At 69.1% G+C, this 53798-nt stretch carries 64 protein-coding genes, 2 pseudogenes and 1 riboswitch (2 of these 67 running past the window's edge); of the genes and pseudogenes, 39 read left to right on the top strand and 27 right to left on the bottom strand.

Translation table 11 applies throughout. From position 1 onward, the window contains the following. A protein-coding gene (locus OG558_RS10435) for a BTAD domain-containing putative transcriptional regulator (protein WP_405070036.1) crosses the window boundary here: on the bottom strand, positions 1-712 show its start. 1949 nt of this gene lie to the left of the window's left edge; 712 of the gene's 2661 nt are visible here — the first part of the coding sequence; the start codon lies at positions 710-712; the stop codon falls past the left edge of the window. Between the two features lie 76 nt (positions 713-788). On the opposite strand from OG558_RS10435, the gene OG558_RS10430 reads away from it, so the two are divergent. From OG558_RS10430 to OG558_RS10410, 5 genes are read left to right on the top strand one after another with little or no spacing between them, the layout of a single operon-like run. Next, on the top strand, positions 789-1730 hold the full coding sequence (locus tag OG558_RS10430) for a DUF1905 domain-containing protein (RefSeq protein WP_405070034.1): 942 nt from the start codon (positions 789-791) through the stop codon (positions 1728-1730). Positions 1731-1772: 42 nt separating this feature from the next. Then, positions 1773-2414 carry a DUF998 domain-containing protein gene (locus OG558_RS10425; protein ID WP_405070033.1) on the top strand — a complete coding sequence of 214 codons (642 nt, stop codon included), beginning with the start codon at positions 1773-1775 and terminating at the stop codon, positions 2412-2414. Beyond that, positions 2411-2860 (top strand): YdeI/OmpD-associated family protein, encoded by a 450-nt coding sequence (locus tag OG558_RS10420; protein ID WP_405070032.1) that lies wholly within the window; start codon positions 2411-2413, stop codon positions 2858-2860. The genes OG558_RS10425 and OG558_RS10420 overlap by 4 nt, the downstream gene beginning before the upstream one ends. Then, the gene (locus OG558_RS10415) at positions 2860-3216 is read left to right on the top strand and encodes a YciI family protein (protein ID WP_405070031.1); all 357 of its coding nucleotides are present in this window, start codon (positions 2860-2862) and stop codon (positions 3214-3216) included. The genes OG558_RS10420 and OG558_RS10415 overlap by 1 nt, the downstream gene beginning before the upstream one ends. Then, a complete protein-coding gene (locus OG558_RS10410; protein ID WP_405070029.1) occupies positions 3216-4166 on the top strand; it encodes a GNAT family N-acetyltransferase in 951 nt (316 codons plus the stop codon). Before OG558_RS10415 ends, OG558_RS10410 begins: the two co-directional genes overlap by 1 nt. Positions 4167-4232: 66 nt before the next feature. On the opposite strand, the gene OG558_RS10405 is transcribed toward OG558_RS10410, so the two are convergent. Next, a complete protein-coding gene (locus tag OG558_RS10405) occupies positions 4233-4682 on the bottom strand; it encodes a M23 family metallopeptidase (RefSeq protein ID WP_405070028.1) in 450 nt (149 codons plus the stop codon). Between the two features lie 55 nt (positions 4683-4737). Between OG558_RS10405 and OG558_RS10400 the strand changes: the two genes are divergently transcribed. Continuing rightward, on the top strand, positions 4738-4893 hold the full coding sequence (locus tag OG558_RS10400) for a hypothetical protein (RefSeq protein WP_405070027.1): 156 nt from the start codon (positions 4738-4740) through the stop codon (positions 4891-4893). A 106-nt stretch (positions 4894-4999) separates the two neighbouring features. On the opposite strand, the gene OG558_RS10395 is transcribed toward OG558_RS10400, so the two are convergent. Both OG558_RS10395 and OG558_RS10390 read right to left on the bottom strand, forming a co-directional pair. Next, positions 5000-5668 carry an excalibur calcium-binding domain-containing protein gene (locus tag OG558_RS10395; protein ID WP_405070026.1) on the bottom strand — a complete coding sequence of 223 codons (669 nt, stop codon included), beginning with the start codon at positions 5666-5668 and terminating at the stop codon, positions 5000-5002. A gap of 76 nt (positions 5669-5744) precedes the next feature. Further along, positions 5745-7988, bottom strand: a complete 2244-nt coding sequence (locus OG558_RS10390) for a HelD family protein (RefSeq protein ID WP_405070025.1) — start codon at positions 7986-7988, stop codon at positions 5745-5747. A gap of 148 nt (positions 7989-8136) precedes the next feature. Here OG558_RS10390 and OG558_RS10385 point away from each other — a divergent pair, with 148 nt between their 5' ends. The 3 genes from OG558_RS10385 to OG558_RS10375 all read left to right on the top strand — a co-directional run bounded on the left by OG558_RS10385 (position 8137) and on the right by OG558_RS10375 (position 11128). Then, positions 8137-9360 (top strand): M4 family metallopeptidase, encoded by a 1224-nt coding sequence (locus OG558_RS10385; RefSeq protein WP_405070024.1) that lies wholly within the window; start codon positions 8137-8139, stop codon positions 9358-9360. 86 nt (positions 9361-9446) lie between these two features. Then, positions 9447-9974, top strand: a complete 528-nt coding sequence (locus OG558_RS10380; RefSeq protein ID WP_405070023.1) for an NADPH-dependent FMN reductase — start codon at positions 9447-9449, stop codon at positions 9972-9974. 134 nt (positions 9975-10108) lie between these two features. Beyond that, positions 10109-11128: an LLM class flavin-dependent oxidoreductase gene (locus tag OG558_RS10375; RefSeq protein ID WP_405070022.1), complete on the top strand. Its 1020-nt coding sequence runs from the start codon at positions 10109-10111 to the stop codon at positions 11126-11128. Here OG558_RS10375 and OG558_RS10370 read toward each other — a convergent pair. Next, positions 11125-11634 carry an Lrp/AsnC family transcriptional regulator gene (locus tag OG558_RS10370; protein ID WP_405070021.1) on the bottom strand — a complete coding sequence of 170 codons (510 nt, stop codon included), beginning with the start codon at positions 11632-11634 and terminating at the stop codon, positions 11125-11127. The two genes, OG558_RS10375 and OG558_RS10370, sit on opposite strands and share 4 nt — an antisense overlap. Positions 11635-11773: 139 nt before the next feature. Here OG558_RS10370 and OG558_RS10365 point away from each other — a divergent pair, with 139 nt between their 5' ends. After that, positions 11774-12928 carry a trans-sulfuration enzyme family protein gene (locus tag OG558_RS10365; RefSeq protein ID WP_405070020.1) on the top strand — a complete coding sequence of 385 codons (1155 nt, stop codon included), beginning with the start codon at positions 11774-11776 and terminating at the stop codon, positions 12926-12928. A gap of 77 nt (positions 12929-13005) precedes the next feature. Here OG558_RS10365 and OG558_RS10360 read toward each other — a convergent pair whose 3' ends face one another. Beyond that, entirely contained in the window at positions 13006-13578 is a 573-nt protein-coding gene (locus OG558_RS10360) for an ATP-dependent Clp protease proteolytic subunit (protein ID WP_329482969.1), read from the bottom strand. A 126-nt stretch (positions 13579-13704) separates the two neighbouring features. On the opposite strand from OG558_RS10360, the gene OG558_RS10355 reads away from it, so the two are divergent. Genes OG558_RS10355 through OG558_RS10340 form a run of 4 tightly spaced genes read left to right on the top strand, consistent with a single transcriptional unit; the run spans position 13705 to position 16258 of the window. Then, positions 13705-14058, top strand: coding sequence for a helix-turn-helix domain-containing protein (locus tag OG558_RS10355; protein ID WP_405070019.1), 354 nt, complete (start codon positions 13705-13707; stop codon positions 14056-14058). Then, positions 14059-15048, top strand: coding sequence for a pyridoxal-phosphate dependent enzyme (locus OG558_RS10350; RefSeq protein ID WP_405070018.1), 990 nt, complete (start codon positions 14059-14061; stop codon positions 15046-15048). It abuts the gene before it with no gap. A gap of 41 nt (positions 15049-15089) precedes the next feature. Further along, positions 15090-15863: a phosphotransferase family protein gene (locus OG558_RS10345; protein ID WP_405070017.1), complete on the top strand. Its 774-nt coding sequence runs from the start codon at positions 15090-15092 to the stop codon at positions 15861-15863. Continuing rightward, positions 15860-16258 carry a GNAT family N-acetyltransferase gene (locus OG558_RS10340; RefSeq protein WP_405070016.1) on the top strand — a complete coding sequence of 133 codons (399 nt, stop codon included), beginning with the start codon at positions 15860-15862 and terminating at the stop codon, positions 16256-16258. Before OG558_RS10345 ends, OG558_RS10340 begins: the two co-directional genes overlap by 4 nt. Here the strand turns inward: OG558_RS10340 and OG558_RS10335 are convergent. Continuing rightward, the gene (locus OG558_RS10335) at positions 16245-17120 is read right to left on the bottom strand and encodes a hypothetical protein (protein WP_405070015.1); all 876 of its coding nucleotides are present in this window, start codon (positions 17118-17120) and stop codon (positions 16245-16247) included. The genes OG558_RS10340 and OG558_RS10335 overlap by 14 nt on opposite strands. Before the next feature lie 100 nt (positions 17121-17220). Between OG558_RS10335 and OG558_RS10330 the strand changes: the two genes are divergently transcribed. The 3 genes from OG558_RS10330 (at position 17221) to OG558_RS10320 (ending at position 20029) form a co-directional block, all read left to right on the top strand. Then, positions 17221-17790, top strand: coding sequence for a DUF4865 family protein (locus tag OG558_RS10330; protein ID WP_405072139.1), 570 nt, complete (start codon positions 17221-17223; stop codon positions 17788-17790). Positions 17791-17859: 69 nt separating this feature from the next. Then, a complete protein-coding gene (locus tag OG558_RS10325) occupies positions 17860-19089 on the top strand; it encodes an MFS transporter (protein ID WP_405072138.1) in 1230 nt (409 codons plus the stop codon). Positions 19090-19099: 10 nt separating this feature from the next. Then, entirely contained in the window at positions 19100-20029 is a 930-nt protein-coding gene (locus tag OG558_RS10320; protein WP_405070014.1) for a DMT family transporter, read from the top strand. Here OG558_RS10320 and OG558_RS10315 read toward each other — a convergent pair. Continuing rightward, positions 19951-20643, bottom strand: coding sequence for a TetR/AcrR family transcriptional regulator (locus tag OG558_RS10315; RefSeq protein ID WP_405070013.1), 693 nt, complete (start codon positions 20641-20643; stop codon positions 19951-19953). The genes OG558_RS10320 and OG558_RS10315 overlap by 79 nt on opposite strands. 48 nt (positions 20644-20691) lie before the next feature. On the opposite strand from OG558_RS10315, the gene OG558_RS10310 reads away from it, so the two are divergent. Then, on the top strand, positions 20692-21603 hold the full coding sequence (locus OG558_RS10310) for an SDR family oxidoreductase (protein ID WP_405070012.1): 912 nt from the start codon (positions 20692-20694) through the stop codon (positions 21601-21603). Positions 21604-21606: 3 nt separating this feature from the next. Here the strand turns inward: OG558_RS10310 and OG558_RS10305 are convergent, their stop codons facing one another. The 3 genes from OG558_RS10305 to OG558_RS10295 all read right to left on the bottom strand — a co-directional run bounded on the left by OG558_RS10305 (position 21607) and on the right by OG558_RS10295 (position 24104). After that, on the bottom strand, positions 21607-22248 hold the full coding sequence (locus tag OG558_RS10305; protein ID WP_405072137.1) for an MBL fold metallo-hydrolase: 642 nt from the start codon (positions 22246-22248) through the stop codon (positions 21607-21609). 149 nt (positions 22249-22397) lie between these two features. After that, positions 22398-23384 (bottom strand): Abi family protein, encoded by a 987-nt coding sequence (locus tag OG558_RS10300; protein WP_405070011.1) that lies wholly within the window; start codon positions 23382-23384, stop codon positions 22398-22400. A gap of 123 nt (positions 23385-23507) precedes the next feature. Continuing rightward, on the bottom strand, positions 23508-24104 hold the full coding sequence (locus OG558_RS10295; protein ID WP_329482957.1) for a LysE/ArgO family amino acid transporter: 597 nt from the start codon (positions 24102-24104) through the stop codon (positions 23508-23510). 73 nt (positions 24105-24177) lie between these two features. Between OG558_RS10295 and OG558_RS10290 the strand changes: the two genes are divergently transcribed. Then, positions 24178-25065 (top strand): LysR family transcriptional regulator ArgP, encoded by an 888-nt coding sequence (locus tag OG558_RS10290; RefSeq protein ID WP_405070010.1) that lies wholly within the window; start codon positions 24178-24180, stop codon positions 25063-25065. Positions 25066-25086: 21 nt separating this feature from the next. Here OG558_RS10290 and OG558_RS10285 read toward each other — a convergent pair whose 3' ends face one another. Then, positions 25087-25947, bottom strand: coding sequence for an SCO6745 family protein (locus OG558_RS10285; RefSeq protein WP_405070009.1), 861 nt, complete (start codon positions 25945-25947; stop codon positions 25087-25089). After that, on the bottom strand, positions 25944-26450 hold the full coding sequence (locus tag OG558_RS10280) for a GNAT family N-acetyltransferase (protein ID WP_405070008.1): 507 nt from the start codon (positions 26448-26450) through the stop codon (positions 25944-25946). The genes OG558_RS10285 and OG558_RS10280 overlap by 4 nt, the downstream gene beginning before the upstream one ends. Before the next feature lie 64 nt (positions 26451-26514). Between OG558_RS10280 and OG558_RS10275 the strand changes: the two genes are divergently transcribed. Then, a complete protein-coding gene (locus tag OG558_RS10275) occupies positions 26515-27621 on the top strand; it encodes a calcium:proton antiporter (protein ID WP_405070007.1) in 1107 nt (368 codons plus the stop codon). Here the strand turns inward: OG558_RS10275 and OG558_RS10270 are convergent. The 3 genes from OG558_RS10270 to OG558_RS10260 form a co-directional block, all read right to left on the bottom strand. Then, the gene (locus OG558_RS10270) at positions 27596-29038 is read right to left on the bottom strand and encodes an ankyrin repeat domain-containing protein (RefSeq protein ID WP_405070006.1); all 1443 of its coding nucleotides are present in this window, start codon (positions 29036-29038) and stop codon (positions 27596-27598) included. The two genes, OG558_RS10275 and OG558_RS10270, sit on opposite strands and share 26 nt — an antisense overlap. A gap of 145 nt (positions 29039-29183) precedes the next feature. Beyond that, positions 29184-29540, bottom strand: coding sequence for a YybH family protein (locus tag OG558_RS10265; RefSeq protein WP_405070005.1), 357 nt, complete (start codon positions 29538-29540; stop codon positions 29184-29186). Between the two features lie 3 nt (positions 29541-29543). Continuing rightward, positions 29544-30581, bottom strand: coding sequence for an amidohydrolase family protein (locus OG558_RS10260; RefSeq protein WP_405070003.1), 1038 nt, complete (start codon positions 30579-30581; stop codon positions 29544-29546). A gap of 126 nt (positions 30582-30707) precedes the next feature. Between OG558_RS10260 and OG558_RS10255 the strand changes: the two genes are divergently transcribed. Genes OG558_RS10255 through OG558_RS10245 form a run of 3 tightly spaced genes read left to right on the top strand, consistent with a single transcriptional unit; the run spans position 30708 to position 32193 of the window. Further along, positions 30708-31127, top strand: coding sequence for a hypothetical protein (locus tag OG558_RS10255; protein WP_329482948.1), 420 nt, complete (start codon positions 30708-30710; stop codon positions 31125-31127). Positions 31128-31130: 3 nt separating this feature from the next. Then, on the top strand, positions 31131-31553 hold the full coding sequence (locus tag OG558_RS10250; RefSeq protein WP_405070002.1) for a thiol-disulfide oxidoreductase DCC family protein: 423 nt from the start codon (positions 31131-31133) through the stop codon (positions 31551-31553). Then, complete coding sequence (locus OG558_RS10245; RefSeq protein ID WP_405070001.1) at positions 31525-32193, top strand: TetR family transcriptional regulator; 669 nt, start codon at positions 31525-31527, stop codon at positions 32191-32193. The genes OG558_RS10250 and OG558_RS10245 overlap by 29 nt, the downstream gene beginning before the upstream one ends. A 3-nt stretch (positions 32194-32196) precedes the next feature. Here OG558_RS10245 and OG558_RS10240 read toward each other — a convergent pair whose 3' ends face one another. After that, a complete protein-coding gene (locus OG558_RS10240; RefSeq protein ID WP_405070000.1) occupies positions 32197-32706 on the bottom strand; it encodes a DinB family protein in 510 nt (169 codons plus the stop codon). 206 nt (positions 32707-32912) lie between these two features. On the opposite strand from OG558_RS10240, the gene OG558_RS10235 reads away from it, so the two are divergent. The 4 genes from OG558_RS10235 (at position 32913) to OG558_RS10220 (ending at position 37557) form a co-directional block, all read left to right on the top strand. Then, positions 32913-34613 (top strand): DEAD/DEAH box helicase, encoded by a 1701-nt coding sequence (locus tag OG558_RS10235; RefSeq protein ID WP_405069999.1) that lies wholly within the window; start codon positions 32913-32915, stop codon positions 34611-34613. A 95-nt stretch (positions 34614-34708) separates the two neighbouring features. Next, entirely contained in the window at positions 34709-35635 is a 927-nt protein-coding gene (locus OG558_RS10230) for a phosphotriesterase (protein ID WP_405069998.1), read from the top strand. Between the two features lie 126 nt (positions 35636-35761). Further along, positions 35762-36130: a DUF1304 domain-containing protein gene (locus tag OG558_RS10225; RefSeq protein ID WP_329482943.1), complete on the top strand. Its 369-nt coding sequence runs from the start codon at positions 35762-35764 to the stop codon at positions 36128-36130. A gap of 44 nt (positions 36131-36174) precedes the next feature. After that, a complete protein-coding gene (locus OG558_RS10220; protein WP_405069997.1) occupies positions 36175-37557 on the top strand; it encodes an MFS transporter in 1383 nt (460 codons plus the stop codon). A 6-nt stretch (positions 37558-37563) separates the two neighbouring features. On the opposite strand, the gene OG558_RS10215 is transcribed toward OG558_RS10220, so the two are convergent. Next, positions 37564-38205 (bottom strand): LysE family translocator, encoded by a 642-nt coding sequence (locus OG558_RS10215; RefSeq protein WP_329482941.1) that lies wholly within the window; start codon positions 38203-38205, stop codon positions 37564-37566. A 140-nt stretch (positions 38206-38345) separates the two neighbouring features. Further along, a riboswitch (cobalamin riboswitch) is annotated at positions 38346-38411 on the top strand. 52 nt (positions 38412-38463) lie between these two features. On the opposite strand from OG558_RS10215, the gene OG558_RS10210 reads away from it, so the two are divergent. The 6 genes from OG558_RS10210 (at position 38464) to OG558_RS10185 (ending at position 42132) form a co-directional block, all read left to right on the top strand. Beyond that, a complete protein-coding gene (locus OG558_RS10210; protein WP_328524673.1) occupies positions 38464-38661 on the top strand; it encodes a CbtB-domain containing protein in 198 nt (65 codons plus the stop codon). Between the two features lie 6 nt (positions 38662-38667). Continuing rightward, positions 38668-39420: a CbtA family protein gene (locus tag OG558_RS10205; protein ID WP_405069996.1), complete on the top strand. Its 753-nt coding sequence runs from the start codon at positions 38668-38670 to the stop codon at positions 39418-39420. Then, positions 39417-39968, top strand: coding sequence for a histidine phosphatase family protein (locus tag OG558_RS10200; protein WP_405069995.1), 552 nt, complete (start codon positions 39417-39419; stop codon positions 39966-39968). The genes OG558_RS10205 and OG558_RS10200 overlap by 4 nt, the downstream gene beginning before the upstream one ends. Positions 39969-40031: 63 nt before the next feature. Further along, positions 40032-41318 (top strand): alpha/beta hydrolase, encoded by a 1287-nt coding sequence (locus OG558_RS10195; protein ID WP_405069994.1) that lies wholly within the window; start codon positions 40032-40034, stop codon positions 41316-41318. After that, a complete protein-coding gene (locus OG558_RS10190; RefSeq protein ID WP_405069993.1) occupies positions 41315-41695 on the top strand; it encodes a hypothetical protein in 381 nt (126 codons plus the stop codon). The genes OG558_RS10195 and OG558_RS10190 overlap by 4 nt, the downstream gene beginning before the upstream one ends. Positions 41696-41748: 53 nt before the next feature. Beyond that, entirely contained in the window at positions 41749-42132 is a 384-nt protein-coding gene (locus OG558_RS10185; RefSeq protein WP_329482935.1) for a hypothetical protein, read from the top strand. 40 nt (positions 42133-42172) lie between these two features. On the opposite strand, the gene OG558_RS10180 is transcribed toward OG558_RS10185, so the two are convergent. The 4 genes and pseudogenes from OG558_RS10180 to OG558_RS10165 all read right to left on the bottom strand — a co-directional run bounded on the left by OG558_RS10180 (position 42173) and on the right by OG558_RS10165 (position 44763). Next, complete coding sequence (locus OG558_RS10180) at positions 42173-42550, bottom strand: VOC family protein (protein WP_329482933.1); 378 nt, start codon at positions 42548-42550, stop codon at positions 42173-42175. 9 nt (positions 42551-42559) lie between these two features. Further along, positions 42560-43090, bottom strand: a pseudogene (locus tag OG558_RS10175) (class I SAM-dependent methyltransferase). A 99-nt stretch (positions 43091-43189) separates the two neighbouring features. Beyond that, positions 43190-44038, bottom strand: a complete 849-nt coding sequence (locus tag OG558_RS10170; protein WP_405069992.1) for a fumarylacetoacetate hydrolase family protein — start codon at positions 44036-44038, stop codon at positions 43190-43192. Positions 44039-44067: 29 nt separating this feature from the next. Next, positions 44068-44763 carry a GntR family transcriptional regulator gene (locus OG558_RS10165; RefSeq protein WP_329482930.1) on the bottom strand — a complete coding sequence of 232 codons (696 nt, stop codon included), beginning with the start codon at positions 44761-44763 and terminating at the stop codon, positions 44068-44070. 121 nt (positions 44764-44884) lie between these two features. On the opposite strand from OG558_RS10165, the gene OG558_RS10160 reads away from it, so the two are divergent. Next, positions 44885-46009 carry a mandelate racemase/muconate lactonizing enzyme family protein gene (locus tag OG558_RS10160; RefSeq protein ID WP_405069991.1) on the top strand — a complete coding sequence of 375 codons (1125 nt, stop codon included), beginning with the start codon at positions 44885-44887 and terminating at the stop codon, positions 46007-46009. Between the two features lie 5 nt (positions 46010-46014). Then, entirely contained in the window at positions 46015-46854 is an 840-nt protein-coding gene (locus tag OG558_RS10155) for an amidohydrolase family protein (RefSeq protein WP_405069990.1), read from the top strand. A gap of 244 nt (positions 46855-47098) precedes the next feature. Here OG558_RS10155 and OG558_RS10150 read toward each other — a convergent pair whose 3' ends face one another. After that, entirely contained in the window at positions 47099-48040 is a 942-nt protein-coding gene (locus OG558_RS10150; protein ID WP_405069989.1) for a helix-turn-helix domain-containing protein, read from the bottom strand. Positions 48041-48170: 130 nt separating this feature from the next. On the opposite strand from OG558_RS10150, the gene OG558_RS10145 reads away from it, so the two are divergent. Then, on the top strand, positions 48171-49007 hold the full coding sequence (locus OG558_RS10145) for an SDR family oxidoreductase (RefSeq protein ID WP_405069988.1): 837 nt from the start codon (positions 48171-48173) through the stop codon (positions 49005-49007). Between the two features lie 115 nt (positions 49008-49122). On the opposite strand, the gene OG558_RS10140 is transcribed toward OG558_RS10145, so the two are convergent. Both OG558_RS10140 and OG558_RS10135 read right to left on the bottom strand, forming a co-directional pair. Then, a complete protein-coding gene (locus tag OG558_RS10140; protein WP_405069987.1) occupies positions 49123-50238 on the bottom strand; it encodes a DNA polymerase IV in 1116 nt (371 codons plus the stop codon). 43 nt (positions 50239-50281) lie between these two features. Continuing rightward, positions 50282-50746: a GNAT family N-acetyltransferase gene (locus OG558_RS10135; protein WP_405069985.1), complete on the bottom strand. Its 465-nt coding sequence runs from the start codon at positions 50744-50746 to the stop codon at positions 50282-50284. 133 nt (positions 50747-50879) lie between these two features. Here OG558_RS10135 and OG558_RS10130 point away from each other — a divergent pair, with 133 nt between their 5' ends. From OG558_RS10130 to OG558_RS10120, 3 genes and pseudogenes are all read left to right on the top strand, one after another. Then, positions 50880-51194 carry a WhiB family transcriptional regulator gene (locus OG558_RS10130; protein ID WP_329482923.1) on the top strand — a complete coding sequence of 105 codons (315 nt, stop codon included), beginning with the start codon at positions 50880-50882 and terminating at the stop codon, positions 51192-51194. Between the two features lie 9 nt (positions 51195-51203). Beyond that, on the top strand, positions 51204-51617 hold the full coding sequence (locus OG558_RS10125) for a PaaI family thioesterase (protein WP_405069984.1): 414 nt from the start codon (positions 51204-51206) through the stop codon (positions 51615-51617). A gap of 18 nt (positions 51618-51635) precedes the next feature. After that, positions 51636-52412, top strand: a pseudogene (locus OG558_RS10120) (NAD-dependent epimerase/dehydratase family protein); the annotation flags it as partial. A gap of 15 nt (positions 52413-52427) precedes the next feature. Here the strand turns inward: OG558_RS10120 and OG558_RS10115 are convergent. Beyond that, on the bottom strand, positions 52428-52727 hold the full coding sequence (locus OG558_RS10115; RefSeq protein ID WP_405069983.1) for a zf-TFIIB domain-containing protein: 300 nt from the start codon (positions 52725-52727) through the stop codon (positions 52428-52430). A gap of 80 nt (positions 52728-52807) precedes the next feature. Continuing rightward, a protein-coding gene (locus tag OG558_RS10110) for a penicillin-binding transpeptidase domain-containing protein (protein WP_329482919.1) crosses the window boundary here: on the bottom strand, positions 52808-53798 show its 3' portion. 917 nt of this gene lie beyond the right edge of the window; only the last 991 of its 1908 coding nucleotides appear in the window; its start codon lies off the right edge, out of view; its stop codon occupies positions 52808-52810.

The raw sequence follows: 53798 nt of genomic DNA, 5'->3' as shown, positions 1-53798 counted from the left end.
GTGCGACCAACTCGGCATTCGGATCCAGCCCGAGCTCCTCGCGTAGCCGATCCCGCAGGTCGGCGTAGCTCGCCAACGCCTCCGCCTGCCGCCCGGCCTGATGCAAGGCCTTCAGCTGTACGGCGCGCAGCCGCTGGCGCAACGGATTGCGGGCGACGAGTTCGGCCAGCTCGGCGACCAGTTCCTCGTGTTCGCCGAGGACGAACCGGGCTTCGGCGTACGCCTCCTGCACGGCGAGCCGTTCCTCGTCGAGCCGGTCGATGGCCGCCCGCGCGAACGCGTCCGCCGCGACATCGGCGTACGCCGGACCTCGCCACACCGTGAGCGCGTCGGCAAGGGTCGCGGCGCGCATCTGTGCGCTCCCGGTCTGCCGGGCGCGGGTGGCAAGCGCGCGGAAGCGACCCGAGTCGAGCTCCTCGGGCGCCACCGACATCAGATAGCCGGCCGGCCCGGTCCGGACCAGCTCCCGCGCGCCCGGCTCGGCCTCGTCGAGCGCACGGCGCAGCTGGGACACGCGAGTCTGCAGGGTGGCGGTCGGGTTGACCGGAAGCTCGTCACCCCACAGGTCGTCGATCAGCGTTGTCGCGGCGACCGGGCGCCCGGCGTGCAGCAAGAGATCGGCCAGCAGCGCCCGAACCTTCCGATCCGGGATCCGCACCGCCTGGCCGTCGTCGGTCCACGCGGTGACCGGCCCAAGCACGCCGAAACGCATGCGGGTCAGCCTAAGGCCGGAAAGCCGTCGGTGAATCCGGAAGTTGTGTGTCCGGAATGGGGCCTAGTCTCTGGGCATGGATCAAGAGTTCGTCGGCGAGGTGATCGAGTGGCGCGGGCCGGCGCCGTACTACTTCGTGCCCGTGCCGGAGCAGGAAAGTGCCGTCCTGCGGGGCGCGGCCTCAGCCGCCGGGTACGGCTGGGGGATGCTGCCGATCCGCGTTCGGATCGGCAGCGCCGAGTGGAAGACGTCGCTGTGGCAGAAGGACGGTGGCTACCTGCTTCCGCTGAAGGACGCCGTGCGCAAACCCGCAGGACTGGACGCAGGCGACGCGGTGGACATTCGGCTCATGTTCGACGCGCAGCCCCGGAGGCAGAAGAGGCCGCCGGCCAAGCGGGTGCCGGTTCCCCGCCCGACGGGCTCGCGGGAGCCGGTCACCGCCGAGCAACTCACGATCGTTCCGGCCAACGAGGCGGCTTGGGAGGACCTGCAGGCGGTCTTCGGCACGACCGGTGAGACCGCACGGTGCTGGTGCCAGCGGTTCCGGATGCTGCCCAGGGAGTCCTGGGCGTCCGAAGGTCCCGAAGAGCTCGCCGCCCGGCTCCGCGACCAGACCGCCTGCGGAAACCGAAAGGCACGGGCGACGAGCGGCTTGGTCGCGTATCTCGACGGCGAGCCCGTCGGCTGGTGCGCTGTCGCGCCGCGGGCGGACCACCCGAGGCTGCTCCGCGACTTCCGCGTCCCGTGGCTGGGCCGCACCGAGGACAAGGCGGACACCACCGTCTGGGCCGTGACCTGCTTCGTCACCCGCGTCGGCTACCGGCGCCGAGGAGTCGGCCGCGCGCTCGCCCGTGCGGCCGCCGGGTTCGCCCGTGAGCGCGGCGCCCACGCTGTGGAGGGCTACCCGGACCTCGTGGACGGCGGGTTCGTCGGCACTCTCGCCATGTTCGCCGATGCCGGGTATGCCGAGGTGAATCGGCCGGGCACACGCCGCGCCGTCATGCGTATCGACTTCTGAGCCCAAAGAGTTTCTGAAGCGGCTGCTCGCAGGCTTGCGGGCATGACAACCACCACGAAGCAATCCACAGCATCACTTCTCCTGGCGGGCGCGCTCGCCGGCCCGCTGTACGTCGGCATCGGCACCATCGAGGCGATCGTCCGCGACGGCTACGACATCCGTCGCCACTCGCTGAGCCTGCTGGCGAACGGCACCGGCGGCTGGATCCACTCCACGATGATGGTCGTCACCGGCCTGCTCACCGTCGTCGGCGCACTCGCCCTCCGCCGGGCCGGACTCCGGTCGCGCTGGGCCTGGGGCGGCATCCTCGCGTACGGCGCCGGTGTCGCCGCCGCGGGCCTGATGCGCGCCGACCCGGCCGACGGTTTCCCGATCGGTACGCCGCCTGGGCTGCCGGAGACCGTCTCGTGGCACAGCTTCGGTCACATCATCGCCGGGTTCATCGGATTCATCGGCCTGATCGTCGCCTGCTTCGTCGTCGCCCGCCGCTTCGGCCGCGACAACGAGCGCGGGTGGTCGCGCTTCTCGCTGATCACCGGCATCGTCTACATCCTCGGCCTGGTCGGCCTGGCCACCGGCAGCGGCACCGCGGTCGTCAACCTGGGCTTCACGGTCGCGGTGATCGTGGGCTGGGCCTGGTTGACTCTGTTGATGGTCCGCACTCGCACGGAGGAGATCCGATGAAGTTCACCGCCGAACTCCTGTCCACCGGCAAGAACACGGCCGGCTTCGTCGTCCCGGACAGCGTCGTCGAGTCCCTCGGCGGCGGCGCGCATCCGAAGGTCAGCGTCATCGTCAACGGCTACACGTTCCGCACCTCGATCGCCCGGATGGGTGGCCGCTATCTGCTCGGTTTCAGCGCCGAACGCCGTACCGAGGCCGCGGTCACGCCCGGCGAGGTGCTCGACGTCGAGGTGGACCTCGACACGGCTCCGCGCGAGCTCGACGTACCCGTGGAACTGGCCGCGGCGCTGGCCGCGGATGCGAAGGCCAAGGAGTTCTGGGAGACGTTGAGCTACAGCAAGCAGCAGTGGCACGTCCTGCAGGTGACGGGGGCGAAGACCGAGGAGACCCGGGACCGGCGGATCGAGAAGTCGATCGGGATGCTGCGCGAGGGCAGGGCGCGCTGATGCGCTTCATCGCCGTGTTGCGGACTGCCGAAGCGCACGGGTTCCCGCCGCCGGAGCTGGCCGAAGGAATCGCCGCGCTGGGGGCGGAGGCGTCTCGCCGCGGGGTGCTGATCGACACGGCCGGGTTGTTGCCTCTCGCAACGGCCACCCGGGTCGGGGTCTCCGGTGGTGAGCTCACCGTCACCGACGGCCCGTGCGGAGATCCCACCCCGCTCGGCGCGTACGCCGTGTACGAGGTGGCCACCCGCGACGAGGTCATCTACTGGACCAAGCGCTTCATGGACCTCCACCGTCGTACCTGGCCGGGCTGGGAGGGTGAGTCGGAGATCCGCCAAGTGGTCGGGCCGGAGTCCTGATGGGCTGGCCCGCTGGAGTGACGACGGGACAGCTCGGGCCTGAGCACCCACCGGCTGCGGTCGTGGTGGCGAACGCGATCGCCACCGCCGACGACAGCGGCAGGTACGTCACCCTCGACGACTTCGCCGACGAGCTCGACGGTGCGGACTCGCTGGGCGTATGGCTCGGCGGCCGGCTCGCGGGGTACGGCCTCGTCCCGCCGCCGGACGTGGTCGACGGGCAGCCGATCGTCACGCTCAGGGGCGGCATCGACCCTGCGTTCCGGCGACGCGGTCTCGGCGGGCCACTCCTCGACTGGCAACTGCGGCGCGCGGCGGAGCAGGGCGAGGTCGTCGACGTCACGGTCCAGCCGGTCAACGCCGGTGGCCTCGCGCTGGTCGCGAGCCGGGGGTTCCGGCCGATCCGCTACTACCGCGTGATGCGGCGCTGGTACGACGATCAGCCGGTGCGGGTGCCGTCGCTGCCCGACGGGTTCGCGATGATCGGATTCGACCCGCGGTACGACGAACTGCTGCGGCTCACCTACAACGAGATCTTCACCGGCCAGTGGGGATTCCTCCCCAAGAGCGAGGAGCACTGGACGAAATGGTTCACCAGTCACCACGCCTTCCGGCCGGAGTTGTCGAGGATCGTGGTCGACGGCGATCGGATCGCGGCGTTCGCGCTGGGCTATGAATTCACGGTCGACACCGAACAGACCGGCGTACGCGAGCTGTGGATCGGGCAGGTCGGTGCGCTCGAGGAGTACCGAGGTCGTGGGCTGGCCCGGGCAGCCATCAGCGCCATACTGCGGGAAGGTCAGGTGGCTGGGTTCGAGCGGTCCGCGCTCGGCGTGGACGCGGACAATCCGACGGGAGCCTCCCGGCTGTACGAGTCGCTCGGCTTCGTTACCGTGACGAGCGAGATCCAGCAGCGGCTCTCGCTCGTACGACGGAGTACGGAGAGCTGATGTCCGGCGCGCGCCAACGTCGACGTGATGCCGCTCGGTGATGCGCTGCTCGGTCTGGCCTTCGTGTCAGCAGTACGTCCGGCAACCACGGTCGACGCCGTACGAGCGTCTGGTCCTGGCGACCAGCGAGACAGGTGAGAGTTGGCCACCGTCGTGCCAGCTGTTGAGGAACGCCTGCGGTGGCACGGCCCCACGCCGGATCCACCACACACCCGCGGCCGTCGGCCAGCTGATCGCAAAGTGCAGATGCGGCGGCGTGAAGCGAGCACTTCCGGTCTTGCCGGTCCGCGCGAGCACCTGCCCGGCCCGCACCGACACCCCCGGACGAATCCCAACCTCGATCGCCGACAGATGCGAGCCGTAGTACCGCACACCGTCAACGCCCACGACCGACACCGACAGTCCGCCCCGATCCGCCCCCACATTGGTCTTCGGATCCCACGCGTCCACCCGTGTCACCTCGTCGACCCGCCCGTCGACCGGTGACACGAACCGGCACCCGACCTTCGCAAACACGTCCGACGCCGGATAATCATGGTGACTCTGCGAAGCATCCGCCCGACATCCGGCGATGGGGAACACGTACCGAATCCGCGCCGCCGAAGGCCGAACAGGCACCGTCGTACGCCGCGTCGGCCCGGCGGTCGGCGTCCGCTCAGGTGTCGGCTTAGGCGTCGGCTCGGGCGTTGTCGCGACGCGCGTCGGCGTCGCGACCGGCCCGCTCTGACTACTCGGCTGCCCACGCTCGAAGACACCGGCCGACGACAGCGCGAAGATCCCAGCGGCCGCGACAACCACCGCACACGTCAGAAAAACCGCCCAGACCCGACCCGTCACGGGAACCAGAAGGCGTTGACCGCCGCCGTCGAATACACCGTCTCGCAGGGAATCCCGTTCTTGTCCGCGTCCATTCGCTGTGGCATGTCGTAATACCACCAATAGGCGACGGCCTGCGCGTACGTCGCTCCCCGAGCCGCGAGATCCCGGCAGAACAACCCAGCCGTCCACGGCACGACGCCGGTCACCTCACGCCCGTTCCAGTACGCGGCGACATCGCTGCGCGAATAGACGGTCTCGCACGGGATTCCGTTGCGGTCGGCATCCATCTGGTCCGGCTGGCCGTGCAGCCGCCAGTAATCGATCGCCGCCACGTAGCTGTACCCCTTGGCCTTCAGGTCCCGGCAGAAAAGTCCCGCGGGCAACGATCGTACGTTGCCGGCAACCTTCGGTGCTGCAGGTGCGGACGACGTCGTGGTGCCTTCGACGGGCGGTGCGACGGTCCGTGTCGCCACAGAGACGGGCGCCGCCGGCGCGGACGCCGGCGTGCTGGCTGCCTGCTTCGACGGATCATCCTTGGTCATCAGCACCAGCAACCACGCTAGCAGGACGAGGATGACCCCGACCGCGACTCCGGCCAACGCTGCCAGGGTCGCGTTGCCGCGTTCATGACCGAGGCGACCGGGCTTGTGACAATGCGTGCGCGAATGCAGTTCTCCATTCATGATTCCCCCCGCTGTCATTGAAGCTCCGGGGGTCATCGGTGTCCACGGTTCATCGGCAGAGCAGCTGCGCCGACCCCTAGTCCCAGGCGGCGGAGTCCTGGAGTACGTCGGGAAGCGTGCCGACGACTCCGAGTCGTTGGGTGCATCGGGTCAGAGCGACGTACAAGTCCCGCAGACCGCGCGGGGACTCGATCACGATGCCGTCGGGGTCGACGACCAGGACGGAGTCGAACTCGAGGCCCTTCGCCTCGCGCGCGCTCAGGACCGTGACGCCGGCGAGGTCGGCGACCGCCTCCTGGACGAGTTCGAGCCGGCTGCGGGACGTGATGACGCCGACCTGGCCGTACTGCGTCTCCTCGGCAGCGATCTTGTAGACGTACAGGGCCTGCTCGGCGGCGGGCACGTCCGCGTGCCACGGCTTCACGCCGGTGGACCGGACCGAGCGTGGTGCTCGCGCGGAAGGGTCGACCTCGCGCAGTACGTCCTGAGCGAGATCCATCACCTCGGCCGGGGTGCGGTAGTTCAGCGTGAGCTCGGCCGGTCGCCAGCGATCGCCGAAGGTCTCGCCGAGCGCGGCCGACCAACTCGTCCCGCCACCGATCGCGCCGGTCTGCGCGACGTCGCCGACCACGGTCATCGAGCGCAGCGGGCAGCGGCGCGCGATCGCCCGCCACGCCATCGGGGTCAACTCCTGCGCTTCGTCCACGATCACGTGCCCGTACGTCCACCGCCGGTCGGCCGCGGCGCGGTCCGCGAGCGTGCGGTCGTCGTCCGCCTCGAACCGCTCGGCCAGCATCTCGGCGTCGAGGATGTCTTTCGCGGTCAGAACCTCTGACTCGTCTTCATCGTCGAAGTCGGTCGAGCCGGAACCGGACAGCACGTCCAGCGCCCCCTGCGCGTAGGCGACCGCCCGGGCCCGGGCCGCACGCTCCTTCGCGGCTTCGGTGCCGTCGTCGCCGAGCAGCTCCGCGGCTTCGTCGAGCAGGGGTACGTCGGACGGACTCCAGTCATCGCCGTACCGCAGGAGGTGCTCGCGGTCGAGTGCGGTCAGCTGCGGTGCCGCCAACGCCAGCCGGTCCTCGTCGCCGTACAGATCCTCGAGGAGTTTCTGCGGACTGAGCAGCGGCCAGAGCTGGTCGAGCAGTGCTTGGACCGCGGGCTCGGCGAGGACTTCCTTGCGCAGCTCCGAGAGCTCGTAGTCGTCGAGCAGGTTCTCGCCGTCGAGTGGATCGGTGCCGATCAGGTCGGAGTACTGGTTCGTCAGGTGGTCGACGATCTCGGTCCGGAAGTACGGGCGGGCTTGGTTGTGGGTGAGGTTCCGGCCCCGGGCGCGCTCGCGGGCCGCGAGGCAGACCTTCGGGTCGAGTTCGAGGTCGGTCCGGTCGACGGTGAGCTGGACCGGACGGTCCGGGATCCACTGCCGGTCGGCGACCGCCTTGGCGATCACGTCGGCCATCACCACGCGACCCTTCACCTCGGCGCTCTCGGCGGTCTCCGGCCGGGTTGCAGTCAGGCCCGGGTACAGCTCGGCGACGGTGACGAGCCGGACACCGTCCTCACCGAGCGACGGGAGCACCTGGCCGATGAACCGCAGGAACGCCGCATTCGGCCCGACCACCAGAATTCCACGCTTTTCCAGAAGCTCTCGATGCGTGTAAAGCAGAAATGCGGCTCGGTGCAACGCGATCGCAGTCTTGCCGGTGCCAGGACCGCCCTGGACGACCAGGATTCCGGGCAGCTCGGAGCGGATGATCCGGTCCTGATCGGCCTGGATCGTCTGCACGATCGACTCCATCTGGCCGGTCCGCCGAGCCTCGAGTGCCTTCAGCAGAACGGCCTCGCCGATCACGCCGGTCCCGAGCTTGGACGCGTCCGCCGCATCCCGCTCCAGATCGAGTTGCTCGTCCTGGACGTCGACCACGTTCCGCAGCCGGGTCTGGATGTGCCGGCGCCGGACGACGCCGTGGTTCGCCACCGCGGTCGCGATGTAGAAGGGCCGTGCGGCGGGTGCACGCCAGTCGACCAGGAGGGGTTCGTAGTCCGCGTCGTGGAGGCCGATCCGGCCGATGTGCAGGATCTCGCCGTCGGCGGCGTCGAGGCGGCCGAAGTACAGGCCCTCCTCGGCGGCGTTCAGCCGGGCCTGGCGGAGCTTGAGGTCACGGATCCGGCCGTCGCGCTGGTGCAGGGCCTGGGCGTTGCGGGTCTGGACCAGTTGCTCGTCCCGGGAGCGCTCCTCCGTGCGCTCGCGCTCGGCGTCCAGCGCGGCGTAGAACGTGGTCAGGTGCGCCTGTTCGGCGTGGACCGGATTCGGCAATTCCAACCCCTCGTGGTAAAATTCATCGCCTTGGCTCCCAGAATGGTTTTCTGCATTTCTGGTCGCAGCCACAAATCCTTGAGTTTATCCGCTGTCAGAGGATTTCTGTACTGCGGTCTGTCCCCGGATCCACCCGGTGGGGCACGATCTGAGGATGGTGTCCCACTACATCGTCCCGCCGTACCTGCTCGAGCAGCTCGAGCGCACCGTGGACGACCCCAACCTCCGCGCCAGGTATCGCCAGTCGCTGCAGCACGACGCCGTACTGCGAACACGTCCCGCGGCCGGCCTCGGCCGGGCGACCGCGGAAGGCGGTCTGCGCCGCGAGGTGTACGACGCGGAGCACGGCACGAACCTGCCCGGCAGCCCGGTCCGCGCCGAAGGTGAGGATCCCGTCGAGGACCTGGCCGTGAACCAGGCGTACGACGGGACCGGCGCGACCTGGACGATGTACAACGAGTGCTTCGGCCGCGACTCCATCGACGGCGAAGGTCTCGTGCTGACATCGACGGTGCACTACGACCGCGGGTACGCGAACGCCTTCTGGGACGGTGCTCAGATGGTCTTCGGCGACGGGGACGGGGAGATCTTCGGCAACTTCACCGGGTCGATCGACGTCACCGGCCACGAGCTCACCCACGGCGTGACGCAGTACACGGCGAACCTCTCCTACGAAGGCCAATCCGGCGCGCTGAACGAGAGCATCTCCGACGTCTTCGGCTCACTCGCCAAGCAGCACGCGCTCGGCCAGAGCACCGAAGAGGCCGACTGGCTGATCGGGGCCGGCCTGTTCATGCCCGGCATCCGGGGCGACGCACTGCGGTCGATGAAGGCACCGGGCACGGCGTACGACGACCCGCGGCTCGGCAAGGACCCGCAGCCGGACCACATGTCGGGCTACATCGAGACCGAGGACGACAACGGCGGCGTCCACCTCAACTCCGGCATCCCGAACCGCGCGTTCTACCTCACCGCGGCCGAGATCGGCGGCAACGCGTACGACGACGCCGGCAAGATCTGGTACACCACGCTGACCTCCGGCACGCTCTCCGAATCCGCCACCTTCGCCGAGTTCGCCGAAGCGACGCAGGCGAGCGCGCGGAACCTGTACGGCGAGGACTCGACCCAACTGGCCGCCGTCACCCACGCCTGGCAAACCGTCGGCGTCCTTCCCGCCGACCAACCCACCACCGATCAACCCGACGCCACCGGTCAGCCTGATGCGACCGGCCAGCCTGATGCGACCAGCCAGCCTGGCGCGACCGGCCAGCCCGATCTCATGACCGCTGCCCAGACCGAACTGCAGCCCAGCACCCCACCCTCGCTGCCACCCCCTTCCGAGAGCGGCGGTTCGTCCAGCGGGAAGTCGACCGACTGACGATGCGGAGCCGGCTCTGGCGTCTCTCGACAGGTGATGAGACAGCGTTTGACCTCAAGTCTTGTTGAGGTACTAGCGTCGTTCGCGTGACTGTTCACCCGCTGCGTCTCGCGCTGCTGACACGCAACGTGGACGCCGGGCGGTTCGGCACCCTGGTGACGCGGTGGTTCGCCCGCGAGTGCGAGCGGAGTGACGAGTTCAAGCTCGACCTGGTCGACCTCAGCGCTGTTCCGCTCGCGGGATTGCCGGCGCGGATCGAGGACGCGGACGCAGTGGTGATCGTCACAGCCGAGTACAACCATGCGTATCCGGGCGACCTGAAGACCGCGATCGACGCCGTCCGCCGGCCCTGGTACGGCAAGCCGATCGCCTTCGTCGTGTACGGCGGCCGGTCCGGCGGACTGCGCGCGGCCGAACAGCTGCGGCTGGTTTTCGCCGAACTTCATGCGATCACCATCCGCGACACCCTCGGCTTCCACGAGGACGACTTCACGCCGGCCGGCGAGCCCATCGATCCGACGACACCGGCCGCGGCCGCAGCACAGCTCCACCAGCTCGCCTGGTGGGCCCGCCCACTGCGGGACGCTCGCGCCCAGGCGCCGTACCCGGGCTGAGCGGATCCCAGGCACTCACCAATCACGGTCTTGTCGCTCGCTCCACGCTCAGCGCCTGGTTGCGACGCCAGTTGATGAGTGCTGGGCGGTCCGCCCCGGAATAGGCCGGGGCCAGGCGCGGTTGCTGATTCAACGTGACAGCCGAACCGATGCCCCTGTCCGTGCTCGACCTCTCGCCGGTGCCGACGGGATCGCGGCCGTCGCAGGCGCTGCACGAGACACTCGAGCTGGCCCGCACCGCCGAGGCCGCCGGATACCACCGCTACTGGCTGGCGGAGCACCACAACATCCCCAGCGTGGTGAGCACGAGCCCCGAGGTGATGATCGCGGCCGTCGCCGCCGCCACGTCGAGCATCCGGGTCGGCTCCGGCGGCATCATGCTGCCGAACCACTCACCGCTCAAGGTCGCCGAGACGTTCCGCGTCCTGGCCGGTCTCTATCCCGACCGCATCGACCTCGGCATCGGCCGCGCGCCCGGCACCGACCAGCGCACCGCGCTCGCCCTGCGCCGCAGCCGGGAGACGCTCGGTGCCGACGACTTCCCCGAGCAGTACGCCGAACTCCGCGCGTACGCCGAGGGCTTCCCGAGCGGCCACCCGTTCGCCCCGATCTCCGCCCAACCGGACGACGTCCCGCTGCCGCCGGTGTGGATCCTCGGCTCCAGCACGTACGGCGGCCAGGCGGCAGCCGCCCTCGGGACCGGTTTCGCGTACGCCGGTCACTTCGGGACTCTGGACCCGGCCGGCGTCATCGCGTCGTACCGCGAGAACTTCCAGCCCTCGGATCACCAGACGTCGCCGCACGCGATCCTCGCCCTGGCCGCGATCGTGTCCGACACCGAGGAGCGCGCTCAGCAACTGGCCCGCGCCAACGCCCTCTCCATGCTCCGCCTCCGCTCCGGCCGCCCGGGCCCACTCCCGTCCCCCGAGGAAGCCGAGTCCTACCCCTGGTCCGAAGGCGAACTGGCCGCCGTCGAAGAATGGTCCGGCCTGGTCTCCGTAGGCACCCCCGAGCAGGTAGCCGCCGACCTTCTTCACCGAGCCAAGTCCGCCGGCGCCGACGAGTTGATCATCACCACCAACATCCACAACCCGGCCGAACGCCGCCGCTCCTTCCAGCTCCTGGCCCAGGAGTGGGGCCTGAAGCCCCGCTAGCCCCCAGCACCCCGCACGTGCTCGAAGATCAGGCTCGTCTCGGCGTGCACTACAGCCGGGTCGGCGGTCAGGTGATCCAAGACGAATTCACGCAGCGCGTCCGGCGAGGCGGCTGACACGTGCAGCAGGTAGTCGTTGGCGCCGCTGACGTGGAACAGGGACAACACCCCGGATAGGCCGGGGACTTTGCCGCGGAAGCGGTTGATCTCGTCGCGGGAGTGAGCCCCGATGCGGATCGCGATCAGGGCCTGAAGCGGCTGGCCCAGCGCGGCCAGGTCCACGTCGGCGTGGAAGCCGCGAATCACCCCGCGCTCGCGCAGGGAACGCACCCGGGTCAGGCAGGTGGACGGCGCGATGCCGGTCGCCTCGGCAAGGGCGTTGTTCGGCATCCGGCCGTCGGCGGTGAGCAGCCGGACCAGTTCCCGATCCACCTCGTCGAGCCCGCCAGACCCTGCGCCTGGAACTGGCCGCGGGGCCGGTCCCGGCGTCCGACGATCCTTCGGCATGGCACCAACTGTAGAGCGCGTCTACAGAATCCACAGCGTGTGGATGAGCCTGTGGATGAACTTTCTTCGGATCTCTTGCACTCTCTCCGCAGAAGATTCCATCCTCAGCCTCGACTGCCAGCTGTGGAGGAGGCCCCCGATGACCCAGCTCGACACCCGGTCCGTGCACGCCGGCCGCGACGACCTGACCGCGCTCGGCGTCCACGTCCCGCCGATCGACCTGTCCACGACCTACCCGCTCCCCGACGTCGGCACCGGCGGGACGTCGTACGACGAACTCACGCAAGGCCACGGGCCGGACGGCGGCAGCCTCGTCTACCAACGCTTGTGGAACCCGACCGTCGCGCGCTTCGAGGACGCCCTTGCGGAGCTCGAGCACACCGACGGCGCCGTCGCGTTCGGCTCCGGCATGGCCGCGCTCACCGCCTGCCTGCTCGCCGCTGTCGCCGCGGGCCGCCCGCACGTGGTCGCCGTACGGCCGCTGTACGGCGGGACCGACCACCTGTTATCCACAGGCCTGCTGGGGACAACGGTCACCTGGGCTGAAGTCACCGAGGTCGCCTCAGCCGTTCGGGCGGACACCGGGCTCGTCATCGTGGAGACGCCGGCCAACCCGACGCTGGAGTTGGTGGACATCGCGGCCGTGGTCGCGGCGGCGGGCGACGTACCGGTGCTGGTGGACAACACGTTCGCGACCCCGATCCTCCAGCAGCCGGCTCGGCACGGGGCGAGCCTGGTGTTGCATTCGGCAACCAAATACCTGGGCGGGCACGGCGACGTCATGGGCGGCGTGGTCGCGGCCGGCGTGGAGTGGGTCGGCCGGCTCCGGCAGATCCGCGCAGTGACTGGTGGCCTGCTGCACCCGTTGGCGGCGTACGAACTGCACAGGGGACTGCAGACGCTGCCAGTGCGAGTACGGGCGCAGCAGGCGACCGCCATCAAGGTCGCCGACTGGCTCTCCGCCCAGCCCACCATCGAGCAGGTCTACTACCCAGGCCTCTCGGACCCCCAGGCCCTGATCGGCCGGCAACAGTCAGGCCCCGGCGCCATCCTCGCCTTCACGCTGACCGGCGGCTACGAGGCGGCCGCTCATGTAGCCGGCGCACTGAAGCTGATCACCCACGCCGTGTCATTGGGCGGCGTAGACACCCTGATCCAGCACCCCGCCGCCCTGACCCACCGCCTGGTCACCCCCGAGGCCAAGCCCAGCGAAGGCCTCCTCCGCCTGAGCCTCGGTCTCGAAGACCCCGAAGACCTCACCACCGACCTCTCCCAAGCCCTCACCCAGCTCTGAAGACCACCTTGGGCACGGGCCAACCATTTTCGGCGCCGAAATCTGGTTGGCCGGTGCCCAAAGGTGGGGGGAACACGTTAGGTGGCGACGGCTACGGGGCGGGTGAGGACTCGGTCGATGATGCCGTAGTCGCGGGCTGCGTCCGGGGTGAACCAGCGGTCCCGGTCGAAGTCCGTGGTGATGGTGTCGAGGGGCTGGCCGGTGCGGTCGGCGATCAGTTGGGCGAGGTCCTCACGCGCCTTGATCGCCTGTTCGGCCTGCACCTTGATGTCGCTCGCCGTACCGCCCATCCCGCCCGTCGGCTGGTGCATCATGATCCGAGCGTGCGGCAGTGCGTACCGCTTCCCCGGCGTACCGCAGGTCAGCAGCACCTGCCCCATCGACGCGACCATCCCCATCGCGTACGTCGCCACGTCGTTGCTGATGAAGCTCATCGTGTCGTAGATCGCCAGCCCGGCCGACACCGAGCCGCCGGGGGAGTTGATGTAGAGCGAGATGTCCGCCTTCGGGTCCTCGGCGTTCAGCAGGATCAGCTGCGCGCACAGCGCGTTGGCGTTCTCGTCCTTGATCTCGTCGCCGAGGACGAGGATGCGCTGCCAGAGCAGGCGCTCGTAGATGTGACGGTCCAGGTTGTTCGGTAGCTCGCTCATGGTCTCCAGCGTGTGGGTGAGCGTCCGGAAACGGTCAGGAATCTGCCCGTGGCAGATATGCCCGCCGCAGACCCCGCCGGGATGGCACACTCGTTACAGGACATCAGGAGGCGAGGAGGACCAGACGTGTTGCTACGCCAGGTGATCGGGAACGTCTTCCGCCGGTTGCGGCGCGAGCGGGGGATCACCCTGCGCGAGCTCGCGGAGCTGGCTCAGGTATCGGTTCCCTACCTGTCCGAGATCGAGCGCGGCCGCAAGGAGCCGTCCTCGGAGATCCTCGCCGCGATCTGCCGCGCCCTGGAGCTCGAGCTGACCGACCTGCTGGCCGAGGTGCAGTTCGACCTCGCCACCGCGGTCCGCTCCACGCTGCCGGTCCGCCTCCAGACGGCGGCGATCCGGGTCCAGCAGGCGCCCCAGCGCATCACATCGTCCCCGCACGCGTACTCCGGCACCGCCCAGGCGTTTGCCCTGGTCGCTTAGTTGGCGCGCTGGTACAGCAACCCGTCCGCGAGGTCCTGGCGTACGACGCCTGCACCGGCCGAGGTACTGGCGTTCCACCAGAGCCTCTCCGGCTATCGCTCGACTCCGCTGACGCCTGTCCGGTCGCTGGCGGCTGAGCTGGGTGTCGGCGAAGTCCTGGTGAAGGACGAGTCGCAGCGGCTCGGCCTGCCCGCGTTCAAGGCGCTCGGCGCATGGTGGGCGATCCACCGCACGCTCCAGGACCGCTCTGGCCCGGTGGAGCTCGTCACCGCGACTGACGGCAACCATGGCCGTGCCGTCGCGCGCCGAGCCACCATGCTCGGTCTGTCGTCCCACGTGTTCGTCCCGGACGTGGTGAGTGACACAGCGATCGACGCCATCCGCGCCGAGGGTGCCACGGTGACCGTCGTACCCGACTCGTACGACGCCGCGGTCGCCGAGGCAGCGTCGTACGCGTCAGGTACTCGCCTGCTGATCCAGGACTCGGCGTGGCCTGGCTATGAGGTGGTGCCGCAGCACATCGTCGACGGCTACTCGACTCTGTTCCGGGAGATCGACGTACGGCCCGATCTGGTCGTCGTACCGATGGGTGTGGGGTCGATAGCGCAGGCGGCCGTCACGCACTACCGCAGCGGGTCGATCACCCCAGCGCTCCTCGGTGTGGAGCCCGCCAGCGCCTCCTGCGTCACCACTAGCCTCCTGGCCGGCGAGTTGGTCACAGTGCCGACCGGCAAGACCGCCATGGCCGGCCTGAACTGCGGTACGCCGTCCACTCTCGCCTGGCCCGTACTGCGCTCAGGACTCGACTACTCGGTCACAGTCGACGACGAGGCGGCGCTTGAAGCCACCGCCGACCTCGGAGCCGCCGGAATCTCCTCAGGTCCCAGCGGAGCCGCCACCCTGGCCGGACTCCGAGCCGCCCGGGACCGCCTGGACCTGAATCCCGGCAGCACAGTCATCCTGATCAGCACGGAAGCGGCCCTCCCATAAATCAGGTCCGGTCGCAGAGCGATCGCGCCTAGCCTGACCGGATGCCGAACCACGTGAAACGCCGTGATCCCGCGGCAGCAGGGTCGATACCGGCGGTGCTGAAGATGTTCGAGTCCGAGGTGCGGTTCTACCGGGAGATTGCGCCGGTCGTCGGCGTCCGCGTGCCGGCCTGCTACCAGGCCGAGGAGAACGCGGACGGGACCCGGCTGGTGCTGGAGGATCTGTCCGCCTGGACGCCCGGCGCAGAGCCGGCGGTGGGCGCCGCGGCGATGCGAGACCTGCATGATCGATGGGTCGGCCGCGCTCACCTGCTGTGGCCCTGGCTGCGGCCGCTCGGAGCAGGTGAGGACCTGGTGGCCGACCTGTTCGATCGGACCTGGCCGGAACTAGCCGCGCGGTCGGATGTGTCGGCACCGGTGCGCGAGGTGGGGGAACGGCTCGTTGGGCACGTCGTGGACGCTGAGCGCGATATTGCGCGAGCCGGTGACCTGACCATGGCTCACGGCGACGCCTCGGCCCAGAACCTGCGGACCGGTCCGGGCGGTGAGGTCGCGTTCCTGGATTGGGAAGACGTCTCGGCGGCACCAGGCGTACTGGATCTCGCCTGGTGGCTGGTGTCGTCTGTGCAGCCGGAGCGGTGGAGCGAGGCCGTGGACGCGTACGGCACGAGCCAGGGACTCGTCGAGGTCATGCCGTCGACGATGGTGCAGGGCTACCTCACCATGGCGGACTATCCGGACGGCTCCGAGGTCGCCGCGGCTTGGAACGCCCGCCTGGAAGCGGCCTCGGCCTTGCTGGCAGCAGGACGCCTGTGACTGTGCACTACGAGGTGCGGTTCCCGGTTGACGACCGCGACCTGTCCACACTTCACGCGCTGGCATTCGAGAGTGTTCTCGAGGTGCAGCAGTGGGCGGAGCGGTTGGAGCGGTGGGCGCTGACGTGGGTGGGGGCCTTTAGCAACGATCAGCTGGTCGGGTTCGTGCAGGTGTGCTGGGACGGCGGTGCCCACGCGTTCGTGCTGGACACCGCCGTTCATCCTGACTACGGCCGGCAGGGCATCGGCAAGCAGCTCGTCCTGACCGCGGCGGAGGAGGCGAAGGCTGCCGGATGTGAGTGGCTGCACGTCGACTACGAGCCGCATCTGACCGCCTTCTACGTGGACGCGTGCGGCTTCCGTCCGACCGATGCCGGGCTGCTCAAACTCCGATAGCTGTCAGGCGCTCGGTCGAGATGCAGGAGGTCAGGCAGCGTTCCTTCTGGTCGCCCAGCAGGTCAGCGGTCCACCGGGTGAATCCACCGTCGCCCAGGCCCTCCCCGTCCCGGTCGATGCCGAGCGCCGTGCCGGAGTAGTAGTTGGCGCTCTTGGTGCGTGCCGTGTCCTCGGTGAAGGCGATCTTCAGCGCGGGGCGGACCGTGTCGTCGATCCGCTCGCGGACCGCCGACGGCGTGAACATCGTGAAGGTGAGCTCGGCGGTGTCTCCCAGGACGTCATGCCAGAAGTTCAGGTGATCGATCAGCAGCGCGGCCTCGGTCCGTCCCGAGCCGCTGTCCCGCGCGCTCGACACCAAACCGAACAGCTCGAAGTGCGCGGACATCCCCGGCCCGTCGAACGGTTGTGCGCGAAGGACCCGCTGGCACGCGGCCAGGTCGACCCGATCCTGCCCGGCACGACGCCGTACGGCGGCCTCGATCGCGAGCTCGTTGGTCGGGTCGCTGGCGACCTCGGTGCCGCGGATCGTGCCCACCACCTGGTTCTGGTTGATGGTTGCGACCGCCGAACACGTCCCGAGCGGTGTCACCGGGGACAGCTCGACACCTTCGAACCGCGCCGGCAGCCGTTCCCACAGCCGCTGCCGGGTCTTCACCAACTGCCGCGGGTCGGCGGGCGACGGTCGCACGAAACGGTCCTGCTGCCACCGCTGCAGCAACCTGGCCGGCGTCACCTTGGCGGCGCGTTCGCGGCTCACGTCCAGCAGCACCGACTGCAGTTCGGACGCACTCAACCCGTTGACGAGGGCGTCCCGGCTACCTGCCGGCAGCTTCGCCCAGAACCGCTCGATGACATCGCTCATCGCCCTACTGTGACGGACTCCCCACTGTCGGCGCTCGTCAATTACGCCTGTACCTACTAGTATGTTCGGGACTCGACCGAGAGGGTGTGCCGTGGACGCGATGCAGTACGAGATCACCTTGCCGACCGACTACGACATGGGGATCATCCGGCGCCGGGTGGAGACGAACGCGCCCAGGCTGGACGACTTCGAGGGCATGGGACTCAAGGCGTACCTGATCCAGGACCGGGCGAACGGCGCGATGGTCAACCAGTACGCGCCCTTCTACCTGTGGAACGACCAGGCCGGGATGGCCAAGTTCCTGTGGGGCGGCGGATTCTTCACCGGGATCTGTACGTCCTTCGGGCGGCCTCCGGTTCGGCACTGGGCCGGGGTTGACGTGCTCGCGGGTCCGGATCTGGATCAGCCGGCGCTGAGCGCGACCAAGCACACGCAACTGCTGGAGCCCGACGTGGACCCGGCCGAGCCGATCGCGGCGGCGGTGGAGACGCTGCAGCGCACCGCCTCGCTGGAGGGGGTCCACACCGCGGCGTTGGCCGTGGATACGGCTCGCTGGGAGCTCGTCCACTTCACCTTGTGGAGCGGACCCGAGCCGGGTGCGGTGCCGGGGACGCGGTATCAGGTGCTGCACTTATCCACACCTGGCACAAAAGAACTGCTGGGGCGCTGAAATCGCCGTATCTTCTTGGACATGAGATACCCGAGCCCGCACCTTTGACGCCCTGACCGCCCCGACCGCCTGCCGCGCGGTCTGTCCACGCGCATCGTCGCCTACGAGGCGCTGCACGACTTCATCCCGCTGTATCCGCTGTACCAGTTGCTGTTCGCCGATCACGGATTGTCGGCAGCCCAGATCTCGACGCTGTTCGTCATCTGGTCGACGACCGCGTTCGTCCTCGAGGTGCCGTCGGGCGCCTGGGCGGACACGTACTCCCGGCGCACGCTGCTGGTCCTCGGTGCACTTCTCAGCGGGCTTGGGTATGCCGCGTGGATCACGCTGCCGTCGTTCGCCGGCTTCGCGCTCGGCTTCGTCCTGTGGGGAACGTCGTCGGCGCTGATCTCCGGCACCTTCGAAGCGTTCATGTACGACGAACTCGCGGCCCGCGACCGCACCGACCGCTACGCGAGCCTCCTCGGCCGGGCCAGGTCCGCGTCGTTCGTGATGAACCTCGCGGCCACTGCCTTGGCCACCCCGTTGTTCGACCTCGGCGGCTACACACTCGCCGGCGTCGTCAGCGTGCTCAGCTGCCTGGTGCAGGCGGCGGTGGCGTTGTCGCTTCCCGAAGCCCAGCCGGTGGAGACCGCCAGAGATTCGGAGGAGCCGGGGTCGAGGGCGGCGTTCACCAACTACCTCCACATGCTGCACTCCGGCGTGACGGAGGTGCTGACCAGCCGGCTGGTCAGACGCGCTGTTGCCTTGGTTGCGTTGCTCGGGGGCTTCCTGGCGTTCGACGAGTACTTCCCGTTGCTCGCCCGGGAGGCCGGTGCCACGACCAGCGCGATCCCGCTGCTGATCGCCGGAACCGTGGCAGCACAGGCGATCGGGGGTGCGTTCGCGGGACCGGCCTACAAGTTGCCAGCGGCAACCTTCGCGGTGGGGTTGGCGGCGACGGCGGTGCTGATCGCGGCCGGGTCGCTGAGCCGGTCGGCCTGGGGGTTCCTGCCCATCGCGGTTGGTTACGGCCTCATGCAGCTGGTGATCGTGGTGTCGGAGTCCCGGCTGCAGGACGCGATCACCGGTCCGGCCCGTGCGACCGTGACGTCGGTCTCGGGCTTGTTCGCCGAGGTCTTCGCAGTCGCGGTGTACGCGGGGTTCGCAGTGGGTTCGATCTGGTTCCCGATGTCGATCCTGGTTGCTGCGCTGACGATCCCGGTCGTGCTGACGGCGCTCGTCGTACCGTTCGCGCTGCCGCCGCCAGGCGGTGCGGCGCCTGACAATTCGGTGTCCACCGAAGTGAAGGAGATCTAGTGTCACCAGCATGAGGAAACAAGGGCTGCTGGCCGGCGGCGCGGCCGCGGTAACGGTGGTGTTGTGGGCATCGGCGTTCGTCGCGATCCGCCATGTCGGTCAGGAGTTCTCGGCCGGCGCCCTGTCCCTGGGCAGGCTGCTGGTCGGGAGTGTGCTGCTCGGCATCTTCGTGTTCACCCGGCCGCGTCACTGGCCGGCGAAGGCGGACTGGAAGTTCCTGCTGATCTGCGGCCTGCTCTGGTTCGGTGTCTACAACCTCGCGCTGAACGAGGCCGAGCACAGGCTCGACGCCGGGACGACGGCGATGCTCGTGAACATCGGCCCGCTGCTGATCGCACTGCTGGCCGGCGTTCTGCTGCACGAGGGCTTCCCGCGCCAGTTGGTGATCGGCAGCGTCGCCGCGTTCGGTGGTGTCGTCCTGATCGGTCTGTCGTCCTCCTCGGGGAGCGCCGAGACCTGGGGTGTCCTGCTCTGCCTGGTGGCCGCGGCCGCCTACGCCATCGGGGTCGTGTCGCAGAAGCCACTGCTTGCTCGGCTGCCTGCGCTCGAGGTGACCTGGCTGTCATGCCTGATCGGCGCGATCGCGTGCTTGCCGTTCGCGCCGACGCTGGTCCGGGAGACCGCCGACGCGCGGCCGTCGACCATCTGGTGGGTGGTCTTCCTCGGTGCGTTCCCCACCGCGATCGCGTTCACCACGTGGGCCTACGCGTTGGCGCGGACGACGGCCGGTCGGATGGGCGCGACGACGTACCTGGTGCCGCCGTTGACGATCTTCCTCGGGTGGCTCCTGCTCGACGAGAGTCCGGCGCCGCTGGCCTACCTCGGTGGGCTGCTCTGCCTGATCGGCGTCGCGATCTCGCGCTACCGGCGGCGGACCGTGGCCCCGATGCCCGCGGTCACGGTGGACAGTCCGGATTCGAAGCCGCTGTCGAAGTCGTAGGCAAGACCTTCGGGGCCGAGCTCCTGGACGATGCGGGTGAGGATCGGCGCCTTGCCCGCGGGCAGCCCCTCGACGCGGGTGAGCAGATCGGGAGCCAACTCGAAGGTGTCGGCGCGGACCGATGCCTCGCCCAGGCTGAATCCGTGGATGAAGTCGATGAGCGTGTTCGCCGACTCGAAGATTTGTCGCGGTGACAGGCCGGCCCGGTCGAGTGCGCGGTAGAACGGCTCCATCGTGACCACCACGACGTCCGACACCGCCGAGGTGTCCGACAGGACCTGCAGTGCGAGGTTCGGGTGCGCCTGGAGCGCGTTGCGATAGGCGCGCGCCGCGTCCTTCAACTGCTCGTCCCACGGCACGGCATCGCCCGGGTCCGGGTACTCGAGGCCAGCGAAGACCAGCTCGGCCAGCCCTGCCAGAACGGCGGCCTTGTTCGGCAGGTGGTGGTAGAGCGACATCGGGTTGACCTCGAGGGTCGCGGCGAGGCGGCGCATGGTCAGCGCGTCGATCCCTTCGTCGTCGACGATCCGCAGTGCTGCGGTCAGGATCGCCTCCCGGCTCAACCGCTCCTCCCCGGCCCGGGGGCGCCCGGAGCGGTTGCCAGCCTTAACCATACGTCGTATGGTACATAATCCTACAGCGTATGGAAAAGGAGTGCGGGCATGAAGTCGTTGGCGGGGAAGGTGGCGCTGGTGACCGGGGCGACTCGGGCGGCCGGGCGGGGGATCGCGGTCGAGCTCGGCGCCGCCGGTGCGACCGTGTACGTGACCGGCCGCAGCACCCGGGCCGCGCGGTCCGAGATGGACCGGCCGGAGACGATCGAGGACACCGCGGAACTCGTCGACGCCGCCGGCGGCCGCGGCATCGCCGTACCGGTGGATCATCTGGACCCGCAGGAGGTCAGCGACCTGATCGATCGGATCGAGCGCGAGCAGGGCTCGCTGCACATCCTGGTGAACGACATCTGGGGTCAGCACGGCGAGCCCGAGTGGGACAAGACCGTATGGGAGAGCGACCTCGAGGGTGGTCTGCGGTTGCTGCAGTTAGGCATTCACACGCACGCGATCACCAGTCACTACGCGCTGCCGCTGCTGATCAAGTCACCCGGCGGACTCGTCATCGAGATGACCGATGGGACGAACGACTACAACGCCGACCACTACCGGGTGTCATTCTTCTACGACGTCGCGAAGGGCGCCGTCAGCCGGATGGCGTTCGCGCTCGCCCGCGAACTCGACCAGTACGACGCGACCGCCGTACTGCTCACACCCGGCTGGCTGCGGTCCGAGGCGATGCTCGACGGGTTCGGCGTGACGGAGGCGAACTGGCGCGACGCGACCGAGCGGATCCCACACTTCGCGATCTCCGAAAGCCCGTCGTACGTCGGCCGCGCGGTGGCGGCCCTCGCCGCGGATCCCGACGTACACCGGTGGAACGGCAAGTCCACGTCCAGCGGCGAACTCGCCCAGCTCTACGGTTTCACCGACCTCGACGGCAGCCGCCCCGACGCGTGGCGCTACATCATCGAGGTTCAGGACCCCGGAAAACCCGCAGACACCACCGGCTACCGCTGACGCCTACAGCTTGTACGGCGGGCACACCACATCGCCGGCGCCCGCCGAGGCGACCGGCCGAGCATCACCCGACAGCGCCGCATGCGGATGTGATGCGGCGAGCGGGATCCCGAGAGCGGCCGCCATCGCGAGCACCTCCCGTCGCGACGTCACGGCCACTGCCGGATCCCGTTCGTACACATAGGTGAGCTCAGGCCACCGAGCCTGCGCCGGATGTACGAGCACATCGCCACCAAGCACCGCCCGCGAGGTCACCACCGACTGATGCCCAGGCGTATGCCCCGGCGTCGGCACCAACCGCATCCCGTGCAGCGCGGTCTCCCCATCCACCACCCGCAACTGCCCCGCGTCCACAATCGGCCGAACCATCCGCTCGTACGTCGTCCCACCCTGCACGTGCTCGACCTCATCCCGCTGCACCACATACTCCGCATTCCGAAACCGCGGCACCGACCCATCCGCACTCCACCCCACATGATCCAGATGCACATGCGTCAACACCACCGCGTCAACCTCATCAGCCCGAACCCCAGCCACCTCCAGCAACCCAGGCAACCGCCCCACCACCCCCAACCACTCAGCCGCCTCCCCACCCGCCGGCCCCACTCCCGCATCCACCAACACAACCCCCGCATCCCCAGTCACCAAGAAGCTGTGAAAATGCAGCAACCACCCCGCCTCACAAACGTTCCCCGGCACTACTCCAGCGGTCCACTCAGCATGCTCCGCACCCCACTCCGGCAACGCCTCCTCGACGTCTTCCGGAAACACCGCCACCGCATCACACAGCACCGTCACGTCCACCCGGAACCTCCTCTCAACCCGACCCACGGCTGCTCGGCCAACCAGCCGCTGGGGAAGCCCAGCTCTTGAATCCGACGTCCGCAGGCAGGGATCTCGTGGTTGATCAGCTGTCCGACCCTCGCAACCCACCGCGGACCTTGTCCGATTCGGGCCAGCAGGAATGCGACGATGCACAGCGTCGAATAGATCCGGAAGTGCGACACGTGACGATCGGTCAGATGCCGTAGGTCGGGGATCGAGCGCAGATGGCGCGGCGCGATCTGATCGGCGAGATTCCTGTTCCACAGGCGAGAATGGTGGGCGCAGACGTTGCGGATGTAGTTGAGGACTCGCAACCAGTTGGCCAAGGCGCCGCCGTTGCCGTCATCGTGCCGGTCCAGGATCCCAAGCCTGGCAGCGATCTCGTTGCGGTCCTGTGCTTTCAGCCCCTGGATCAGGTAGCTCATCGAGCCGAAATCCAGAATCTCGGTCATCACCCACACCCGGAGCCGGCCGTCGTACTTGTGCTGGAAGTGCAGTACGAAATCCTCCGACGACCTGCCTTGTGCCGTCAGCACCTTGTGCAGCCATCGGTCATAGGTGCTTGGCCGTCCGCCGCCCGACTGGGTGAAGCGGCCGTCGAGGTTTCGTCCGTCGAGATGTGCGTAGGCGCCGCGCCGTTCGAGCGTGAAACCGATCATGACCCGAACCCCGATCTCAATGCGCTCGAGAGCGTCGAGGACGTGCAGTTTCAGCCGGCGATCAGCGTCGTACAACTGCACGATCTGCCGGAAGGTGGTGCCTTCGACGAACTCGTCGGCACGGTTCGCGCCGTCCAGTCGGCGGCGGTAGGAGTACCAGTAGCCACTGAGGCGGTAGTACCCGACGACGCTCAGCAGGTGCTCCGCTTCGGCTTCGTCGTCGATGATCAGTCCCCTTCTCTTCAGTAGCCCGACTTGGTCGGCGAAGGCGAGATGAGGCTTGGTGTAGGTAGTCACGGAAGTCCCCCAGGGAAAAGAAAACCAGCCCGTGCCCTGAGGGGCAGAGGGGCTGGCCGTGTTACCGACAAGAATACATCGATCGCCTGCCCCGCCTGACCTGAAACCTCGCGCCTGTGGATATCAGGGCAAGAGCATCCAGGTTGCCAGGGCGGTCATGAGGAGGGCGATAGCGGAGTCGAGGAGTTGCCAGGCGCGGGGGCGAGCGAAGATCGGGGAGAGGTTGCGGGAGAAGAAGCCCAGGGCGAAGAACCAGGTGAAGCTGGCGGTGACGGCGCCGAGGCCGTAGAGCCAGCGGCCGTCGGTGCCGCGTTGGTTGGCGAGGGAGCCGAGGAGGACCACGGTGTCGAGGTAGACGTGCGGGTTGAGGTAGGTGAAGCCGAGGCAGGTCAGTACGACGCTGCGCAGTGCGGCGGGGGCGTGGTCGGCGGGGCTGATGGATCCCGGGTTGAGTGCTCGCCGAGCAGCGAAGACGGCGTACGTGTAGAGGAAGGCGGCGCCGCCGTATTTCGCGAGGTCGAGGGCCAGTTGGCTGCGTGTGAGCAGCGCGCCGAGGCCGGCGATGCCGCTGGAGATGAGGAGCGCATCTGACAGTGCGCAGGTGAGGACCACCGGCAGGACGTGTTCACGGCGGAGGCCCTGACGGAGCACGAAGGCGTTCTGGGCGCCGATCGCGACGATCAGGGTCAAGGACGTGGCAAAGCCGGCCAGGAGGGGCATGCCTCGACGGTAGGCAGCAGCAGGCTGGTCAAACCAGCTAAAGATTCTGAAGCACTATTAGGATTGCTTCATCATGCAGTTCGACTCCGCGCAGCTCGAGACGTTCGCGGCTGTCGTCGACGAAGGCAGTTTCGACGCGGCCGCGAAGCGCCTGCGGCTCACGCCGTCCGCGGTCAGCCAGCGGATCAAGGCGCTGGAGAGCCGCCTTGGCCAGGTCGCGGTGATGCGGGGCAAGCCCGCGAAACCGACCCAAGCCGGCGAGGCGCTGCTCCGGCTCGCCCGCCAGGTCGCGTTGCTCGAACTGGAGGCGATCGCGGCCGTCCGTGGCACCGTCGACGCACTCCGGCTCCCGATCGCGGTGAACGCGGACTCGCTCAACAACTGGTTCCTGCCGGCGATGCTCGACCTGTCCCAGAACCGCGACGCCAGGTTCCTGGTCCACCAGGAGGACGAGGAACACTCCGCCGAGTTGCTCCGCAACGGCACGGTCCTGGCCGCGGTCACGGCCGATCCGCGGCCCGTCCGGGGCTGCCGCGTCGTACCGCTCGGCAAGATGCGGTATCTACCGGTCGCCACCCCGGAGTACGCCGAACGCTGGCTGACCGGCAAACCACTTCCGGACGCGCTGGCCGAGGCCCCGATGATGGTGTTCAACGCCAAGGACGTGCTCCAGCACCGCCTGATCCGCAAGGTCACCCGGCGGAAGCTCGACCCGCCGACGCATGCGGTCCCGGCGCCCGGCGCGTTCCATCAGGCGGTCCGGATCGGTCTCGGCTGGGGCATGATCGAGGAGGAGGTCGCCGAACCCGAGCTGGCCGCCGGCCGCCTGGTAGATGTTGCCCCAGGCAAGTACATCGACGTGCCGCTGTACTGGCAGCACTGGAAGCTCGAGTCCGGCATCCTCGACGCGCTCACGGCCGCGGTGCTGCGGGCCGCTACGGCTGGTCTTCGTACGTCCTGAGCTCGATCGCGTTGCCCACCGTCAGCGGCTGGAGGGCTGGTCCCAGCGCAGCGCCATCGGGTTGTCCGGCGGGATGAAACGCGCGGACATCAGCTTGGCGCTGAGTGGGTGCACCAGGTCGTGCAGCTCGGCGGTCAGGTCGTCGCCCAGAGCTCTCCAACCCTGGTCGGCCAGCCGATCCGTGGTGTCTTCGACCTCCTGCCGCAAGGCTCGTCCGGCGTCGGTGAGCGCGCCCGTGGAGTCGAGCAGGCCGCGACCACGCAGCTCGTCCTCGGCAGCGGCCCAGTCCTCGTCGCTCCACCGCCGGTTGACCTGGAAGACCTCCTTCGACGGTCCGCCGGCGGCTGAGATCGTCAGGCACGCCTGGCATGGGCTCAAGCCCGCGGCGACGAGCGCCGCGACATGACCGTCGCCGCGAGACTCCCGCAGGATCGTGGTTGCCTGCCACAACACCAGATGCGGTTCGTCCGGCCAGTCCAGCGCGGCGTTGGCCGCTGCCATCGGTCGCCCGCTGACGGGCGCCAGGTCGGCCGCCTGACGAGCAACATCGGCCGCGCGCTGGAACGACGTCCCTGGAAAGAGGCGTCGTACGGCGTTGTCCACCGCCTGCAACCGTGCGTCGAGCAACTGTGCGGGTGTCGCGTGGTCCCACGCGTCCGGCAGAGCGCGCGCCACCATCGCCGGATGGAAGCTGTAGAACAGCGCGGCGACGAGGTCGGGGCCGACCGGGCCGAGCGGTGCTGCCCGGCAGCCGAAGTAGCTCATCCAGCCACCCTTCAGGCCGAGTGCATCGGTCGCCTGCTTGGTGTCGGGTGAGAAGTACGTGATCGCGTGATACGGCTCGAGCGCCTTCCACATCCGCCGAGCCCGGCTGTCCGTCATGGCAGTGGGCGGTACATGACGTGGAGGCCGACGTACCCGAGTTTGGGGTGGTCGAACGCCTCGGGGACGGTGCCGGCGATGCGGAAGCCCAGTGACTGCCAGAGGTGTACGGCCGGCTCGTTGGTCTCCACCACCGCGTTGAACTGGATCGACCGAAAGCCCGAGCGCTCGGCCCACGCGATCATGTCCTCGCACAGCAGCCGCCCGACTCCCTTGCCACGGGCCGCGCCGTCGACCATGAAGCTCGCGCTCGCGACGTGCGCGCCGGGGCCTGGGCGGTTCGGGTACATGTTGGCGCTGCCGAGAACGGTGCCATCGGCATCGACCGCGACCGTGGTCCGGCTCAGCGCCGCACTCGACGGTGACATCCAGAGCACCCGCGCCTGCTCCTCGGTCAGCTCCGGGTCGTAGGTATACGTCTCCCGCGCGGCCACGATCTCGTGGAAGAAGGCCCAGATGGCCGCCCAGTCATCGGCGGTCGCGATTCTGATCTGCACAGACATGATGCGAGAAGCATCACCCGTGGATCTCCGGTTGCCAAGCGCATTCCCGATAGACTGCCTGAGGATGACAAACACCGTGATCCAGGGGCTGCCGCGCTGGAGTCTGGCCGTGCCCCCGCTCGCCTTCGTCGTCCTGCTGCTGACCTGGCATCGTCACCTGGGCGTGGCGCTGCTGATCCTGGTCTGCGCCGGTCTCGGCGCGGCGGTGATCGCCGCCGTCCACCATGCCGAAGTGGTTGCCCATCGGGTCGGCGAACCGTTCGGCACGCTGATCCTCGCGCTCGCCGTGACAGTGATCGAGGTCGCACTGATCGTCACCCTGATGGTGCCCGGTGGCGTGAAGGCCGCCACCCTCGCGCGGGACACCGTGTTCGCCGCGGTGATGATCACCTGCAACGGCATCCTCGGTCTGTCTCTCGTTGTCGGCTCGCTGCGGCACGGCACCCAGGAGTTCCGCGTCCGTGCGTCCAGCAGTGCGCTCGCGGTGATGACCGCCTTGGTCACGCTGAGCCTGGTGCTGCCGACGTTCACGACGAGCGCGCCCGGTCCGCAGTTCAGTCCGGCCCAGCTGGCGTTCGCCGGGGTGACGTCGTTGGTGATGTACGGCGTGTTCGTCTTCGTGCAGACCGTTCGGCATCGGGACTATTTCCTCCCGGTCCCGTCGTCGGATGAGGTCGAGGAGGACGAGGACGGTACGCACGCGACGGCGCCGAGTGGACAGGTCGCGCTGCTCAGCCTCGGGCTGCTGTTCGTCTGCCTCATCTCGGTGGTCGGTCTGGCCAAGACGGTGTCGCCCAGCCTGGAGTCGGCGGTGGAATCGGCCGGCGCACCGGTGGCTGTCGTCGGTGTCGCGATCGCGTTGCTGGTCCTGCTCCCGGAGACGGCTGCCGCAGTCCGCGCCGCACTGCGCAACCGCCTCCAGAACAGCTTCAACCTCGCCCTCGGGTCAGCCCTCGCGAGCATCGGCCTGACCATCCCGGCGATCGCGGTCGCGTCCATCTGGCTGAGCGGACCGCTCGTGCTGGGTCTCGGTGGCACCGAGATGGTGCTGTTCGCGCTCACGGTCGTGACCAGCATCCTCACCCTCGCCACCGGCCGGGCCACCCTGCTTCAGGGTGCCGTCCACCTGATGGTGTTCAGCGCGTTCATCTTCCTCGCGATAAGCCCCTGAGGTAGTCGGCGACCGCCTGCTGCTGACCGTGTTGGGCCCACCCCAGCGCGTTCCCGCCGTACGACGGATCCCGCAGCTCGGGATCGGCCCCGAGTTCGACCAGCTTCTTGACCGTGTCCAGGTGGCCGTGGATCGCGGCCTGATGGATCGGTGCGGACAGGGCGACGACATTCAGGTCGAAGCCGAGGCGCCGCAGCGGCTCCAGTGCCTCCGATCGGCCGATCTCGGCGGCGCGGATCGGGAGGTACGGGTTGCGGCTGATCGCCCGTGCGACCAGCTCGGGGCCGGCCGCCGGCGTCTCGCCGCGCATGATCGCGGCGAAGAGTTCATGGACCTCGTCCACCGGCGCCGCACCACGCGCGCGGAGCAGGTCGGCGATCTCGGTGTAGCCCAGGACGGTGGCGAACTCGTACGCGCGATGACCGTGGAAACCGGGATGCCGGGTGCCGCGCCCGTCCGGATCGGTGCCTTGGGCAAGGACCAGCTCGACCCGATGCAGCAGGCCCGCGGATGACGCGAACACCAGCTCGTCCTCCAGCAGCTCACGTGGCGTCGGGTGGGCGGTCGTCATCCGCTCGTGCCACGGACCACCGTCCCCCCGGCCGAGCCCGTACTCGACCAGGAGCTCCAGGTGCACATCGTCGTACGGCGGGGGACACCCGGGACCGCAGTTGTACATGGTCTGGCTGTCGTTCGGATCGGCGCCGGCGTCGAGCAGGAGCCGGGCGAGCTCGACCCGATCGCGATGCGGCGGCTGATCACCTTCACCACGGCCGAACGCGCCGGTCAGTGCGGTGAACGGCGACGGCATGCCCTGCCATAGATAGCCCGCGTTCGGGTCGGCGCCGTGCTCGAGGAACAGCCTCGCGATGTCCACTTGATGCGGCACGTCGAGCCGCCCGTACGTGATGTAGAGCAACGGCTGCCAGCGGTAGGGGCCACCTTCTTCTCTTGCCTGCCAGGGATCCGCGGCGAGCACCGCGCGGACAGCGTCCAACTCGCCGGCCACCGCCAGCGTATAGATGTTGCTCCGGGCAACATCTGGGAACTGCTCCAGCAACTGCTCCGCGGACCGCTGCCGGGCCGGGTCGTCCTGCCCGTAATGCAGTGTCGAGAGTCGCAGGAACTCGTCGGCGCGTTGCTCCGGGGTGTCGAGCGGTCCACCGATCTCCTGGCGGTGGGGGGAGCGGCTGTACTGGTCGACCAGCTCCAGATGCCGGACGATCCGGGGCCAGCTTGGGAAGCCGTAACTGCGGGCGATCACCAGCTGGGCATCGGCCAGAGACTGCACTGGATGGAATTCGGCGGCGAGCGCCACGGCGTCCGGGTCGGCATCACGGACCTGCTTGAGCAGCGTCTTCGCCTGCTTGCGCAGGTGGTCCAGGTGCGGGTCGTTCGGAAGATTCCGGGTCGGCATCGCGACCTCCTCTCTACGAGCCTGCTGTCCGCGTCGTCAGGCGAGAAAGGAGGTGAACACAGCTCACACAGCTTGGTGAACAGGTGGGCTGAGCCCTTCCCGCGGACCGGTGGCACCCTGCGTGCCTACCCGGAAGCCTAACCGACTAAGGCTTTTCCATCCACCACTCGACGAACTCGTGGGCCCGATCGTGGTCCAGCCGGATCACCCACAGGTTGCTGAACTCGCCCGGCGGATCGGTCAGGTACGTCGTCCAGCCGCGCACGAACCCGACTCCGTCGCCGAAGCCGAGCACCTCGTACTCGAACGCTGTCTCGCCCGGAGCGTCCGCGACCTCCAGCCAGGCCTGCACGATCGCATCCCGGCCCAGCACCGGCTCCTCGTCGGGTCGCCGGTACCACGCGGCGTCCTCGGTCCACAGCGCGGCGATGTCAGCCGGGTCGTTGCTCTCCCAGGCCTTCCGGTACTTCGCGACCCACTTGTCGAGGCTCTTCTCCCGCATAGGTCATCGGATCCGTCGGTGCTGGAGGACGACGGCGGCCGGCGTGGCGAGGACCTCGGGGTGCTCGCGCGGATCCGCGTCGTACGTGACGAGGTTGCCGTCGCCGGACAGACCGAGGAAGTCCTGTGCTCCGGTGGATGCGGCCACGAGCGCCTGATCGACCGTCAGGCCGTGCTTCACCAGCAAGTCGATCTCGCCGGCCACGGTCCCGACCACGTCCGACCCGGTCAGCACCCGAACGCCGTACCGATCGGCGAGCTGGAGCATCGACGAGAGGTACTCCGACCTGGCCTGGCGCCGCTTGTCCTGCTCCGGCGTGGCGTCCGGCCTTGGCCCGACGGATGCGCACAGTGTCGGCGTCCACGCACCAACTCGGGCGCCGAGTGTCTCCAGGTCCTGTTCGGTGATCGACGTACCGTGCTCGATCGAGTCGACCCCGACGCGGATCAGGTCGCTGACGATCTCGGTGTTGGTGTGCGCCGCGACCCGGGCGCCGCGGGAGTGTGCGAGTTGAACCACGGCCTCGACCAGTGCGGTCTGGTAGGTCTGCTCCATCGGGCTGTCCCGGATCGGGCCGTCCGGGCCGACGGCCGGGAAGTCGCCGATGAGCTTCACCCAGGTCGCACCGTCGTCCAGTTCGGCGCCGACCGCGGCCAGCAGGTCCTCCGGCTGCACCGGCTCATGCATGCGCGGGAAGTACCGCCCGGGTGGCGCCAGGAACCGTCCGGCCGCCAGGACGACCGGCCGGCTGTCGTCCTGGATGCCCGCCAGCTTCAGAGTGACCGTCCGGTCGCCGCCGACATCACGCACTGCGCTCACCCCGGCGGCGGCGAGTTCCTCGAGCCGCTCGGCCGCGAAGTCGGACCCGAACAGCCGGGGCCCGAGGTCGTCGGTCCCGACGGTCAGGTGACAGTGCGAGTCCACCAGCCCCGGTACGCCGAACCGCCCGGGCAGCACGTCCGCGGCACCGGACCGGCCGAACTCGAGCCGGGCGGTGTCGCCGGCCGGCAGGACGGTCCCTTCGAACACCCAGGTCGTCATGGTGGTCATCCTGCCGCACCGGAGATCCACGTCACATCAGCGGCTACTTGAACATGTTCAAAAGACCGGCGTACGCTCGCCGCGAGACAGAGTTGAACGTGTTCAAGAAGTGGGGACGAGATGACCATGACCGTGACGACCTACCTGATCTACCTGCTGATCGCGGTGCCGCTGACGATCTGGGTGGCCCGGACGCTGAGCCGGAACGGACGGATCTTCCTGGTTGACGTGTTCCACGGCAACGAGGACTTCGCCGACGCGGTGAACCGGCTGCTCGTGGTCGGTTTCTACCTGGTCAACCTGGGATTCGTGACGCTGTTCCTGCGCGCCGACAAGGTCGTCGTCGACGCCCGCGGAGTCTTCGACCAGCTGAGCGTGAAGCTCGGGTTCGTGATGCTGGTGCTCGGCGGGCTGCACCTGACGAACGTCTGGATCTTCAACAAGATCCGCAACCGCAGCCAGCTCCACGGTATGGCCACACCGCCGGTCCCGCCGAACGACGTTGTCCCGATCGCCGCCGAGCAGCCGATGCCGTACGGCTACTGAGCCATGCGTGAGCTGACTGTTCTGTACGACGCGCACTGTTCACTCTGCCGCCGGTTCAAGGACTGGCTGGCGGCGCAGCGGCCGGCCACGAACGGGCAGGGCGGGGTAGTGCGTCTGCGGTTCGTCGCGGCGGGGTCGACGTACGCGCGGGCGCTCTACCCCGGGCTGGATCACGAGGCGACGCTGCGCGAGGTGACCGTGGTCGCCGACGACGGGTCCGTGTACGTCGGCGACCGTGCGTGGATCGTGTGCCTGTGGGCCACGTGGGAGCACAGGCACACAGCCGTACGGCTGGCGAGTCCCTCGCTGCGGCCGGTGGCGCGGGCGATCGTCCAGGCGGCCGCCGGATTGCGGAGCTGGACCAGTGTGCGCGGTGGGGGTGACTACGCTGACGGATGTGACGGACAGTGCGACCGCCAAGGGTGAGCAGACTCGGGAGCTGATCCTGTCCACGGCGCTGCGGTTGTTCCGCGAGCAGGGGTACGGGAAGACGACGATGCGGGCGATCGCCACCGAGGCGGGCGTCTCGGTCGGCAACGCGTACTACTACTACGGCTCCAAAGAGCATCTGATGCAGGCGTACTACGACCACCTGCAGGAGCAGCACCGCGAGGCCGTCGAGTCGATCCTGTCGTCGGAGAAGGCGTTCGTGCCGCGGATGACCGGCGTACTGCGGACCTGGCTCGACGTGGCCGCGCCGTACCACGAGTTCGCCGGCACGTTCTTCAAGACGGCGGCCGATCCGAAGAGTCCGCTCTCGCCGTTCAGCGCGGAGTCGCGGCCGGCGCGAGAGGCAAGCGTCGACGTCTTCCGCCGGGTCGTCGAGGGTTCTGACCTGAAGCTCCCAGCCGACCTGAAGGCGGAACTACCCGAACTCCTGTGGCTCATGGAGATGGGCATCGTGCTCTTCTGGGTCCACGACGACAGCGAGGACCTACGCCGTACCAAAGCCTTGATCGACCGCTCAGTCCCTCTGGTCGACCGCCTGCTCCGCCTGACCCGCATCCCGGGCGTCCGTGGAGTCGTGAACGACATCGTCGGCCTGATCCGCGCGATCCGCCCGTGAGAGCTACTCGCCGGTGAGTCCATCCAGGCGTTCGCGGAGGAGGTCGGCGTGGCCGTTGTGGCGGGCGTATTCCTCGATCATGTGGATGTAGAGGTAGCGCACTGAGTAGTCGCCCTCGTGGCCTGGGCGGACGAACGTGTCGTCGAGGGTGTAGCGGGCGGCGATCTCGTCGGAGGTCTTGGCGATCTGCCGGAAGTCCTCGAGGTCCTGTTCGGCCTGTGCCGGGTCGGCGAGGTCGAAGTCACCGTCGGGATGCTCGGCGGTCCAGAACTTCGGCTCGGCGGGGAGTTGGGCGAGCGCGCGGTGGAACCAGTACTTCTCGACCTCGGACAGGTGCCGGACCAGTCCGATCAGCGACATGCTGGACGGATCCACACTGCGCTCCACCAGTTGTTCACCGGTCAGTCCGGAGACTTTCCACAGCAGTGTGCCGCGGTGGAAGTCGAGGAAACCCTGGAGAAGTTCGCGTTCACCCGCGGCGGTGGCCGGATCCACCCGGAACTGTGACGTCACGAGCAGAACCTAGCGGTGTGACGAGCGTCCTGTGAATATCCATCGGGGTGTTGGCCCCCGGTGCCGTAGACTGTCTGTGACGGCCCGCCCAGTTCTGCCTCGGGCCGGTGAGCGCAAACACATTGCGCCAGCAGTCGACCACCACGCGCCGCGGCAGTAAACCGGCCGCGCCGGGCAGGACGACCCCCGAACTTTTGGAGTACCAGATGGCGGTCCGCCGCCCCACGTCCACATCCACGCAATCCGCCCAACCGCAATCCACCTCCGCGTCGCGTCCGCGTCGCCGGCGCCGGTCCGGTGACCGCCGCAACGGATCCTCCGCCGCGGCGCTCTTCGGCCCACCCGCCGAGACCGGCCGACCGTCGAAGGTTGCTGTCAGCAACAACGCGTCGTACGACGAGGTTGACGAGATGGTTGTCCCGGACAACCTTACGTTCGCCGACCTCGGCGTACCCGAGACGCTGGTCACCGCGCTGTCGGCGACCGGGGTGACGAAGCCGTTCCCGATCCAGGCGGCCACGCTGCCGGATTCCCTGGCCGGCAAGGACGTTCTCGGCCGCGGCCGGACCGGATCGGGAAAGACCTACGCGTTCGTCCTGCCGGTGCTGGCCCGGCTCGCCGCCGGCCGCGGGAAGCGCCGGGCGAACCATCCCCGCGCGCTGATCCTCGCGCCGACGCGCGAGCTCGCGACCCAGATCCAGGCGTCGATCACGCCGCTCGCCGACGCGCTCGGCCTGCGCTCGATGACGGTCTTCGGCGGCGTCGGCCACGGCCCGCAGATCACCGGCCTGCGCAAGGGCGCCGACATCGTCGTCGCCTGCCCGGGCCGGCTCGAGGACCATGTCCAGGCCGGGCACGCGAAGCTCGACGCGGTCGAGATCACCGTGCTCGACGAGGCCGACCACATGGCCGATCTCGGCTTCCTGCCCGCCGTCCGCCGGATCCTCGAGGCGACCCCGTCCAGCGCCCAGCGGCTGCTGTTCTCGGCCACGCTGGACGCCGGCGTCAACGTCCTCGTGCAGCGATTCATGACCACGCCGGTCACGCACAGTGTCGACTCGGCGCAGTCGCCGGTCTCGCTCATGACCCATCACGTGCTGCACGTCCAGCCCGACACCCGGCTCCCGGTGCTCGTCGACCTGACCGCCGCGCCCGGGCGTTCGCTGGTCTTCACCAGGACGAAGTACGGCGCCAAGGCGCTGACCAAGAAGCTGATCGCCCAGGGCGTGCCGGCCGTCGAGCTGCACGGCAACCTCTCCCAGGGCGCCCGCACGCGGAACCTGGAGGCCTTCTCCGACGGTACGGCGAAGACCCTCGTCGCCACCGACATCGCGGCCCGCGGGATCCACGTCGACGACATCGCGCTGGTGATCCACGCCGATCCGCCGATCGAGCACAAGGCCTACCTGCACCGCTCCGGACGGACCGCCCGCGCAGGTGCCGAGGGCACGGTCGTCACGCTGATGACCGACGACCAGGTCCGCGACGTCCGCGACCTCACCCGCAAGGCCGGCATCGCCCCGAAGGTCACCAAGCTCAGCACCGGCGACCCGCTGCTGACCGAGCTGGCCCCCGGCGAGCGGACCTTCGTCGAGCCGGCCGTCAAGGCCGTCCAGCCGGAGCGCGTCGCGAGCTCGACCGGTCGCGGATCGGGCCGAGGCGGCCGTCGCGGGCGCGCCTCGGGCTCCGCTCAGCCGGCAACCGAGCAGCGGCCGAACCAAGGCCGTTCTGCCCAGGCGTCGCGCTCGACGGGTGGCTCGCGGGGCTCCGGCCGCGCGAAGTCCCGCGCAGGCTCGGGCGGTTCGAAGACCTACACCACGAGCACTCCGGGATCGGCCGCTCGTCCGGCCGGTGCCGCAGCGTTCTCCGCCGGCTCCCGGGCCGGCAGCTCCCGCCGCGGTCGCTGACCCACTACAGGTGCTGAAAGGCCCAGTCATGCCGACTGGGCCTTTCGCGCGCTATGAGAAGAAGATGGACAGGTGGCAGGCAACGAGGAGGCTCGGTGATCAGGACCGTTCTCGGAGACCTCGCGCCGGAGGCCCTCGGCGTGTGCGACTCCCACGACCATCTGTTCTTTCGTTCGGCGGTTCTGCCCGGGCAGGAGCTGGATGACGAAGACGCCGCGGTGGCGGAGGTGCGTGCTTTCGCGGCGGCCGGTGGGCAGGCGATCGTGCAGTGGACGCCGCATGGACTGGGGCGCCGGGCCGAGCTGTTGCCCGGAATCTCAAGCAACACAGGGGTTTCGCTGGTTGCGGCGACCGGACTGCATCGGCGTGAGCACTACCCGGAGGGCTTCGTCGACGGCGTGCGGGGTCGGCTGGCCGAGATCTTCGTCCGCGAGCTGACCGTTGGCATCGGCAACAGTTCGGTCCGGGCCGGACTGATCAAGGTGGCCGGCGGATTCCATGTCCTGGACGCGCACGCCGAGCTGGTGATGCGGGCCGCGGCCGAGGCGCATCACGCGACCGGCGCGCCGATCGCGATCCATCACGAACTCGGATCCGCGGCAGACGCCGTACTGGATCTCCTTGTCGACAAGCTCGACGTACCTCCGTCGGCGGTGATCCTCGGGCATCTGAATCGGTTCCCGGATCATCGTGGTCACCTCGAGTTGGCCGAGCGGGGTGCGTGGCTGGCGTTCGACGGGCCGTCGCGGGCGAATCATGCGACCGATCCCCGGTTGCTGGACTGCCTGGCCGCGCTGGTCGACGCCGGGTACGCCGACCGGCTGCTGCTCGGCGGCGACACCACGACCGCCAAGGCCCGCGGCGCGACCGGTGAAGGACCCGGCATCCCTTATCTCCTCACTCACCTCCGGCCCCGGATCGCGCGCCACCTCGGCGCCGATGTCGCGCACGCGATCTTCACCGCCAACCCAGCGCGTTCCTTTTACCGCCGATTGGCGAGCCTGACCGATCCGATGGGTTGACCCACCAGACGGTGGGTTGCCCCCCGAGAATCTCGGTGGGCAACCCACAAGGTGACGGGTCAGCCCACCAGATTGCGTCGGGCGGGTTGCGGGGCCGGGCGGGCGGGCGGCCGGTACGGTTCGCGCATGAGCGTGATCGCGCAGATCTTTGTGGTTGTGGCCGGGCTGTTCCACGTCGCGGTGTTCGCGATGGAGAGCCTGCTGTTCAGCAGGCCGAGCACGTACAAACGGTTCCTGGTGAAGGACGAGGCGGAGGCGGCGGCTGCCCGGCCGTGGGCGTTCAACCAGGGGTTCTACAACCTGTTCCTGGCGATCGGTGCGCTCGGCGGTCTGATCTGGGGTGGCGACAAAGGCCACGCGATCGCGTTGTTCGCGTGTGCCTGTATGGCGGGCGCCGGCCTCGTGCTGGTCGCCTCCGACCGCCGGATGGTCCGTGCCGCCGCCACCCAGGCCGTCCCGCCGATCCTCGCGCTGGTCCTCGCCGCCGTTCTCTGATTGCGCTTGACTTAAAGTCCACTTGATGTCCGAGAGTTCTCGGCATGACCAGCGTTGCCGAACCCGAGGCCGACCAGACCACCGACTCCGGCGGCGTACTCTCGCCGAAGTACCGGGCCCTGACGGTCGGGATGGTCGCGTTGATCACCCTGGTCGCGTTCGAGTCCCTCGCGGTCACGACCGCGATGCCGACGGTCGCCCAGGCGCTCGACGGGCTCAGCCTGTACGCGCTGGCGTTCGGCGGCCCGCTGGCCTCCGGTGTGGTCGCGATGGTCGTCTCCGGCACCTGGAGTGATCTCAAGGGCCCGACCCGCCCGCTCTGGCACGGCACCGCGTGGTTCCTCGGCGGTCTGATCATCGCCGGACTCGCTCCGTCCATGGAGATCCTGGTCGCGGGCCGCATCATCCAAGGCTTCGGCTCCGGCCTGCTGACGGTCGCCCTGTACGTCGTCGTCGGGCAGCTGTACCCGGCCCGGCTGCGCCCGCGGATCTTCGCCGCGTTCGCGACCGGCTGGGTCGTCCCGTCCCTCGTCGGCCCCGCGATCGCCGGCCTGATCGTCGAACACGCGAGTTGGCGGATCGTGTTCCTCGCCGTACCAGCCATCGCGATCCCGGCGGTGCTCGTGATGCGGCCCGGCTTGGCTCACGGCGCTGCGTACGAGGCACGCGAGGGACGGCTGTGGGACAAGCGGGCCATGTGGGCGATCGCAGCGGCGGTCGGGGTCGGTCTTCTGCACTACGGCGGCCAGCAGCGCGGCGTACTCCAGGTTGTTCTGCTGGTGATCGGTTTGGCCGGCGTGGTCGCGTTCGCCCCACGGCTTCTGCCGAGCGGGACGTTCACGCTCGGACGCGGCCTGCCGTCGGTGGTCGCGCTCCGGGGGTTGGTGGCTGCTGCCGGATTCGGTGCCGAGGTGTTCCTGCCGCTGATGCTGACCCGGGAGCGCGGTCTGTCCCCGGCCCTCGCGGGTCTGGTGCTGACCGTCAGCGCCCTGAGCTGGACCGCCGCCTCCTGGTATCGCGGCCGCCCGAAGCAGCCGTTCTCGCACTCGGTGTTCCTGCAGGCCGGCATGGTCTTGATCCTGCTCGGGATCGCCACCGCGACGCTGACCCTCAACGACAACGTCCCGGTGCTGGTCGGCATCCTCGGCTGGAGCCTCACCGGCCTCGGCATGGGCACCGTCTTCCCCACCTTGTCGGTGCTGACCCTGGAATACTCCGAGCGCGACGAGCAGGGCGCCAACAGCTCGGCCGCGCAGTTGAGCGACTCGTTGTCCACAGCAACGGTCCTGGCCGTCGGCGGATCGCTGTTCGCCGCGCTCGAGCCGCACTCGGCGGTGACGGCGTACCTGGTCGCGTTCGGGCTCCCGGCGGCGCTCGCGCTGATCGGCGTCCAGGCGGGCCGGCGGACCGCGCGCGGCGCGAGCTAGTCCGAGCTAGTCCTTGGACCCCGTGACGGCGATGCTCGCGCCGAGGCCGATGATCATCAGGCCGCCGGTGCCGCCGACCATTTCGAGCCGGCGCGGCGAGCGGGCGAACCACTCGCGGGCGGTGCCGGCGACGACCGCCCAGACGCTGTCCGAGCAGAGCGCGATCAGGATGAAGATCAGGCCGAGTACGAGGATCTGGGCCCAGGCCGGGCTGCTCGCGCCCTTGTCCACGAACTGCGGCAGCACGGCCGCGAAGAAGACCGCGGTCTTGGCGTTGGTGACCCCGACCAGGAAGCCCTGCCGGAGCGTCCGGCGGGTGTTGCCCGGCTTCACACCACTCGTCATCGCCTCGACCAGCGACTTCCGGGTCCGGAACGCGTGCACGCCGAGATAGATCAGGTACGCCGCGCCCGCCAGCTTCACCACGGTCAGGGCGATGGCGCTGGCCGCGATCAGGGTGCCGAGGCCGAGCGAGACCAGGCCGAGCAGGACCGAGGCGCCGATGGTGTTGCCGACCATCGTGAGCACTGCCTCGCGGCGCCCGACCGCGAGCGCCCGGCCGACGATGAACAGCACACTCGGCCCGGGCACGACGATGATGATGAACGCGGTGATCGCGAACGCGATCAGGTGGTGAGCGGACGGCATTTCCTCAGAGTAAGTGCGACGCGGTCGCGCCGCACTACCCCTGTCCACCGGGTGGGATAGATCACCGCCACGCCGCCATCCGTTGACCGGCCACTCCGGCGGCCTCTACGGTTCGGGGGGACAACCTGCGGTGCCATGAGGGAAGCCGGTGCAAGTCCGGCACGGCCGCGCCACTGTGAGCGAGCTCTGCTCGTGAGTCAGGACGCTCGGGCACCAGCAGCCTTTCGATGGGGACGCGCACTTCCCCAGGAGGTTCAGATGGCAGCTCCTGCCCGCTCGGTCGCCGTACCGGCTCTCTCCCCCCGGCTCCTCGCCGTCGCGCTGCTCAGCGTCGGCCTGATGCTCCTGCTCGCCTACCTGGTCGGGTTCGACCAGGGCGCGGTCTCCCAGTCCGGGATGTACCTGCACGAGCTGATGCACGACGGGCGCCACCTGCTCGGCGTGCCCTGCCACTAGATCCCGATGCGCACCTTCGGATCGCTCCTGGTGCGCGGACTGATCGTCGGACTCTTCGCCGGCCTGCTGGCCGGGACCTTCGCGTACGTGATGGGTGAACCGCGTGTCGACGCGGCCATCGCGATCGAAGAGGCTGGTGCCGCGCACTCCCACGACCATGGTGACAGCGCTGAGCCTGCCGCCGAAGAGAAGCCGCTCGTCAGCCGTGAAGGCCAGAAGGCCGGCTTGTTCCTCGCCACCAGCCTGTACGGCGTGGCCCTCGGCGGCATGTTCGCCGTCGGCTTCACGCTGCTCCGCCGCAAGCTCCGCACCGGGAACGACGCGTACGCCGCGCTCGGCCTGGCCGCGGCCGGCTTCGTCGGGATCGTGCTGGTCCCGTTCCTCAAATACCCACCGAACCCGCCCGCGGTCGGCAATCCGGACACGATCACCCGGCGGACCGTGACCTACCTGCTGACGCTGGTGATCGGCCTGCTCGCGGTCTGGGCCGGCGTCGCCGCATCGCGCTGGGCCGCCCGGTACGGCGAGCTCGCCCGACTCGGCGGCGGGGTGATCGCGTTCCTCGTGACGATCGTGGTGGCGTACCTGATCCTGCCGCGAATCAACGAGGTTCCGGAGACGTTCCCCGCTACGCTGCTGTGGCAGTTCCGGTTCGCCTCGCTCGGTACGCAGGCGACGCTGTGGCTCCTGCTCGGCTTCGGGTACGCCGCCACCGTGGACGACCGCCGGCTGACTCGACAGAAGGTGGTCGCCGCTTGACGGGATTGACTCTCATTGCGCACGCCTTGACGCCCGCGCTGCGTGGACTCGTGCTCGGCGGCGACGCCGAACCGGATCCGGCGAGTGTCGAGGCTGCCCGCGGACTGGAGCTCACAGCCGATGCCGTGTACGCCGGCCCCGAGCGGGCCGCCGTACGCACCGCCGAGGCGCTCGGGCTGACCCCGGTCGTCGAGCCGGTCCTGCGGGACCGCGAGTACGGCGACTGGGCCGGCCGCGACCTCGAGGAGTTGCTCGCGGCGGATCCGGAGCGGGTGTCGGCGTGGCTCGAGCGTCCGCATACCGCGACCCCGGGCGGGGAGACCGAGAACGACGTGATCGCGCGGGTCGCGGACTGGCTCGGGGATCTCGATCAGCTGACCGGCGATCGCCGTACGGTCGTCGCCGTCGTCCACCCCGCGGTGGTGCGGGCGATCGTGCTGTACGTCCTCGATGCGCCCGCCGAGTCGCTCCGGCACGTGGACGTCCGCCCGCTGGCCACGGTCAACCTCTCCCATCACGCAGGTTCCTGGTCACTGGCCTTCCACTGACTTACTCTCTGCGGTTAACAGGCGACCGCTTGTGTGGATACCTCCTGGGGACCGAGGGATGCCATGACCGAGGCCGAGCAACTCGACCTGCTGATCCGTCACACTCGGGATCTGCCGCACCAAAAGGCGGTCCAGGAGGTCCGGGACTATTTCCGCGCCCTGCCGGCGGCATCCGCTCGCGCGCTCGCCGAGAATCCGCCCGAGCAGCTCAGCGCGCTGGACGGCGCCCCGCTGCAGTTACGGTACGACGCCAGCCGCGTGATCCTGCTCGCGGCGCAGCGGCGGCTACGGGACGCGGTCGAGGGCGGTGAGTCCACACCCGAGCAGCGCAAGCGGCTCGACACTGTGAGCGAGATGCTGTGGTCGGTCCGGAAGGGCCTGGACGTCGATGCCGCCGGCGATCGCATCGAGGTGTTCGGATCGCGGCAGTTCCTGTCCGTGGACGTCGAGGGCCAGGGCCGGATGATCGAGATCCTCGGCGACCTCGAGACGGCCCGCAACGTGGTCGTGCTGATCCCGGGACTCGGCAACGACCTGGACGGCGTACGCGCGCAGATGGACCGGGCGCAGCAGCTCAAGAACCAGGTCGGCCCGAAGACGGCTGTGGTGGTGTGGAAGGACTACGACGCACCGCTCACCCTGGAAGACGCGATGTCCAAGGAGCCCGCGCGGGCGGCCTTGCCGCGACTGTCTCGCTTTGAAGCCGGTGTCGAGGTGGTCAAGGCGCCGTATGCGGAGACGACGGTCATCGGGAACAGCTATGGGTCGCTGGTGCTCGGCCAGGCGCTGATGGAGGGCGTCGACGGGCGGCTGCCGGATGGGGTGAATCCTGACCGGGCGGTGCTCGTCGGGTGTCCCGGCATCGACCCGACCGTGACGTCGGGGGCGCAGATCACGCCGCCGGGGACCAGGCTGTACGTCGCTCGTGCAAAGGGCGACTACATCTCCTACCTGCAGGAGCACGGTCCCGATCCGGCCGACTTCGCGGACGTGTTCCGGTTCGAGACCGAGCGCGGCGACGTCCACGTCCGCGGGCACATGGGCTACTTCGAGCTCAACAGCGAGTCCTTCCGGAACCTCGGCCGGATCGGCCGCGGCGAGCTGGGCGCGGTCACCGCGGCGGTTCGGACGACGGCGAAACAGGAGAGCCGGGTGCTGCCCGGGATCTCCTGGTCGGAGCCGCTGCGTAAGGTGGCTCAGACACCGGTGGCGGTGCCGCTCGCGAAGGTGTTCGACGGCGTGATGGCGCTGAAGAAGATCAGCTCAGGACCCAAGGACAAGCCTCTCGACGGAGCCAGGGACCGGACCGGTGGTGGCCCGGCCCGCCAACCGGAAGGACCTGCTCGATGACGCTGACCCAGGCCCGGGACTTCCTCCGGGCGGAACTGCTGGCCGTGGCGGCCGTCGCCGTACCCGGTCTGGACGGAGTGGTCGCGCACGACCCGGGCCCGGTGAACCCGCGGGCCATGTCGGACGGGCGCGGGCCGGCCACCATCTGCTCGATCACCGTGGAGACCGGCGATCCGGCCGTCGTCGACCCGGCGGGACAGGTCGCGGCTGCGGCTGCCGCCCTGACGTCGCGCGGGTGGGAGACCGAAATCGCTCCGGTGGAGGGCGGCCATCACAGCCTCGCCGCCCGGCGGGACGGGTACGAGGTCGCGGTGCACGGTTGGGACGGGGACTGGCGGTTGACGCTGGCGGGCGAGACCCCGGAGATCACCGATTAGCGAATCGCGGGCAATGCGTCGCAAGAGTTGGCGCCAAGGTGTATGACGGGGATGTGACGCTCACCGAAGCCCGCAACTTCCTCCGGTCGGAACTGCTCACGGTCGCCGCCACGGTGGTGCCTGGCCAGAAACCGGCGGTCACGCAGGACGTCGGGCCGGCGAGCCAGGGTGCGCTGTCGGACGACCGCGGACCGGAGTCGGTCTGCACGATCACCGTCGAGACCGGCGACCCGGCGACGCCTGATGCGGAGGCCCAGTTCGGCTTCGCCGCCGAAACCCTGGAGGGCCGCGGCTGGAAGGTCGAGCTCACCCCCGTCGCCGACGGCCACCACCACCTCACGGCCCGCCGCAACGGCTACGACCTCACCGTCGACGCCCGCACCACCGACTGGCGCCTGACCTTCACCGGCCAGACGCCGTACGTCGACGACCTCTAGAATGCACGCTCCGGAGGGCTTGGCGCGGAGGTGGGTCGGCCTAGCTGGTGGCGGCGCGCTCGGCGGCGCTGCGGAGGACGCAGAACTCGTTGCCTTCCGGGTCGTGCATGACGACGAAGCCGGTGCCGTCGGGGTTGCGGCGGTCGTGGGCGATGGTGGCGCCCAGCGTCAGCAACCACTCGACCTCGGCGTCGCGTGGACCGTCCGGCTCGAGGTCGAGGTGGACCCGGTTCTTGGCGGCCTTCTCGTCGTTGTTCTGCTCGAACAGGAGCTTCACCGAGTCCGCGACGACCGCGGCGTACGGCTCGCCGGGATGGTCGTCGTCGGGCCGCTCGGCCTTCAGCACCTGCAGCCAGAAGCCGGCCAGCTCATAGGGGTCGTGGGCATCGAACGTCACCGTCCGCACGTGGGAAGTCATGCGCCGACCCTACTTCCGGAAGAGCAGGCGGTCCTGCGGAATTTCAGCATCCAGGTACGGCGTGAAGCCCGCCGCGACCGCGATCTCGGTGAGCCCTTCGGCTCGCCACCGATGGACGTAGAGATCCATCGGGAGACCGCCGTACCCGGACGTCTTGTGGGTGGACTCCTCGCCGACGTGAAAGCCCATCAGCAGGACCCCGCCGGGGGCCAGCACGCGGTGGAACTCGGCAAACGCCTGCGGTACGACGTCGCGCGGCAGGTGGATGATCGACCACCAGGACACGACCCCGCCGAGCTCACCGTCGGCCAGTTCCAGAGCCGTCATAGAGCCGACCCGGAAGTCCAGCTCCGGGTGGTCTCGTCAGGCGACCTCGATCATCCCCGGGGACAGGTCGATCCCGGTCACCTTCAGACCGCGCGCGGCCAGCAGGCCGGTCGTTCGGCCGGGCCCGCACCCGACGTCAAGCACCGGACGGCCACCGGCCAGCTCGGCGAACAGGTCGAAGCCCTCGGACTCCCACTCCGCGCCGTCCTGCACGAGGTCGGCGTACGCAGTGGCGACGGTGTCGTATGAGGTGCGGATGTTGCCCAGGTGGTCAGTCACCCGGCCGACCCTAGAGCCGGCCGGGGACAGATTTCAGGCCTTGCCGAGGGTCTGCCGCTGGCGGCCGAGACCCTGGATCTCCAGCTCCATCGTGTCGCCGGGAGCCAGGTACGGGAACCGGCCGGACAACGCGACGCCCTCCGGGGTGCCTGTGTTCACGATGTCGCCGGGGCTGAGCACCATGTACTGCGAGAGGTCGCGGATCAGCGCTGCCACGGAGAAGACCATGTCCCGGGTGTTCGAGTCCTGCCGCGCCTCGCCGTTGACCCAGGACTTCAGGTCGAGGTTGTCGGGGTCGACCTCATCGGCCGGGACCAGCGCCGGGCCGAGCGGGTTGAACGTCTCGCAGCACTTGCCCTTGGACCACTGCCCGCCGGACTCGTCGAGCTGGAAGGCACGCTCGGACACGTCGTTCGAGACCGCGTAGCCGGCGATGCAGGCCAGCGCTTCCTCGTCGGTCTCGACGTACCGGGCCTGCTTGCCGATGACGACGGCGAGCTCGACCTCCCAGTCGGTCTTCGTCGAGCCGCGCGGGACGAGCACCTCGTCGTCCGGACCGACGACGGTGTTCGGGTGCTTGAAGAACACGATCGGCTGCTCCGGCGGCTCGGAGCCGGACTCGGCCGCGTGAGCGGCGTAGTTCATGCCGATGCAGACCACCGCGCCCGGCCGGGCGATCGGGGCGCCGATCCGCAGGCCCTCCACGTCGGCCACTGGCAGGTCGCCGGCCTCGAGGGCGGCGCGGGCCCGGGCGACGCCGTCCGCGGCGAGGAACGCCCCGTCGATGTCGGCGGTGATCGAGCTCAGGTCGTGAACGGTGCCGTCGGCGGCGCGCACGTACGGGCGCTCCTCGCCGACCGCGCCGAGGCGCAGCAGTTCCACAGATGTCTCCCTGGCGGTCTGGTGACGGTCTAGTCCTGGTCGAAGATGGGCCGCAGCCGGGCCCGGGAGGCCTCGATGTGCCCCCGCATCGCCGCGGCCGCGTCCTCCGGATCGCCCTTGCGGACCGCGGTCACGATCGTCTTGTGCTCCCGCAACGCCTTCGTCGCGATGCCGCCACCGTAGTACAGCCGGAACAGGTGCAGGTGGCAGTGTGTCCGCTGGAAGGACAACCGGGCCGTCTCGTTGCGGGACAGCTCCAGCACCAGGTCGTGGAAGCGCTGGTCGTGCGCCGCCATCGCCCGGTAGCTCTCGTACGCCGGCCGGTCCGGTACGTCGGTGTAGCTCAGCATCTCCGCCTTGAGCCGGGCCAGGTCGTCGGCGCCGGCCCGCTCGGCGGCGCGGCCGGCCGCCCACGGCTCGACGTGCAGGCGGTACTCGAACAGGTCGTCGAACTCGGCCAGGGTCAACCGGGACGACACCCGGTAGCCGCGCAGCGGTTCCTTGATCACCAGCCCGTCGGACTCCAGCCGGGCCAGCGACTCCCGGATCGGGGTCTGCGAGATGCCCAGCTCACGGGTCAGCGCGTCGATGTTCAGCCGGGTGCCCGGCTCGACCACGCTGTCCATGATCAGGCCCTTGACCGTCTCGTAGACATCGTCGCTCAGCACCTGCCGCTGAGGCAGCCGGGCGAGCTGCCCCGCCAGACCCACATGCGCATCCGTCACGTGTCGCTCCTCCCAGAGCCATTCTGCCCGACCCGCATCGTTACCTGGACGAGTCTTGACGGGTCCAGTGTGAACGGGCAGCATCAGGTACGCAATATCCTATAGGATCTGGAGCCGCCCCATGACAGCGTCGCCCCTCCGGACCCCCCTTCCGGCGAGTACGGCGATTATCCGCGCCGAGGCCTACCTGGTCGACCTCGAGGTCGAGACGGTCCGCACCGACGCGGTCCAGTCATTCCTCAAGCAGGAGACCATCTTCGTGTCGGTGGAGACCGCGGACGGGCTGACCGGCCTCGGGTACTCCTACACGATCGGCACCGGCGGCACCGCCGTACTGGCGTTGCTGCGGGACCATCTGCTGCCCCGCCTCGTCGGTGCGGACGCCCGGAACGTCGAGGCGCTCTGGTCGGACCTGTTCTGGTCGACTCACGCGACCACGATCGGTGCGATCACGTCGCTCGCGCTGGCGGCCGTCGACACGGCGTTGTGGGACCTGCGCTGCCTGCGGGCGGGTGAACCGCTGTGGCGGCTGGCCGGTGGATATCGGCAGCGGGTGCCGCTCTACGACACCGAGGGCGGCTGGCTGCATCTGACAATCGACGAGCTGGTTGCGGGCGCGCTCGCCTCGCAGAAGGCGGGGTGGCCCGGGGTCAAGCTCAAGGTCGGCAAGCCACGGGTCCACGAGGATCTGGAGCGACTGCAGGCGGTTCGGGACGCGGTCGGGCCGGCGCTCGACATCATGGTGGACGCGAACCAGTCGATGACGTATCCCGAGGCTCGCCGGCGAGCTGCGGCGTTCGAGGCGGTGGATCTGTCGTGGTTCGAGGAGCCGTTGCCGGCCGACGATGTGACCGGGCACGTGCGGTTGGCGGAGTCCACCTCGATTCCGATCGCGGTGGGTGAGTCGCTGTACTCCGTCTCACAGTTCCGGGAGTACGCCGCTTCGGGCGGAGCCGGGATCGTCCAGGTGGACGTGGCCCGGGTCGGCGGGATCACGCCATGGCTGAAGGTCGCGCATCTGGCCGAGGCGTTCAACCTCGAGGTGTGTCCGCATTTCCTGATGGAACTGCATGTCAGCCTGACGGCCGCCGTACCCAATGGCCGGTATGTGGAGCACATCCCGCAGCTGCGGGCGATCACGTCGTCCGAGATGGCGATCGTGGACGGGCATGCGGTCGCGCCGGACTCGCCGGGGCTGGGCATCGACTGGGATCAGGACGCGATCGACGATCGGAGGGTTGGATGAGTGGCATGACTCGAGTCGACGCCCATCACCACATCTGGGACCTGACCGTCCGCGAGCAAACCTGGATGGTCGGGCCCGCGCTCGACCCGATCCGGCGCAACTACTCCATCGACGACCTGGCCCCCCAGGCCGCGGCCGCCGGCATCACCGCCACGGTCCTGGTGCAGACAGTCGGCCTGGTCGACGAGACCGTCGAGTTCCTGGAGGTTGCCGCCAGCAACGACCTGGTCGCCGGCGTGGTCGGCTGGGTGGACCTCACCGCGGACGACGTCGCCACCGCGCTGGACGGCCTGCGCTCGCGCCCGGACGGCGCCTATCTGAAGGCGATCCGCCACCAGGTCCACGACGAACCGGACGTCGACTGGCTCCTGCGCCCCGACGTCCAGCGCGGCCTGTCCGCCGTCGCCGACGCCGGGCTGGCCTACGACCTGCTCACCAAGACCCCGCACCTCCCCGCCGCGATCCAGACCGCCCGCAACCTCCCCCAGCTGAACTTCGTGGTCGACCACATCTCCAAGCCCGTGATCGGCGAGTCGCTGGAGCCCTGGGCCACCCAACTCCGCGAGCTGGCCGCCCTGCCCAACGTCACCTGCAAACTCTCCGGCATGGTCACCGAAGCCTCCTGGACCGACTGGAAACCCGCCGACCTCCAGCCCTACGCCGACGTCGTCCTGGACGCCTTCACCCCGGCCCGCGTGATGTTCGGCTCCGACTGGCCCGTCTGCCTCCTGGCCGCCTCCTACGCCGAGGTGGTCGAAACAGCCGAGACCCTCACAGCCTCCTTGACCCCCGCAGAACGCGAAGCAGTCTTCGCCACCACCGCCACCAACACCTACAAGCTGTAACTCGGGAACAGTCAGCCGGAGGTGCAAACTCGCCTGGCCGGATCAGGGCTGTGGACGACGGCGAGGATCGACTTTGTGCACCAGATCCGTACGCCGAGGCCGTCACCGTACGGATCTGGTGCACAAAGTGGCCGATCCCGGCGACGCGTGGCAGCCGGGCTGCTGTGCGGCCGGGCGGGGTGGTGTCGGCTGGGATGGAGTTGGGCCGCCAGTTCCTGTCTCAGGCCCTAGCGGCCGAGGGCAGTCAGCGGTCGCGAGCCGGCCGGGACTGCTCTGGGGCCGCGGGTGGCGCCGGGTGCTCGAGGCCGCCGGTGGTGGCGGACCAGCTGGCGAGGAGGGTGAGGGCGTCGTCGGAGGGGGAGCCGGGCTCGGCGGTGTAGGTGAGGAGGCTTTGGTTCGGCTCGGAGGCCAGGGGGAAGGACTCGAAGGGGAGGTCGAGGTCTCCGACGACGGGGTGGTGGAGGAGTTTCCTGCCGGTGGTGTGGATCCGGACGTCGTGGGCGGCCCAGCGGAGCCGGAACTCCTCGCTGCGGGTGGACAGCTCGCCGATCAGGTCCGAGGTCCGGCGGTCGTACGGATCCCGGCCGACCTCGGCACGGAGAAGTGCGACGGTGTCGTTGGCGACCTGGTCCCAAGCGCGGAAGAATTCGGTCGCCTGCGGGTCGAGGAAGACGAACCGGGCGTTGTTGGGCGGCCTGACGGGTCCGGCGTACGCGGGCGAGAACAGCGCCGCCCCGAGGGCGTTCGCGGCCAGGATGTCCAGGCGTCCGCTCAGTACGAACGCCGGCGTGCCGATCATCGAGTCCAGGACGCGCTGGACGGTGGCACGGATCCCCTGGGCCGCAGGTCGCCGGCGTGGCGGTCGGGTCGTGCCGGCGGTGCGGAGCAGGTCGAGTAGGTGTGCCCGCTCGGCTTCGTCGAGCTGTAGTGCGTGGGCGAGACCGTCGATCACGCTGTCGGAGACGCCGACCGCGGTGCCGCGTTCGAGCCGGATGTAGTACTCGGTCGAGATCCCGGCGAGCAGAGCGACCTCCTCCCGGCGCAGTCCCACGACCCGTCGGCGGGCTCCACCGTACACCGGTAGCCCGGCCTGTTCGGGGCTGATCCGGCCTCGCCGCGTGCTCAGGAACTCCCGGATTTCCGAGCGCACGTCGCCTCGGATGTCGCGGTCGTGCCTGCCGGTCATGTTCACCACTGTACGAGCGCTTCCGCGGAGTTGGGGGTCCCTCTCAGTACCCCTCGAACAGGGTCTCCCCGCCATCCGCGCCGACTGGTTTCGTGGGATCACTACATCAACGAGAGGGAAGTTCACGAGCATGACTGACAAGAAGGTTTGGTTCATCACCGGCGCCGGGCGCGGTCTGGGCGTGGACATCGCCACGGCCGCACTGGCCGCCGGCCATGCCGTCGTCGCCACCGGACGCAACGCCGAGCGGGTGAGCTCCGCCCTCGGTGCGTACGACGATCTCCTGGTCGTTACGCTGGACGTGAGCGATCCGGCCGGCATCCGGGACGCCGTCCGCGCGGCAACAGATCGGTTCGGCCACATCGACGTACTGGTCAACAATGCGGGCAACTTCAACGCCGGGTTCTTCGAGGAGCTCAGCGCCGAGGACTTCCGGGCGCAGATCGAGACCACGTTGTTCGGTCCGGTCGAGGTCACTCGCGCTGTCCTTCCGGTGCTGCGCGCTCAGCGTTCGGGCCTGGTCGTCACGATCTCCTCGACCGCGGGGATCGTCGGTCAGGAGTTCTGTACGGCGTACGCCGCGTCGAAGTTCGGCGTCGAGGGGTGGCTGGAGTCGCTGACCCCAGAGGTTGCGCCGTTCGGGATCCGCACGATGCTCGTCGAGCCCGGCTTCTTCCGGACCGAGCTGCTGAGCCCCGAGTCGACCAAGTACGCCGAGGCAACCATCGACGACTACGCCGAGCGCACCCGGGAGACCGTCGCGGGCTGGAAGAGCATGGACGGCCGGCAGGGCGGCGATCCGGCCAAGCTCGCGAACGCGCTCGTGCGGCTCGCGGACGAGGACGAGCCTCCACTGCGCTTCGTGGCCGGCGCCGACGCTGTCGCGACTGTCGAGGAGAAGGCCAACACCCTGCTGGCCCAGGCCGACGCGTACCGCGAGCTGTCGAGCGACCTCGCCCACGCATAAGTCCCGACGCCGACCAGGAGGACCCCATGACCTCGACCCTGACCGGCACCGTTGCGCTCGTCACCGGCGCGAGCAGCGGCATCGGCGCCGCACGCGGCTGTCGGCGAGCTGTGGATCATCCCGATGGATCAGGTGCGACGTCGTCCGGTGGTGCGAACTCGACGCGGACGCCGAGGAGGCGGATGGGGCGGCGGAGTTCGAATTTGTCGAGGAGGGCTTGGGCGGTGGTGGCGACGACCTCGGGGTCCTGAGTGATTTCGGGGAGTTTGCGGCTCTTGATCGGGGTGTAGAAGCTGATGAAGCGGACCTTCACCCAGATGCGTTGGATCGTGCGGCCCTCGGCGACGACGTCCCGGGTGACGTGGATGGCGATGCGGCGGAGTTCCTTCTCCACGTCGGCCCGGTCGACCAGGTCCTCGGGGAAGGTTTCCTCACGGCTGCGGGAGACGGGCTCGCGGGGTACGTCGGTCACCTCGGTGTCGCCGAGTCCCCGGCCGAGGGCGGCGTACCAGGCGCCCATCTTCGGCCCGAAGCGCTTGCGGAGGACGTCGAGGTCGGCGGCGGCCAGGTCGGCGACGGTGAAGACGCCGAGCTCATTGAGGTTCCGCTCCATCCGGCTGCCGATGCCCCACAGTTCCCGGACCGGCCGGTGGTCCATCACCTCCCGCCAGTTCGCGCCGGTCAGTCGATAGACGCCGGGCACATCCGCGGGCGCCTCGGCCGTACTCGCGCCCTCGAAAGGCGCCGCGTGGGAACGCGCGTGCTTCGCGAAGGTGGTGGCCAGCTTGGCGCGGGTCTTGTTGTCGCCGATGCCGACCGAACAGGTCAGGCTCGTCCGGGCCTGCACGGCCTCGCGCAGGTCGGCGGCGAGCTGCTCGGGATCGTCGGTCTCCGCGCCGACGAAACACTCGTCCCAGCCCCACACCTCGACCACCACGGGGAACGATCGCAGTGTGTCCATCACCTCGGTCGACGCCGCCTCGTAGGCGGCCGGATCGGACGGCAGGAAGACCGCCTGCGGGCACTTCTTGTACGCCGCCCGCACCGGCATCCCCGAGTGCACGCCGTACTCGCGTGCCTCGTACGACGCGGTCGCGACCACCTGCCGTGGTTGCGTCGGATCGCCCGACCCACCGACCACGACCGGCAACCCGCGCAGCTCAGGCCGGCGCCGGATCTCCACAGCCGCGATGAACTGATCCATGTCCACATGCAGGACCCACCAGCTCATCACCACTCCCCGGAGTCGACAACCCAGCGTAACCGCGGCTGCGTCAGAGTTCCTTGCGCATCTGCTGGGAGGTGACGATGTAGCCGAGGGACTCGTAGAGGTGGATGGCGGTGGAGTTGTCGCCGAAGACGTTGAGATCCAGGTGGCTGTAGCCGAGCCGGCGGCACTCGTCCTCGCCGGCGAGCATGATCGCGCGGCCGTAGCCCTTGCCCCGGTGGTCGGCGTCGACCTCGATGCCGTAGATGAACGCGCCCCGCGTCCTGGTGTTGATCCACAGGCTCCCGACCGGCTCGTCACCGGCGCAGGCCAGCCAGATCAGGTGATTGTCGGTGCTGGGGCCCTTCGGCAGCAGCCTGTCGGTCTCGCGGTAGGCGAACTCGAGGGCCCCGGCCGGATCCAGCCCTTGGGCCGGGCCGATGCCGGACGCGAACGACGCGGCGGCGCGGTCCCTCCAACTCGCGAACTCGGGGTCGGTGATCGGGCGAAGGGTCACCAGTGGCGTGGTCACGTGCTGACGATAGTCCGCTCCAGGGGTTTGCCGACGGGTACCGGGACAAGTGGCCGCGGTTGTAGACCCAGCCGCGGTGAAATCGATCGATGCCGAGGTGCCTGACCATGACAGCACTGCCGAAATCCCAGCCATGAGGCGTCGCAAACCGCCAGCCGGCGCGGTGAGCAAGGCCCCAGCCGGCCTGCCGTCGCCCCTGATCGAGAACTGGGCCTGGCAGGATCACGCCGCCTGCGTGGACGTCGACCCTGAGCTGTTCTTCGCCGCCGAGTCCGAGCGCGGCCCCCGCAAGCACGCCCGCGAGGTGGTCGCCAAGTCGCTGTGCAGGACCTGCCCGGTACGGCGCGAGTGCCGCGAGCACGCCTTCGTCGTCGGGGAGACGTACGGCGTCTGGGGCGGCACCACCGAGGAGGAACGCGAGCCCGCCCTGCACGCCCGGCGTCAGTAATCTGTCGGCATGGAGCTGACCTTTGAGCTGGCCGAGAAGGTACTCGCGGCACAGCCGTTCAGTGTGCTGTTGGGAGCCCGGCTGACCGCGTTCGATGCGGGCGGAGCCACGCTCGAGCTGGACATCCGCGACGACCTCCGGCAGCAGAACGGCTACCTGCACGGCGGCGTCCTGGGTTACGCGGCCGACAACGCGATCACGTTCGCGGCCGGTACGGCGCTCGGCCCCGAGGTGCTCACCGGCGGTTTCACGATCAGCTACCTCCGCCCGGCCCAGGGCACCGTCCTCCGGGCCGAGGCGAAGGTCGCCCACGCAGGCAGCCGTCAGGCGACCTGCACCTGCGAGTTGTCGGTCGTCGACGAAGCCGGCGCCGCCACCCTGTGCGCGATCGCGCAGGGCACAGTCATCGCCCTGCGCCGATGACGACGCGTCCTCGTCACGGGAGCGAGCGGGTACGTCGGCTCCCGGCTGACTCCCCACCTGCGGGCGGCCGGATGTTCGGTGATCGCGTTCGGCCGATCCCGATCCGGCGATGCCGACCTCAGCAGGACGGGAAGCTTCACCAGCCCGATCGACCTCGCACTGCTCGATGACCTGCCCATCGACGTCGTCGTCCATCTCGCCGGAGTCACCGGCGAAGCGACCGAGGCCGATGCCATCCGGGTCAACGTGGAGGGAACCCGTCTGCTGCTCCGGACCATGATCGACCGGGGGGTCAGGAGGTTCGTCGTCGCGAGTTCGATCGCGGCCGCGGGCTGCCTCACCGAAGACTTCCTGCCGCAGACACTGCCGATCCCCGCCGGCCATCCCTGCCTGTCCGCGAATCCCTATGGCTTCTCGAAGTACCTGGTCGAGGAACTGGCCCGGTACTTCGTCCGGACCGATGACGCCCTGGAGCTCGACCTGTACCGGATCGGCGTGGTCGTCGACGAACCGCATCATCAGGTGGACCTGTCGTCCGTGCGTCTCCCGTTCTGCCAGTTGGGTACAGTCCCGGTCAGCACGGTCGTCGAACGCCTCGCCGGCGCAATCCTGGCGCCTCGGGGTCCGGGCGCTCGGGTCGAGAACCTGGTGTCCCCCGAAATCCCGTCGCAGTACCCGACGATCGAGACTCTGACCGCTGTGCTCGGCGCACGGGTCAGCAGCCTGGACCTGAGCGCCTATCGCCGCCCCGGGAACCACCGGGCCGGGCTGTGGGCCGTACCCGAGGGACGCTGAAGCCCCCAACCCGTCTCAGTCGAAGAGCTCCTCGAAGAAGGACTTCTTCTTCTTGCGCCCGTGCTGATTCCCGTACCGCGGGTCGTACTTGCGGTCGTCGTCGTAGCGCCGGTCGTCGTCGTACCGCTGTTTCTCCTCGTACCGCGGTTGCTGCTGCGGTGGCGCGTTGTACCGCAACTCCGCGTCCACGAGTCGCTCCAGCTCACCCCGGTCGAGGAAGATCCCGCGGCACTCGCCGCATTGGTCGACGGTCACGCCACTGCGCTCGTACGTCCGCATATCGCCCCGGCACTTAGGACATGTCAGGCTCTCCATCCAGCAACCCTAAGTGACGAAACCCCCGCAATCCGGCGCTTTCAGCCAACTCTCAGGAACTTCGGAGGTCAACTCTCAGGTCACTTGAAGCGGGTGAGGAAGTTCTTCACGATCGGGCCGGCTGCGTGGGAGCCGGATGCGCCGCCTTCGACGATGACCGCGAAGGCCACGTCGCCGCGATAGCCGGCCATCCAGGCGTTGGTGACGACCTTGCCGCCCTGGACGAGCTCGGCGGTGCCGGTCTTGGCGGCGACGGCGCCGTTGCCCGCCAGGACCTTCGCGGTACCGCCGGTGACCGTCGTCCGCATAAACGTACGCAGCGCGGCGACCGTTGCCGCGGGCAACGGAGACGCCGCGGGACCGGCCGCGTCCTTGTCCGGCACCAGGACCGGCTTCATCGCCGTACCGTGGTCGACCGTGGCCGCGATCAGCGACACCGCCAGCGGGCTCGCGGTGACCGTGCCCTGGCCGATCATCGATGCGGCCTCGGCAACGTCGTCCTTCGGTGCCGGCACCTGACCGCCGTACGCCGAGATCGACAGCCCGAGATCGCGGCCGATCCCGAACATCGCCGCGGTCTTCGTCATCGCGTCCTTCGGCAGCCGGGCGTGCTGCGAGATGAACGCGGTGTTGCAGGACTCGTTGAACGCCTTCTGCATCGTGCCCGCGCCGTACGCCGCCAGGCCGTCGTAGTTCTTGAACGTCTTGCCGAAGACGTTGATCGTGTTCGTGCACGGCAGCGCGGTCGCCGCGGTCTCACCGCTGCCCAGCAACGCGGCCGAGGTGACGATCTTGAACGTCGACCCGGGCGCGTACTGACCCTGGAAGGCGCGGTTGTAGCTGGCCACCGTCGGCCCGTTCGCCGCGGCCAGGATCTGGCCCGTCGAGGCTTGGACGGCGACCAGCGACGCCGGCAGCTTGCTGGTGGCCAGCGCGGCCTCGGCGTACCGCTGCATGTTCGCATCGAGGGTGGTCTTGACCGGCTTACCGGCGGTGCCCTTCTGGCTGAAGACCGTCTTGATCGTCAGCTTGGTCTTGCCGTCCCGCAAGGCGACGGTTCCGCCCGGCGTC

The sequence above is a fragment of the Kribbella sp. NBC_01510 genome (assembly GCF_045040325.1).
Taxonomy (GTDB): domain Bacteria; phylum Actinomycetota; class Actinomycetes; order Propionibacteriales; family Kribbellaceae; genus Kribbella.
Note: the sequence above shows the minus strand (reverse complement) of the source record. Positions and strands in the feature narration are given on the sequence as shown.

Coding starts and splice junctions, on each gene's coding strand:
- OG558_RS10430 (WP_405070034.1), top strand. CDS start 789: ATGGATCAAGAGTTCGTCGGCGAGGTGATCGAGTGGCGCGGGCCGGCG.
- OG558_RS10425 (WP_405070033.1), top strand. CDS start 1,773: ATGACAACCACCACGAAGCAATCCACAGCATCACTTCTCCTGGCGGGC.
- OG558_RS10420 (WP_405070032.1), top strand. CDS start 2,411: ATGAAGTTCACCGCCGAACTCCTGTCCACCGGCAAGAACACGGCCGGC.
- OG558_RS10415 (WP_405070031.1), top strand. CDS start 2,860: ATGCGCTTCATCGCCGTGTTGCGGACTGCCGAAGCGCACGGGTTCCCG.
- OG558_RS10410 (WP_405070029.1), top strand. CDS start 3,216: ATGGGCTGGCCCGCTGGAGTGACGACGGGACAGCTCGGGCCTGAGCAC.
- OG558_RS10400 (WP_405070027.1), top strand. CDS start 4,738: ATGGGGAACACGTACCGAATCCGCGCCGCCGAAGGCCGAACAGGCACC.
- OG558_RS10395 (WP_405070026.1), bottom strand. CDS start 5,668: ATGAATGGAGAACTGCATTCGCGCACGCATTGTCACAAGCCCGGTCGC.
- OG558_RS10385 (WP_405070024.1), top strand. CDS start 8,137: ATGGTGTCCCACTACATCGTCCCGCCGTACCTGCTCGAGCAGCTCGAG.
- OG558_RS10370 (WP_405070021.1), bottom strand. CDS start 11,634: ATGCCGAAGGATCGTCGGACGCCGGGACCGGCCCCGCGGCCAGTTCCA.
- OG558_RS10365 (WP_405070020.1), top strand. CDS start 11,774: ATGACCCAGCTCGACACCCGGTCCGTGCACGCCGGCCGCGACGACCTG.
- OG558_RS10360 (WP_329482969.1), bottom strand. CDS start 13,578: ATGAGCGAGCTACCGAACAACCTGGACCGTCACATCTACGAGCGCCTG.
- OG558_RS10345 (WP_405070017.1), top strand. CDS start 15,090: ATGCCGAACCACGTGAAACGCCGTGATCCCGCGGCAGCAGGGTCGATA.
- OG558_RS10335 (WP_405070015.1), bottom strand. CDS start 17,120: ATGAGCGATGTCATCGAGCGGTTCTGGGCGAAGCTGCCGGCAGGTAGC.
- OG558_RS10330 (WP_405072139.1), top strand. CDS start 17,221: ATGCAGTACGAGATCACCTTGCCGACCGACTACGACATGGGGATCATC.
- OG558_RS10320 (WP_405070014.1), top strand. CDS start 19,100: ATGAGGAAACAAGGGCTGCTGGCCGGCGGCGCGGCCGCGGTAACGGTG.
- OG558_RS10315 (WP_405070013.1), bottom strand. CDS start 20,643: ATGGTTAAGGCTGGCAACCGCTCCGGGCGCCCCCGGGCCGGGGAGGAG.
- OG558_RS10310 (WP_405070012.1), top strand. CDS start 20,692: ATGAAGTCGTTGGCGGGGAAGGTGGCGCTGGTGACCGGGGCGACTCGG.
- OG558_RS10295 (WP_329482957.1), bottom strand. CDS start 24,104: ATGCCCCTCCTGGCCGGCTTTGCCACGTCCTTGACCCTGATCGTCGCG.
- OG558_RS10290 (WP_405070010.1), top strand. CDS start 24,178: ATGCAGTTCGACTCCGCGCAGCTCGAGACGTTCGCGGCTGTCGTCGAC.
- OG558_RS10285 (WP_405070009.1), bottom strand. CDS start 25,947: ATGACGGACAGCCGGGCTCGGCGGATGTGGAAGGCGCTCGAGCCGTAT.
- OG558_RS10280 (WP_405070008.1), bottom strand. CDS start 26,450: ATGTCTGTGCAGATCAGAATCGCGACCGCCGATGACTGGGCGGCCATC.
- OG558_RS10275 (WP_405070007.1), top strand. CDS start 26,515: ATGACAAACACCGTGATCCAGGGGCTGCCGCGCTGGAGTCTGGCCGTG.
- OG558_RS10270 (WP_405070006.1), bottom strand. CDS start 29,038: ATGCCGACCCGGAATCTTCCGAACGACCCGCACCTGGACCACCTGCGC.
- OG558_RS10265 (WP_405070005.1), bottom strand. CDS start 29,540: ATGCGGGAGAAGAGCCTCGACAAGTGGGTCGCGAAGTACCGGAAGGCC.
- OG558_RS10260 (WP_405070003.1), bottom strand. CDS start 30,581: ATGACGACCTGGGTGTTCGAAGGGACCGTCCTGCCGGCCGGCGACACC.
- OG558_RS10255 (WP_329482948.1), top strand. CDS start 30,708: ATGACCGTGACGACCTACCTGATCTACCTGCTGATCGCGGTGCCGCTG.
- OG558_RS10250 (WP_405070002.1), top strand. CDS start 31,131: ATGCGTGAGCTGACTGTTCTGTACGACGCGCACTGTTCACTCTGCCGC.
- OG558_RS10235 (WP_405069999.1), top strand. CDS start 32,913: ATGGCGGTCCGCCGCCCCACGTCCACATCCACGCAATCCGCCCAACCG.
- OG558_RS10225 (WP_329482943.1), top strand. CDS start 35,762: ATGAGCGTGATCGCGCAGATCTTTGTGGTTGTGGCCGGGCTGTTCCAC.
- OG558_RS10220 (WP_405069997.1), top strand. CDS start 36,175: ATGACCAGCGTTGCCGAACCCGAGGCCGACCAGACCACCGACTCCGGC.
- OG558_RS10215 (WP_329482941.1), bottom strand. CDS start 38,205: ATGCCGTCCGCTCACCACCTGATCGCGTTCGCGATCACCGCGTTCATC.
- OG558_RS10210 (WP_328524673.1), top strand. CDS start 38,464: ATGGCAGCTCCTGCCCGCTCGGTCGCCGTACCGGCTCTCTCCCCCCGG.
- OG558_RS10205 (WP_405069996.1), top strand. CDS start 38,668: ATGCGCACCTTCGGATCGCTCCTGGTGCGCGGACTGATCGTCGGACTC.
- OG558_RS10195 (WP_405069994.1), top strand. CDS start 40,032: ATGACCGAGGCCGAGCAACTCGACCTGCTGATCCGTCACACTCGGGAT.
- OG558_RS10190 (WP_405069993.1), top strand. CDS start 41,315: ATGACGCTGACCCAGGCCCGGGACTTCCTCCGGGCGGAACTGCTGGCC.
- OG558_RS10180 (WP_329482933.1), bottom strand. CDS start 42,550: ATGACTTCCCACGTGCGGACGGTGACGTTCGATGCCCACGACCCCTAT.
- OG558_RS10160 (WP_405069991.1), top strand. CDS start 44,885: ATGACAGCGTCGCCCCTCCGGACCCCCCTTCCGGCGAGTACGGCGATT.
- OG558_RS10155 (WP_405069990.1), top strand. CDS start 46,015: ATGACTCGAGTCGACGCCCATCACCACATCTGGGACCTGACCGTCCGC.
- OG558_RS10150 (WP_405069989.1), bottom strand. CDS start 48,040: ATGACCGGCAGGCACGACCGCGACATCCGAGGCGACGTGCGCTCGGAA.
- OG558_RS10145 (WP_405069988.1), top strand. CDS start 48,171: ATGACTGACAAGAAGGTTTGGTTCATCACCGGCGCCGGGCGCGGTCTG.
- OG558_RS10140 (WP_405069987.1), bottom strand. CDS start 50,238: ATGAGCTGGTGGGTCCTGCATGTGGACATGGATCAGTTCATCGCGGCT.
- OG558_RS10130 (WP_329482923.1), top strand. CDS start 50,880: ATGAGGCGTCGCAAACCGCCAGCCGGCGCGGTGAGCAAGGCCCCAGCC.
- OG558_RS10125 (WP_405069984.1), top strand. CDS start 51,204: ATGGAGCTGACCTTTGAGCTGGCCGAGAAGGTACTCGCGGCACAGCCG.
- OG558_RS10115 (WP_405069983.1), bottom strand. CDS start 52,727: ATGGAGAGCCTGACATGTCCTAAGTGCCGGGGCGATATGCGGACGTAC.